A 57,671-nucleotide genomic window follows, 5' to 3' on the forward strand; every position below is an offset into this window, starting at 1 on the left:
GCTCCTCGTCGCGAAGAGCGTGCTGAAGCTAAGCCAGAAGCAGCTGCTGAGTAATTTCTCTTATGACCAATCGAATGGAGCTCTCTGGCACCATTGCCAAACCGCCCATTCGAAGTAAAAGCCCTAGTGGTATTGAACACTGTCGATTTTGGTTAGAGCATCGCTCAACGGTTATCGAAGCTGACTTACCGAGACAAGTTTATTGTCGTATGCCGGTAGTAGTGAGCGGGCAAAGGTCACAAGCATTAACTCAGAATTTAGTACAAGGCAGTAGCATTAAGGTAGGTGGCTTTGTTGCTTACCAGACCGGCCGAAATGGTGTGGGAAAATTAGTGCTTCATGCTGACAACATTACTCAAATTTAAGATCAGGAGATAGCCCATGGCTCGTTTCTTCCGTCGTCGTAAATTCTGCCGTTTCACTGCAGAAGGCGTACAAGAGATTGATTACAAAGACGTAGCAACTCTTAAAAACTACATCACTGAAGCTGGTAAAATCGTACCTAGCCGTATCACTGGTACAAGCGCTAAGTACCAACGTCAACTAGCTCGCGCGATCAAGCGTTCACGCTACCTAGCTCTACTACCGTACACTGACAAGCATCAGTAATCGGTTCGTTTTTAAAAAGAGGAATTAAACAATGCAAGTTATTCTACTTGATAAAATCGGCAAACTAGGTGCTCTAGGCGAAACTGTTAACGTTAAGTCTGGTTACGCTCGTAACTTCCTTATCCCTCAAGGTAAAGCAGTTATGGCTACTAAAGCTAACGTTGAAATGTTCGAAGCACGTCGTGCTGAACTAGAAGCGAAAGCAGCTGAGCAGCTAACTGCTGCAGAAGCACGCGCAGAGAAGATCAACGCTCTAGAAGCAGTTGTTCTAGCGTCTAAAGCTGGTGACGAAGGTAAACTATTCGGTTCTATCGGTACTCGCGACATCGCTGATGCAATCACTGCAGCTGGCGTTGAAGTTGTTAAGAGCGAAGTTCGTCTTCCTGAAGGCGCACTACGTAACACTGGTGAGTTCGAGATCAGCGTTCAACTTCACTCTGAAGTTTTCGCTACAGTTAACCTACAAGTTGTTGCTGCTGACTAATTCAGTATCAAGACGTATTTTAAAAGCACCTCTTAGAGGTGCTTTTTTTATATCTTGAGATTGAGGGCTAGAACGCAAACAAGAGATTGACTGAGAAAATACTGTCAGCTTTCTTTAGGCCATTAGGCACTCGGTCGTGAAACTGACGAGAGTGGGAGAGCTTCAGTGCGATATCTTCAGTGATGTTATTGGTGACACTGATATCGCTATCGGTGCGGGTATTGCTCTTACCTGAAACCAAGGTAAGTGAGGCATCAATACTTAGATTATCCAATGCTTGCCAACGAGTGGACACGTTACCACGAAAAATCGCCTCTTCAACGATCTCAGGAAAGATGATGTCGTCGTCATCTATCTCATCTAGGTTAGGCTCTTGATAGCGAAAACCTGGGCCTACTTCCATCTCTAGCACCCAACGCTCTGTGTTAGAGAATTGATAACCTAAACCACCAGAAAGCGTATAGTCTCGAAAGTAGGCGCTATAGAGAGAATCGACGCCCTTAAAGCTACCGTATAGGTAAGTCTTTGCGCCGAGCTTATAGTCACTTTGCACCGTGTAGGTTGATTGGCGTTTGTCCTCTTCGCCATCTTTGTACAGTAAGTAGTATTTCCATTCACCACTGCTCCGGTGACGCCCGGCGGTGTAATCGGCTCCCAGTCGAGCATTCATAGAGCGCGAGTCTGAATTACCAGTGTGGGCCTGGTAGCCAAATTCAACTTCCGTATTCCATGGTGAAGGTACATCAATATCTACGCGTCCCTGATCCTCTTCTGCTGCGTAGCAGTGTGCCGAACCTAGTAGGCTTAAGGCAAGTAACCAATGCTTAGACACTAATGACCTCATTTTGAGTGGAATGAATAGCGGATATTAAATGCAATTTGGTGGGGATGGGTCAATGCACGGTTAATTATCGATTAGACGCCGATAAACTCCTCTTGGCTACAGACAATAATCTCTATCTCGTTATAATGAGCGATCTAGAGAAAGTTGTAGAGCAATATCATGGCTGACCCGAGAACAGACAATCGAAACAAAAAATTCAGTGATGCACAGGTTGATGCAATCAAGGTTCCACCTCACTCATTGGAAGCCGAGCAATCCGTTATAGGTGGCTTGCTGTTGGATAATGAGCGTTGGGATACCGTCGCAGAACGTGTGGTTGCCAAGGATTTTTACAGTCGACCTCACCGCCTGATATTTGAAGCCGTAAAATCAATCCTCGAAGAGAGCAAACCTCTCGACTTGATTACGTTGTCAGAATTCTTAGAACTTCGAGAGCAACTTGATGATGTTGGCGGTTTTGCTTATCTCGCTGATCTGGTTAAGAACACCCCAAGTGCGGCAAACATTAACGCTTATGCTGATATCGTCGCAGAGCGTGCATTGGTTCGTGACCTAATTGGTGTCGCTAATGATATCGCTGATGCGGGTTATGACCCACAAGGCCGTTCTTCTGAAGACCTGCTTGATTTAGCGGAAAGTAAAGTTTTTGCGATTGCTGAGTCGCGTACTAACGAAAATGAAGGTCCGCAAAACGTCGATAACATTCTTGAAAAGACGTTAGAGCGGATCGAACTCCTGTATAAAACACCGCAAGATGGTGTAACAGGTGTTGATACAGGTTTTACTGATCTTAACAAGAAAACCGCGGGTCTACAGGGATCTGATCTCGTGATTGTCGCGGCACGTCCATCGATGGGTAAAACTACGTTTGCGATGAACTTGTGTGAAAACGCTGCTATGTCGCAAGATAAGCCTGTACTTATCTTCTCGTTAGAAATGCCATCTGAACAAATCATGATGCGTATGCTCGCGTCGCTTTCACGTGTTGATCAAACCAAAATTCGTACCGGCCAGCTTGACGATGAGGATTGGGCTCGTATTTCTTCGACCATGGGGATTCTCATGCAGAAGAAGAATATGTATATCGACGATAGCTCTGGTCTAACACCTACCGAAGTCCGCTCACGTGCTCGTCGTATTGCTAGAGAGCATGGTGGTCTGTCTATGATCATGGTCGACTACCTCCAGCTAATGCGTGTACCTGCACTTTCAGACAACCGTACATTAGAGATCGCTGAGATTTCACGATCTCTGAAAGCTTTAGCTAAGGAACTTAACGTCCCTGTGGTAGCGCTATCTCAGCTTAACCGTTCCCTAGAGCAACGTGCTGACAAACGTCCTGTGAACTCGGATCTACGTGAATCGGGCTCTATTGAGCAAGATGCCGACTTAATCATGTTTATCTACCGTGATGAAGTATACAACCCAGATAGTTCAATGAAAGGCACCGCAGAAATCATTCTTGGTAAACAGCGTAATGGTCCTATCGGCTCGGTTCGTTTGACCTTCCAGGGACAATGGTCTCGCTTTGACAACTATGCAGGACCTGCATTTGACATGGATGATGAATAAAGCCATGAGTTACATGAAAGCGGCGACCGCTTATATCGATCTCAATGCACTACAGCACAACCTAGAACAGATTAAACAGCAAGCACCGCACAGCAAAGTGATGGCGGTGGTGAAGGCAAATAGCTATGGCCATGGATTACGCCATATTGCGAAAAACGCCAAAGGGGCTGATGCGTTTGGTGTGGCTCGTATCGAAGAGGCATTACAGTTACGTGCCTGTGGTGTGGTCAAACCGATACTATTGCTTGAGGGTTTTTACTCTCAAGGTGATCTACCTGTTTTAGTGACCAACAACATTCAGACGGTAGTCCACTGTGAAGAGCAGTTGGAGGCACTGGAACAAGCTGAATTAGAAACACCGGTTGTTGTGTGGTTAAAAATAGATAGCGGTATGCATCGTTTAGGCGTGCGTCCAGAGCAATATGACGATTTTGTGTCAAGCCTTAAGGCATGCAGCAACGTTGCTAAGCCGTTACGTTACATGAGCCACTTCGGGTGCGCAGATGAATTAGAGAAAAACACGACCCATGAGCAGACGCAATTATTCCTAAAGCTAACAGAAGGTTGCGAAGGTGAACGTTCTTTAGCGGCGTCCGCTGGATTACTTGCTTGGCCAGACAGTCAGCTAGAGTGGGTTCGCCCTGGGATCATCATGTATGGCGTGTCTCCATTTAATGATAAGACCGCTCAGGATTTAGGTTATCAGCCAGTGATGACGTTGAAGTCACATTTAATTGCTGTTCGTGATGTGAAAGCAGGTGAAAGTGTTGGTTATGGCGGAACTTGGACCAGCGAGCGTGATACCAAGGTTGGAGTCATTGCGATTGGCTATGGTGATGGATATCCACGTACCGCCCCTAACGGTACGCCTGTTTTGGTCAATGATCGTAAAGCGCCAATTGCTGGGCGAGTGTCGATGGATATGCTCACGGTTGACTTAGGGCCAGATGCGACCGATAAGGTTGGCGATGAAGCGATTTTGTGGGGCAAGCAGCTCCCAGCAGAAGAGGTCGCAAGTCATATCGGAACGATTGCTTATGAACTGGTCACTAAGCTGACATCACGTGTCGATATGGAATATTCCAAATAAAATGAATCGAAACAAAATCAAATCAGTGCTGGCCTTATGTGCCAGCATTTTTGTCTCTACGCCAACCGCCTGTGCTGAAAAAGACTCGGCCTTTTTACCTTTCTATTTTAGTACTGAAACTTTAGGCAACACTTTTGGTATCGCCGGTGTTGCGAAAGGAGTGGGGCAGCCTCAAGCAGCCTTATTTGGTATGGCCATGTATTCTGATAAGCAGAGTTATGTTGGCTTTTTATCGGCGTTTAACTTTGCCATTGATGAACATTGGCTGTTTAGCACCCAAATGTACCAAGCCCAGTTTAACGACAGTCCTTACTATATCGGAGAACAGGGGAACAATGATTCGTTAAATGACGACAAAACCGTGACCAATGGCTTTGAGCAAAACTTCCAACTTGAGTTTAAGTACCTCTTGCCGTGGGGAAGTATAGAGCAGTATGGTTTGCTTGGTGCATTTAAGCCCAATCGGGAAGTAGACTTTGCCTTGCCGCTGTATTCTGGAGTGAGTTCATTGCTCTTCACGCCTTTTTATTCTTCACGAGATCTGGATGTAGGAATCGACGTTGAGAAGTCGAGTGGGCTTCGCATAAGTTTGGATTGGGATAATCGAGATAATAGCCGCAATCCGACAAGAGGCTCTCATACGGCACTAGATATCACTATTGGCTCTGACAGTTGGCAAAGTGGAGACGTATGGACGAAATGGGAACTTCAAAACAGCCATTATTACGCTCTGGGGCCTTGGGGAGATATGTTTGATCAGCAGGTTATTGCTTTTGACTTTTTTACGGCAGATACCCCGAGTTGGAATGAAGCTTTACCTCCAGAACAAGATCAGGTTCGCCTTGGTGGCTTGTATCGATTGAGAAGCTACACGGGCGGTCGCTTCCATGGTCGATCAGCCGTGCATTATGCTGCTGAATATCGAGTGATCCCAGATTGGCAACCTTTGGATGATATTCCGGTGATCAATTACTATGACTTACCCTGGTGGCAATGGGTGGTGTTTGCTGAAGTAGGCAGAGTTGCAGAAGAATATGATGTGCGTACTTTGCACAGTGATATGAAATGGACCCTTGGTGGAGCGGTGCGATTTCAAGTTGAAGGTATCGTAGTTCGCACTGAAATCGCGACAGGAGGAGATGAGAGTCTGTTTCGAGTGATGATCAACCAGCCTTTTTGAGCACTGAGACGAATCCTCAGTGCTTAATTGATCATGCTTCGCCTTGTAGCGTAGCGATAACCCGGCGGCTCCCGCCATAATCACGATGTTCACCTAGATAGATTCCTTGCCAAGTGCCTAAAGCAAGTCGTCCATTGCTGATTGGAATGGTCACACTACAGCCAATCGTTGAGGCTTTGATATGGGCTGGCATGTCATCATCCCCTTCATAAGTGTGTTGGTAATAAGGCGCGCGCTCTGGCACAAACTTATTAAAGTGTTTTTCCATATCATGTCTTACTGTTGGGTCTGCATTTTCATTGATCGTAAGGCTGGCTGAGGTATGTTGGATAAACAGCTGTAATAATCCGACAGAATAATCTGCAATTTGTGGTAATTGTTGTTCAATTTCATCGGTAATCAAATGAAAGCCACGTTGGCGAGCGTTTAAATGGATGACTTTTTGTTGCCACATAAGATGCCTATAATCGAGAATTCGTTAACCAAACGTTAAGCTTAACCTAGCTTGGTGGTAAACTCATAAAGCTGGTATTGGATTTGTTCAAATTTGAATCAGGGAACGTGACCTAACTCAATGTGGGTGAGAATTGCCTGAGTCATAATGCTGGCCTGAAAAAAAATTACAAAGTCTTGTTTTGTGGCAATTTGCCCTAACATACCTAATATTATTGTTTTGCTTAATCGGGGATTCCTCAGTTTTCGCTAGACTGTATGGAATAAAACCTACTGAACATCGGGATAGTAACCATGTTGAAAAATATCAATCCAACGCAAACACAAGCTTGGAAAGCGCTAACGGCGCACTTCGAATCTGCACAAGATATGGATCTAAAAGCGCTATTTGCTCAAGATTCTGCTCGTTTTGACAACTTCTCTGCACTCTTCGGCGCAGACATTCTTGTTGATTACTCTAAGAACCTGATCAACCAAGAGACTCTGAAGCACCTATTCGCTCTAGCAAACGAAACTGAGCTTAAAGCAGCAATCGAAGCGATGTTCAGTGGTGAAGCGATCAACAAAACAGAAGATCGCGCCGTTCTTCACACTGCACTTCGTAACCGCAGCAACAAGCCAGTGATGGTTGATGGCGAAGACGTAATGCCAGCGGTTAACGCAGTACTTGAGAAAATGAAATCGTTCACTGACCGTGTGATTGGCGGTGAGTGGAAGGGCTACACTGGTAAAGCGATCACTGACATTGTAAACATCGGTATCGGTGGTTCTGACCTAGGTCCTTACATGGTGACTGAAGCACTAGCACCATACAAAAACCACTTAAACCTACACTTCGTTTCTAACGTTGATGGCACACACATCGTTGAAACACTGAAGAAAGTAAACCCAGAAACAACACTATTCCTTGTTGCATCTAAGACGTTTACCACTCAAGAAACCATGACGAACGCACACAGCGCACGTGATTGGTTCCTAGCTTCTGCCGGAGATGAAGCACACGTAGCGAAGCACTTTGCAGCGCTTTCTACTAATGCTCCAGCGGTATCTGAATTTGGTATCGATACAGACAACATGTTTGAGTTCTGGGATTGGGTTGGTGGACGTTACTCACTATGGTCAGCAATCGGTCTTTCAATCGCTCTGGCAGTAGGTTACGACAACTTTATTGAGCTACTAGACGGTGCACACGAAATGGATAACCACTTCGCGTCTACTGAGCTAGAAAGCAATATCCCAGTGATCCTTGCGCTTATCGGCCTATGGTACAACAACTTCCATGGCGCTGAGTCTGAAGCAATTCTTCCTTACGATCAGTACATGCACCGTTTTGCTGCTTACTTCCAGCAAGGTAACATGGAATCGAACGGTAAATACGTTGACCGTGACGGTAATGCAGTAACTTACCAAACTGGCCCAATCATTTGGGGTGAGCCAGGTACTAACGGCCAGCACGCGTTCTACCAGCTGATTCACCAAGGTACTAAGCTGATTCCATGTGACTTTATTGCTCCAGCAGTAAGCCACAACCCAGCAGGCGATCATCACCAGAAGCTAATGTCTAACTTCTTTGCTCAAACAGAAGCTTTAGCCTTTGGTAAAGATGAAGCGACAGTGAAAGCGGAATTTGCTAAAGCAGGTAAGAGCGTAGAAGAAGCGGAGACACTAGCACCGTTCAAGGTATTTGAAGGTAACCGCCCAACGAACTCAATCCTAGTTAAGCAAATCACGCCACGCACTCTAGGTAACCTAATCGCAATGTATGAACACAAGATCTTCGTACAAGGTGTGATTTGGAACATCTTCAGCTTTGACCAGTGGGGTGTTGAGCTAGGTAAACAACTGGCTAACCAAATCCTACCTGAACTTGCGGATGAGTCTGAAATCAGCTCTCACGATAGCTCAACTAACGGTTTGATTAACGCGTTTAAGGCATTCAAAGCCTAGTAGATTCTATTTATGAAGTACTAAAAACGCCAACCTTTCGGTTGGCGTTTTTTATTTCTGCAATGAAGTTGTTTTCGCCAGTTAAACCTTGGTGTCGATGGTAGATGTTGCCTCAGTACTGGCTGTGAACTTCTGGCTTAATAGCGCGACCATTTGGTCGTAATATTGCATGTTGGGTTTATTGCCGAGTAGCTTACATAGCTCGTTACCTGTTGGGCTAAAACGGTAATAGAGCAGTCTTACTCCTTTACTATGCGCTTGTAGTGAAAGCTGTTTACCTTGGTAAAGCAAAGGTAGAGGAGAATCCAATTCGATCTCGCCTGATTCCAGTTCGGTACCATGCATCAAACCCAGTTCAAACAGGACCAATAAGCTAGAGTAGGGTAATTGGTAGTTGCCGACGTTAATGTTGTTGGTGGTATTACGTTTACCAAAGCTGAAAATACCACCTTGTGCTCGATAACCTACGAGAAGTTTACGGCTATTGTCGCCACCAAAACTACATGCCAGGGATGAAGCTCTTTGGAGGATTTGAGCCTCCTTAGGTGTCATATCTTGCAGCACTTTGAGCGCTTTCATCGACGTTGAACCAGGGTTAGTGACTTCGCGTTTGAGGACTTGAGCCCACAAGCGCTGCATTGCGCTGTTATGAACTTCTTGGGCCATATCGAAAAATCGGTAAAGCCAATCTTGGTCGGGATCGCCTGCTGTTTCGTCTTTGCACGATACATGAGCCAATTTAAGTATTTGTTCAAGGTTTTTTTGGCGCAGTTCTTTACGTTTTCTTTCGCGAACTAAGGCACGTTCTAAAGTATTTTTTTCTGGCGTTTCACTTTGAAGTAGGGCGTCTAGGCCATAGGACTCTGCGATGTTAAGGATACGACTAGCACTGTCTTTGATGTAGTTCGATTTCTTTTCGTGCCGATGATGTTGAGTAGGCTCGTGGTCTAGGACGACGGGTTTATTGCTCTCAGACATGGGATTTCCTTAGCCATCATAAAGTTATCTATAAATGTACCTCGGAAAAGAATGAGCTGCCACAGAAAGTGTGTGAGGCGGGTGTCAAAAATAGTTCTATGACATATGCTAACAAATTGTTAAAATAACATTGTTAACAATTGAGAGGGCTTATGAAGTATTTCAATGAGAATAAACTGAAAAAGCACCTGTCAATCGCCTTGCTACTATTGATTTACCTAGGTGTTCTAGGTTATCTGTCTAGATATCTTTCTTAATATGGGCGATTAACAGGTTGCGTACTTGTTAATTTTGCTTAGTAGTCGTCGTACTCTTCGATGGCAGTTCCTTCGATCACATAGCCTGTTTCCGCTAACTCGTGACTTACCGTCTCTGTCTTTAGTGTACCCACTAAGTAAATAACGTCCCACAGCTGTTGTACTGGTGCCCCTTTCGGGAATCTTACGTAGATGATCTGATTTGGTGGTGGTGGTGGTACGTGAATACATGCTCCAAAATACGGTACAAGTAAGAATTCGGTAACCATGTTCTCATCCCCTTCAAGTGGGATGACAAATCCAGGAATCTTAACTTTACTGCCATCTAGCTCTTTACGCACGCTTCCTACCTTAGGTTGTGCCATAGTGCCTCCAGAATGGTCGGTAGCAGGCATTCCATAGCTATCAAATTGATTTCTCTCGTTTAGTGGAATGAGATCAATCCAATCTAACGTCAGAATTTCTTCTTGGTTGGCGAAGCTTGGCAAACTAAAGCTGAGCATTGCCAAAACCATTAATACTACTTTCTTCATGATTTACACTCGTATTGTCATACCGTCGCTGAGAGATTGTCGATAAGCTCTTAGCGCAGGGATAAAACCGATGACTGTGCCAGCACCTTGAACCATGGCAAGAAGTCCTAGCTCATATTGTGACAAGGTCATCAATGAAAGGTTGATACCGTATGTTTGTTGAATAATTGGCGACGCGACGGCCAACAACGCGTATAACCCAACAGTTCCTATGATGATGCCGATAAAGGTTAATGCACTGGCTTCTAGTATGAGTAATGCAAAGACATGTCTTGGTCTGGCCCCCATTGCACGCAGAATTGCCATTTCTCGGCGCCGTTCTTGTAAGCTAGTAAGAAGGCTCGAGAGCATTCCTAGTAAACCAGCAATGACGACAAATACAGACACAGCCATAAGTGCTTGTTCGGCGACAGACATCATGCCCCACAGCTCGTGAAGTGCAATACCCGGCAAGATAGCGCTTAGTGGCTCTTGATTATAGGTGTTGATTTGACGTTGTAGCGCGAAGGTCTGAATCTTGGATTTTAAGCCAAGCAGCATAGCGGTGATCTGCTTTGGTTGGAAATCCATAGCCGATAGCTGCTTTGCAGTTGGATTGTTACCGAGATTGGCTCCGCTCTCCCATCCTACGTGGATCGCTTCTATAGCTTCCAAAGAGACATGAACCGTTTTATCCACTGGAGTACCAGTTGGAGCGAGAATCCCGACCACTTTAAAAGGTAAGTTGTCGTGGCGGCTGAAGCCTACATCGCTGATACCATGTGCAATAATTATTTCTGTCCCTATGCTATAGCCTAGCTTTTGCGCGACATCTGCACCGATTACGGTTTCGAACAAGCGATTGAATTCACGTCCTTCTTTAAACGCTAAGTTTTGTTTTTTACCATAGCGATAATGCTCAAAATAACTGTGATTGGTTCCCATAACTCGGAACCCTTTGTGAGAGTCACCGAGTGAGATAGGGATTGCCCAATTTACTGATCGATGCTGGCTAAACTCTTGGTAGCTTTTCCAATCAATATTATTCGTTGCGTTGCCAATTCGAAATACAGAGTAAAGCAGCAGGTTCACTTGGCCGGAACGTCCACCCACAATTAAGTCGGTACCTGAGATGGTATTGGCAAAGCTGCTTTTTGCCTCTGTTCGAATCCGCTCTACACCTAATAGTAGAATGACAGATATTGCCACTGTTAATACGGTGAGGATGGCGGTGACTTTACGGTTGCGAGCACTCTTCCATGCTAATGAGAGGGTTGGACTCATGCCTTACCTCCTGATTGGTTTAATTCACGAAGATCTAAACTGCGATCAAACAGTGGCTCTAGAGTTGGATCGTGGCTAACAAATAGCAAAGTAGAGTTTGCTTGATTTACCTGATCCAGTAACAGCTCGATAAAAGCAGTACGATTATCGTAATCAAGTGATGAGGTGGGCTCATCGGCAATAATAATCTCAGGGTTACCAATCAATGCTCTGGCGGCTGCGACGCGTTGCTGCTGGCCAATGCTCAGCTCAACGACTGGTTTGTTACGTAGTGACTGATCGAGATGGAGCTTATCAAGCAGTTGTTCGGCATTGTGCTGCAAGTCTCCTGTGACCTGCATTTTTCTCTGTTTCGAAAACTGGCAAGGCAGTGTGACATTTTCAATTACGCTGAGGTAAGGCAATAGATTGAATTGCTGGAAAATATAACCGATATGATCGGCTCTAAATTTATCTCTCAGGCTACCAGATAGCTTTGCTAAATCGTTACCGAGCACTTCAATACTGCCTTGGTTGGTGGTGTTGATACCAGTAAGAAGGCTAAGCAGAGTTGATTTTCCACATCCGCTCGGCCCTTTAATAAAGAGATGCTCACCTTGCTTTATTTCTAGATTGGGAATATCAAGAGTTGGAGAGTCATTCCCAGGCCAAGTGTAGCGCACATGTTCCAGCTTAATGATGGCTGGATCTATTATTGTATCCATCATGCTTTCCAAATACGGCGTCAGTGGCTTGGCAAAGGCCAAGCCACTGAAAAGATTATAGTGAGATCACTGTACGGTTCGGTTGCAGGCGAAGTGCGTCTTGTTTGCTGTCGGTCAGCACATTGACTTTTAATGCCTCAGTCGTTGGGAACTGTTTGAACCAAGAAGTATCGATGGTTTCGAGCTTAGCGATGTCATCACAGTGGTAGTGATATTCGATAGTGAATTCACCGTGCCCTGAATGCGCATCATGGTCGTGATCATGATGGTCATCATGCTTATGCTCGTCGTGGTCATGATCATGATGGTCATCATGCTTGTGCTCGTCGTGGTCATGATCATGATGGTCATCGTGCTTATGCTCGTCGTGGTCATGATCATGATGGTCATCATGCTTGTGCTCGTCGTGGCCATGATCATGATGGTCATCATGTTTGTGCTCGTCGTGGTCATGATCATGATGGTCATCATGTTTGTGCTCATCATGACCATGGTCGTGATGTTCGTCATTACCTAGGGTGTGAGATACTGAAACGTGCTCTAAGTGACAGCCTGCGGCTTGGCTAAGAGAGAAGATAACGTTAGCTTGGTTTAATACACTAATCGCGTCTGCCAAGGTCTTTTTCTGGGCGTCATTTTGTGGAGCATGCTCAAACCCTACAACATCAGCACCTGGAGCGGTAATTTCCATCAGAAGTTCTTTACCATCTTGGGCAATATTAAGTTCTACTTCTCCGTGAACGTGCGCATCGTGTTGGCGAAATCCTTCCTCAGCGATTGCTGCATGGCTAACAGTCAAGGCGATGAGTGCTGCGAGTGGTGATAATTTGTACATTTTCAATCCTAAGTATAGTTGCGCCTATTCCAGCATTATTGGGGTCTGGACTTTGGCATTATGATAAATATGGCTCTTTTGGGAGAGCGGGATAACTAAACGTTAAGTTGAAGCGGTGGTGAACGTGCTCGATAGACGAAGGCCGATGGCGCTTGATATTGGTAGCTTTGTTGTGATTCGAAACGATCTGGGAGTGAATGATCATCAGCATTGGGAGTTGCACTGATTATTGCATGGTGGGCTGCTGAAAATAACTCGCAATGATGCTCTTGGTGATGAGAAGGAATTAGGTCATATTGATGCTGGATAAATGCGAAATTCATCCACAGCAGCAACGTAACGCTAAGTAGCGCCAATGTTGAGCGAGAGAATGAAAAACGGCGATTTATATGCACTACTTAAGACCGAGCAAAAAAAGGAACTGTTATACTATAACAGTTCCTTTTCTAACGCTAAATTCAATTTGTGATTAGATGTTATCTTTAATTAATCCAAGCACTTTCTGAACATCTGAATCACTCAGCGATCCTTCTTTTACAAACAGTACCTTACCTTGTTTATCTTGCACTATGATTGCTGAAGACTCTTCGGCTAGCTGCCATGTTTTGGCTACGTTACCGTCTTCATCTAAAACCATAGAAGACCAAGGGAACTCTTTTTTACTGTCTTCCGCTGATGACTTCACGAATGAGCCAGTCCCCCAAATCGCATCGTCTTGGTTGATAATGGACGTGGTTTGATAGCTCTCTGATGGAAATTTTGCTGCAGTAATCGCAGCCATTAGAGGCGCGTTCATTTCTTTCGAACTGCTTCGCCCGGCAATGGCTTGGATCACTCGAACTTTGCCAATCAGATCTTGGCTTGTCCACTGTTGATAGGTTGTGTCGTCACCTTGGATCATAATTTCACCATGGCTTTGAACTTTTACTGCAGGGACGGCTTGGCCTACAGTGATGTTATGTGCCATAGCAAGCATTGGAGAGCATGCGATCGCAAGAGCAAGTAGAGTTTTGTTTTTCATTGTTATCTTCCTTTTGGTAAGCCGAAAAAGTATATACCGAAAAAAGGAAAAGTGTGGATGTGAACGTCGATGAAGTGAAATAGTCCAAATTTTTAACAAAATGATATACATTAAAAACCAGTTGTATATAATGCCGTACAAGTTCTAAGGAATAGAGCTTAAACGCTGAATAAGCCGTTTCACAAAAGGATATTGGAGTCGTTATGCTGCGTGAATTTACCTGTTATCGTCCACAGCAAGTGGCACGATTTGTTAAGACCTTGTTTAAAGGGCAATTTGTTATCTCAGGCATTGGTGAGTTTTCATTCGATCACGGTAAAGTACTGTTGCCGGATGTGAAAGATCAGCAGAAATTAACGATGTTTAAAGAGATCAATCAAGCGATACTTGCACTCCCAGTTTAAAAAAAGCCGCCCTTCGATTTGGCGGCTTTTTTACGTCTGAACGTTACTTCTCTGGAGGGAAACATACCCCTGTACCACCAAGGCCACAATAACCATTGGGATTTTTCGCTAGATATTGTTGGTGATAGTTTTCAGCGTAGTAGTAGTGACCCGCTGGAAGGATTTCGGTGGTGATCGCCGCGTGTTTTTCCCCCAGTAGCTGTTGATATTGCTGCTTAGAGAGCAAAGCCGATTGGTATTGCTCATCGTTGTAAACATATATCGCGGAACGATACTGAGTGCCAAGATCGTTGCCTTGGCGCATTCCTTGGGTTGGATCATGCCTTTCCCAAAACTTCTCTAGTAAGGTTTGCAGTGATATTACTTTCGGATCAAATACGACTCGAACGACTTCGGTATGTCCGGTTTGCCCACTACAAACTTCTTCATAAGTTGGATTTTTGGTGTAGCCTCCGGCGTAACCGACAGAGGTATTGACGACCCCATCAAGCTGCCAAAACAGGCGTTCCGCCCCCCAAAAACAGCCCATGCCGAGAACAATTTTTTCGTAACCTTGTTCTGGTTCCGCGGTCATACTGCTTTGATTGACGAAATGAATGTCATCAAGAGGCAATGGAATATCGCGACCTGGCAGCGCGGCTTGGGCAGATATCATGTTTTGTTTGTCGTGCATCGTTAATTCCTTGTCGATTAAATTTGTTATACAGACCGACCAATTGACTGTTTTCATACAGACTTATCATTTTTCAGGCGGTATTATTCCTTTACCTGATATAGAAAGATAATTAAGCATGTTACGCAAACCTTTACCAGTTCTGATTGCACTTCTTCTCTCTCCCACTCTGGCTTTGGCTAAGGATGTGGATCTTACGATTGAGGGACTAAAGGGATCGGTACAAGATAATGTGGATGCCTATTTATCTTCCATTCCTGAGCAGGATTACGATACCAGTTTGCGCTTTCAGGCTCGCGTACAACGTAATATTACAGAAGCGCTTAGTGCGGTCGGTTATTACCATCCTACCTTTAAATTTGAAGTTTCAGACAGCGGCGATGAGTTGATTGTAACGGTTGACCGAGGTCATTCGATTCGGCTGACCGAAGTGGATATTCAAATCTCAGGTGAGGCAAAGGATGACCCGGACTTTATCGCTTTGATTGAGAACAGCGGTTTAAAGAAAGGAGTGAGAGTTAATCACAGCCTTTACGATGGATTGAAGTCTAAAATCCGCAATTTGGCTTTGCAGAAAGGCTATTTTGAAGGTGACTACACGCTTAGTCGTTTAGAAGTCGCCCCAAGTGTCCGTAAAGCCTTTGTTCGCCTTCACTTTGATAGTGGGATCCGCTACCACTTTGGCTCCAGTACCGTTACTGGTAGCCAAATTAAGCTGGATCGTGTGATGTCGCTTGCTCCTTACGAAGAGGGAGACGCTTACCTAGTTTCTAAAGTGGGTGAGTACAACCAGAATCTGTCCAATACCGATTGGTTTTCATCTGTGTTTGTTGAGCCAGACCTCAGTAAGTTAGGTGAAGGCCGCGAGTTACCAATGAAGATCTCTCTTGCACCTCAAGCGCGTAATAAATTAGAAACGGGTCTTGGCTATTCGACTGATGTGGGCGTTCGAGGTTCATTAAAGTGGAAAAAGCCCTGGGTAAATGATCGTGGCCACAGCTTTGACAGTAGCATCTCGTTATCCGCGCCAGAGCAGACCATTACGGCGGGTTATCGAATCCCTCTAGAAGATGTCTTGAATGACTATTATCGCATTCAATATGGAATGAAAAACCTTGATAGTCGCGATACGAAAAGTCTGGAGTCCAACCTTGCGGTAGAGCGTCACTGGATACTCGATAACGGATGGCACCGGACGGTATTTGTGCGTTACTTGCTAGAAAACTATGAGCAAGGTTTGCAAGATGATAACGCGCAGTTTGTTTTACCGGGTATTTCATTTTCTCGCAGCAGAATCCGTGGCGGAGCCATGCCAATGTGGGGAGACCGGCAAAGTTTCACTCTAGAGTATGGTGATCCGAGTGTCTTTTCTGAAACAAGAGTGGCTCGATTCCAAGGTGGTATGACCTGGGTTCGCAGCGCTGGTGACAATCATCGTGGTCTTTTCCGAGTAGATGGCGGCGCTAACGTCGTTGAAGAGTTTGAGAAGCTTTCACCGTCACTTCGGTTCTTTGCTGGTGGTGACAACAACTTACGTGGTTATGGTTTCGAGTCGATCTCACCAAAAGATGAAAGTAATGCACTGACTGGTGCTAAATATATGGTAACGACGTCGCTAGAATACCAATACCGTCTCTATGGTGACTGGTGGGGTGCCTTGTTCTATGACTATGGTGATGCATTTAATGAGTCACCAGAGTTTAAGCGAGGTACTGGTTTTGGTGTTCGCTGGGCGTCACCTGTCGGACCGATTCGATTAGATTTTGCATGGGGTCTTGATGAAGACGACCCTGATAAACGATTTAAAGTGCATTTTACCTTGGGGCCTGAACTATGACCAAAGTGGTATTAAAGTGGTCGAAATGGCTTTCATTTTCTCTACTAGGACTGTTGCTCACGCTAATCTTAGGCGTGAGTTTTTTGCTATTTACTCATCCAGGCTTAGGAACCATTTTATGGGCGGCCGAAAAATTTGTTCCCCAGCTAAAGGTTGAGTCTTATCAAGGCGCGCTGTTCCCTCGCTTTACACTTAATCAAGTTCAATTTAATGATTCTGATTTGGGTATTGAAAGTGAAGTTCGCTCTGCGACATTGGCCATAAACCCTCTTTGCTTCACTGAACCGGGCGTATGTGTGGACGAGCTAGCCATTGATGGTCTGAGATTTTCGATGCCAGAGAGTGCGCCTTCCTCTGAGCCAGAAGCAGAATCATCAGGTAGTGGTAACATTTCCACTCCAGTGCCTATTCGCGTTTCTCGTATCGCACTCGACGATATCGACTTGAATGTATTAGGAAACAAAGTCGATTGGCAGTCATTTACCACGGGCTTTGTTTTTCAAGGCAATCACTTGAGATTAAGCAAAACGGCATTGCAAAAGATGACTTTGGAACTGGCAAGCGTTGAAGAAGCGCCAGTGACACCACCGCCAGTGACAACAGAACCAACAACCATTGAACTGCCTGATATTGAGCTTCCTCTGCAAATGGAAGTCGTGCGTATTGATGTCACTGACTTTGAGCTTAAACAGGATACGCCGGTTATCGTGAACCATTTAGGGTTAGAAGCGAAAGCTTCTGGTTCACAGGTGACAGTTTCAACGTTAGAACTCGATATGCCAGAGGTGGAGGCAAAACTCGACACTCAAATTACGCTAAATAATGGCTACCCATTAAGCTTGAACCTTCAAGCGACGGTAAAGGAAGAGACAGCGAAAGGGCAAGCGCTCTCTTTGTCGGCGACTGGGAGTGTTGCGCAGCTCGCTTTGGATGCTTCGTTAAGTGGCTTAGCACAAGCGGAACTGCAAGCTAAATTGCATCCGCTTGACCCTGATTTACCGTTTGATATTGCACTCCAAAAGGGCAAAGTTCAATGGCCTCTGCATGGCAAAGGTGATTACTTTGTTGATATCGAAGAACTAGAATCTCAAGGCTCGTTAAAAGGGTATGACGTAAAGTTAGCGACGGTCATTAAGGGGAAAGAGCTGCCCGATCTTGATCTGGAGGTTAACGGCAAAGGCACACTGGAACAAATCAACCTGAGCTCTATGACTCTGAATACTCTTGGTGGATCAGTGTCTGGTGATGTAATGGCTAACTGGCAGAAGCCAATTAACTGGGCTGCAAATCTTTCGTTGACTCATATTCAACCTGGCCTCCAGTGGCCTGATGCGGAAGGGGATATCAGTGGCGTTCTGTCTACCACGGGCTCTTTGACGCAAGCTGGTGGCTGGCAAGTGTCGGTGAGTAAACTCGATATCGATGGTGTACTACGTGAATATCCTCTGAACGTTGAAGGTAGGCTAACTGCGTCAGACCTTCAGGGTAAAAGCGATTTTCATGTGGATACTCCGGGGTTGGTGCTTTCTCATGGTCCCAATAACGTCAATGCCAAAGGATCTTTGAATAAAAACTGGAATATGGATCTGTCACTCGATTTGCCTGAGCTCGCCAAGTCCGTTCCAGATTTAGCGGGGAAAGCTATTGGTGATGTTCGATTACGTGGCCCGCTAAAAGAGCCAAAGGTCTCTCTCGCGTTAGATATTGATTCTGTTGATTGGCAGCAGCAGGCTCAAGTACAACACGTTACCCTGAAAGGGGATGTATCACCGCTTCCAGCACCTAGTGGTGACTTAAAATTGGTGGTGAAAGAGGCAAGCTATCAAGATTATATCGTTGATGATGTAGAGTTGGCGTTCAGCGGTACTCAGAAAGCGCATCAATTAACGTTGGATGTTACGTCTAATGTTGCGTCGACTAGTCTAGCGTTGTCTGGCTCATTGATTGAGAAGCCCGATATCTTATGGAATGGCGCAATAGAGCGTATGACTCTCTCTTCTCAGCAAGGGGAATGGACGTTAGCTGAGTCGACATCATTAGGTTTTGCTGCTGCGACTGAGCGAGTATCGGTTGCTGCGCACTGCTGGCTGCAGGCTGACTCTTCCATTTGTTTGAATGAAAATATTGAAGTCGGAAAAAGTGGTGAAGCGAGCTTGAGTATCAAGCAGTTTGATTTTGAGCAGATCAAAGCGTTTGTCCCTCAAGAAACTGAGCTTAAGGGGGAAGTAAATGCAGACCTCTGGGCCAAATGGAGTGAAGAGGGCTCACCTGAACTGAAGGCGACGATTAGCTTGCCAAAAGGTGACGTTACACAAAAACTGGATACGCCGTTGAACGTTGGTTGGGAGGCGATTGAGCTCAATGCGAATCTAAAACAAGATCGCTTAGATGCTGACTGGTTAATTGATATTCGTGACAACGGTGATATTTCCGGTCGAGCAACCATTCCAAATGTTGCCGTTGAAGATAAACAAATTGAGGGCAAGCTGAATCTTTCTACTTTCAACTTGGACTTCCTGTCCCCTTTGTTAGGTCAGTACAGCCAACTTAAATCTAATATAACCACAGAACTCGCGTTATCTGGTCCTTTGTTACAGCCGAAAGTGGAAGGTCAGTTCTTGATTGAGGATATGTTGCTTCATGGCGATATCTCACCAGTACAGGTTGACTCTGGCGAGTTGAAAATCGACTTTTCAGGCTATCAAGCAACGCTTACTTCGGCGTTGAAGACACCGGATGGAACCTTGAAACTCACAGGTGATGCCGATTGGCAAAACTTGCAAGACTGGAGCACTCGCTTACGCGTTTTTGCTGATGAACTCAAAGTAGAAGTACCACCGATGGTTGAAATGAAAGTGGTACCGGACATGACGATCTCAGCCTCGCCAAAAAATGCAAAAATCGAAGGCGATATTGCGCTTCCGTGGGGACGAGTGGTGGTGGAAGAGCTTCCTCCAAGCGCTATTGGTGTATCCAAGGATCAAGTGATTCTTAATGCTCAACTGCAGCCAGAAGACAGCACTACCTCGATACCATTTGCCGTTGAAACCAATATTAATATCTCGATTGGCGATGACTTTAAATTGTCAGCCTTTGGTCTAGAAGGTGGATTGGTAGGTAAGCTAAATGTCGCTCAGCGTGATAAAGGCCCATTCGTTACTGGTGAAATTAACATTGTCGATGGCTCCTACCAGTCATTTGGTCAAGACTTGGTCATTGAGCAAGGAAAGATCTTGATGAATGGTCCCGTAGATCAGCCATACGTACAAATCAAAGCAATTCGTAACCCAGATAATACCCAAGATGATGTGACAGCGGGTGTGAAAGTGACAGGCCCGGCAACGGAGCCTGTTGTCACGATCTTCTCAGATCCTGCGATGCCTCAAGCGAATGCATTGTCATATCTGCTTAGAGGTCAAGATATTGATGGTGAGTCGGGTGGCAATGCAATGACCACAACGTTAATTGGCTTGAGCTTGGCGAAAAGTGGCCGCGTAGTCGGTGAAATCGGTGAAGCGTTTGGTGTGCAAGATCTACAACTAGATACAGCGGGCTCAGGCGAAGAATCTCAGGTAACGGTCAGTGGATACGTTCTGCCAGGGCTTCAGGTCAAGTATGGCGTTGGTATATTTGATTCTGTTGGAGAGTTCACCGTCCGTTACCGATTGATGAAAGATCTCTATGTTGAAGCAGTCACTGGAGTGAGCAGTGCAGTAGACTTACTCTATCAATTCGAATTCAACTAAATTTAAAAGACAACGAAGTCAGGGAAAGGCGATGCAACATCTATTATTTGTTTACGGTACCTTGCGTAAAGGGGAAAGTAATCAGGGCTTTCTTGAAGCGGCTGAATTTTTGGGATGTCATGAAACGCCTCCTGAGTACGCGCTTTATGATTTAGGTGCGTATCCTGCTGTAACTGAAGGCCATAGCTCGATTACCGGTGAAGTTTACCTCATTGATGATGAAACGTTAGCTCGAGTCGATGAACTGGAAGACGTACCAGTCGAGTACCGACGTGAGCAAATTGAAACACCGTTTGGGCGAGCTTGGATTTATTTGTATCAAGACACCAGTCAGTTAGATAGCTTGTTGGCTTCTGGAGATTGGTGCCAGCGCGTTTAGAGCGTTTATTTGGAGGGATGGAGATGAATAAAGTCATTATCACCGCATTTATTTTTTTACTTGCTGGATGCAGTGCTTTACCTATCCCCCAGTCGGGCTCTGTCACTGATTGGAAAGCTTACGGTGAGCAGAGAGGTCAGAAAGGATTGCTCAAGCAAACGGAATCGCGATTGGCTAAACAAGATAAAACGGGAACATTTAATCGTGCGCTGTATGCAGCCTATCTAGAGGGTTACCAACAAGGTCGTTTGATTTACTGTGAACAAAACCCATATATGCTAGGAGTTGTGGGAAAACCTTATTATGGGGTGTGTGATGATCTCAACCCATTTTATTATCAAGATTATATGTCTGGCCGAAGTGCCACGGCAGGACGTTTATAAAGAAGCCCGCTGAATGCGGGCTTTTTAAATGCGGTTTTAGTTAGGCTCTCGCAGAGAGGTTTATTTTTGCGCGCGTTCGTAAGACTCTAGGATTTCTTGGCGAGCGGCTGCTACATCTTGCCAACCATCGACTTTCACCCATTTACCCGACTCAAGCTCCTTGTAACGTTCGAAGAAGTGCGTGATCTGCGCTTTAAGCAGCTCTGGAATATCCCCAACATCTTGAATGTGATCATATTCTTTTGACAATTTAGAATGCGGTACAGCAACAACTTTTGCATCTTCACCTGATTCATCGGTCATTTTTAATACGCCAACTGGGCGACAACGAATGACCGAACCTGGCATTAGTGGGTGCGGAGTCGGGACCAGCACATCCACAGGATCACCATCAAGCGAGAGTGTGTGATTTACGTAGCCGTAGTTACATGGGTAGAACATAGGAGCCGACATAAAGCGGTCGACAAATACTGCGCCAGAGTCTTTGTCGACTTCGTATTTAATCGGATCAGCGTTTGCGGGAATCTCAATAACTACATAGATATCATCTGGAAGAGATTTGCCTGCTGGTACGTTGTTTAAGCTCATTGCTAAAGTTCCTTTTTGTAGAAGTATGGGCTGAAATTTAACCAAAATACCTTACTGCTAAACTCGGTTTTTTGTAAATGTGTAAGGCGAGACTTTGCTCAAGAAAATCAGATTAATCAATACTGATTATAGAAAAGGCGCTCGATGAGCGCCTTAAGGGAAGTTATTGGTCTTCGTCTCGATTGAGTTCTAGGAATTCCTCAACCTTTTTCACCATGTTGGTTGAGCCGACAAAGAAAGGAACACGCTGGTGTAACTCGGTTGGCTTGATATCCATGATTCGATTGACACCGTCAGACGCCACACCGCCAGCTTGCTCAATAATGTAGGCCATTGGATTGCACTCATACAGTAAGCGCAACTTACCGTTTGGATGGCTCTGGGTACTTGGATATAAGTAGATACCGCCTTTTAGTAAGTTGCGATGGAAGTCTGCTACCAATGAACCGATATAGCGCGAAGTGTATGGACGCTTCTCGCTAGGCGCGTTTTCTTGGCAGTACTTGATGTATTTCTTCACGCCCATAGGGAAGCGAATGTAGTTGCCTTCATTGATAGAGTAGATAGTCCCATCTTCAGGGATCATCATATTTTCATGTGACAAACAGAAAGTGCCTAATGATGGATCGTAAGTAAAGCCATTCACACCGTTACCTGTGGTGTAAACCAACATGGTTGACGAACCATAGATCACATAGCCTGCAGCAACTTGTTTGTGACCTGGTTGAAGGAAGTCCTCTTCCGTTGGCGGTGTACCAATCGGTGATACGCGACGGTAGATAGAGAAGATAGTACCAACCGACACGTTAACGTCGATGTTTGAAGAACCATCTAATGGGTCCATCAATACAACGTATTTAGCGTTTTTGTTGAGTTCTTTGTTAAATGCTACCGCTTCGTCTTCTTCCTCACTCGCGACACCACAAACTTGGTCACGAGCTTCGAGTGCTGCTTTAAACTTATCGTTGGCGTAAACATCAAGTTTTTGCTGATCTTCACCTTGGACGTTTTCAGAACCTACTGCCCCGGTAATATCACCAAGGCCAGCGGCATTGATTTCTCGGTTTACAATTTTAGCAGCAAGGCGAATTGAAGAAAGTAGGGATGATAGATCACCGCTAGCGTGGGGGAAGTCCGCTTGCTTTTCAACAATGAACTCGCCAAGGGTGCGCATTCCAGACATGGTTATTCCTTTAAAAGTCGCTCAAAAATAAGGGGAGTGGACAGTGTCGATCTCTTACGGATCTTTAATCAGCGCCCGAATTAATTTTAAAAGTAAGATCTTTTTATTGGTAATGAACTAACTGTTTGAGATCTCAATTTATTTGTCGACTTGATAATGGTTTTCATACCCAACTATTCACTGTATGTCGTGTGTAAAGATTGTTCAATTAAGTTAGGCTTGCGTCATTCAGTGATCAAAGTAGTTCGCTTTTCAGGGCTTTATCGCCATAATGTCGAGACAATTATTTGCCTGATACAGGGTCAGTTTATGCATATTCATATCTTGGGAATTTGTGGCACGTTTATGGGTGGAGCCGCGGTATTGGCTCGTCAGCTTGGTCACAAAGTGACGGGAAGCGACGCGAATGTTTATCCTCCCATGAGTACCTTGCTTGAGTCTCAAGGTATTGAAATCATTGAGGGCTTTGACCCATCTCAGCTTGATCCAGCTCCTGACCTCGTGGTTATTGGCAATGCGATGAGTCGTGGCAACCCTTGTGTTGAACATGTGCTTAATAGCAATCTACGCTACACCTCGGGTCCTCAATGGTTACAAGAGTTTTTACTGCATGATCGTTGGGTGTTAGCGGTATCTGGTACCCATGGTAAAACCACCACTTCCAGCATGCTCGCTTGGATCTTAGAAGAGTGTGGTTATCAGCCGGGCTTTTTGGTCGGCGGCGTATTGGGTAACTTTGGTGTATCTGCGCGACTAGGTGAAAGCATGTTCTTTGTTGTTGAAGCAGACGAATATGACAGTGCTTTTTTCGATAAACGTTCTAAGTTTGTTCATTACCACCCACGTACTTTAGTGATGAACAATCTAGAGTTCGACCATGCTGATATTTTTGATGATCTTGAAGCCATTAAACGTCAGTTCCACCACTTAGTTCGCACCGTTCCAGGCAATGGTAGAATCTTGGCTCCCAAGCAAGATAGCGCTTTGGCTGATGTACTTGAGCGAGGTTGCTGGAGCGAAACTGAGTTCAGTGGCGAGCAAGGAGATTGGCAAGCGGAAAAAGTCGTCAATGATGGTTCTCGCTTTAAGGTTTTCTTCCAAGGCAGTCAAGTCGGCGAAGTGTGTTGGGATTTAGTTGGAGATCATAATGTCGACAATGCCTTAATGGCGATAGCGGCAGCGAGGCATGTTGGTGTAACACCAGATCTTGCATGCGAAGCGCTTGGAAAGTTTATCAACACTAAGCGACGTTTAGAGTTAAAGGGCGAAGTTGAAGGTGTGACGGTTTACGACGATTTTGCCCATCACCCAACGGCGATTGAACTAACCTTAGGTGGATTACGTAACAAAGTCGGTCAAAATCGAATCTTTGCGGTACTTGAGCCACGCAGCGCAACCATGAAACGCGGTGTGCACAAGGAAACTCTTGCCGCTTCTCTTCATGCGGCTGATTCAGTCTTTCTCTACCAGCCTGAGACCATTGATTGGTCTGTAGAGGAGGTCGCTAAACAGTGTGCTCAATCAGCGTACACATCAGACAGTGTTGATGATTTAGTCACGATGATTGCAGAGCAAGCTCAGCCAGGTGATCAGATTCTGGTAATGAGTAATGGCGGTTTCGAAGGCATTCACAACAAGTTGCTCAATAAATTGGCGGCCAAGAAAAATTAGCAAATAAGAAATACTTTCAATGAATAAAACAGATAAAGCGATCACTTTAGCATTCACTGGTGCCTCTGGCGCACCTTATGGCCTGCGCCTTTTGGAGTGTTTGATCGCGGCAGATTACCAAGTCTTTCTTTTGATCTCTTCCGCGGCTCGCGTCGTGTTGGCTACCGAACATGGGCTAAAGTTGTCTGCCAATCCAGACTCTGCTAAGCAAGCGTTGGTGGACCATCTCAAATGCGATGCGGATAAACTGGTTGTATGCGGTAAGGATGACTGGTTCTCACCTGTGGCATCAGGCTCTGCGGCTCCGAAGCAAATGGTTGTTTGCCCTTGCTCTGCTGGTAGTGTCGCGGCGATCGCCCACGGGATGTCGGATAATCTGATTGAACGTGCAGCCGATGTGGTGATGAAAGAGCGTGGTCAACTTTTATTAGTAGTGCGTGAAACGCCTTTTTCTACGCTACACCTTGAAAATATGCATAAACTGTCCCAAATGGGCGTAACGATTATGCCAGCCGCTCCAGGTTTTTATCACCAGCCTAAATCAATTGAAGATTTGATCGACTTTATGGTCGCTCGTATTTTGGATCATCTAGGTGTGGAACAAGGTTTGGTTCCTCGCTGGGGGTATGACCACCGAGATTAATGGTTAGAGGAACGACTCTAGCTATTGAGTCTCATAACTATTACAATCAAGCCGATACTCATCGGGGAGCTATTCATTGTTTCAATGAAGCTGAGATCGAACTTTACCATTGATTGGTGAAAGTCGGGACCCGTAGACCTGAACCAGATAATGCTGGCGTAGGAATTGAGTTAGGACATACTGGCAATGTTACATGTCCCTCAAACCTGTGCCGCTCAACAAGGAGAGAGCGAGCAGTGAAAACCACTCTGAGCACCATTTCTTTTAGCGCGATTGCGTTAGCAACCCTATCTTCATTTTCAGCTGTAGCGGCAGACAAAACGCTAACAGTTTATACCTACGATTCTTTTGCTGCCGATTGGGGCCCAGGTCCTAAAGTGGAGCAAGCATTCGAAGCCAAGTGCGGCTGTGATGTGAATTTTGTAGCCTTGGACGATGGTGTGTCGATCCTGAACCGCTTGCGCTTAGAAGGGAAAAATAGCAAAGCAGATATCGTATTAGGTCTAGATAACAATTTGATGGCGGAAGCGAAGAAGACGGGCTTGCTAGCTGAGCACAGCGTTGATACGGCTTCCGTTACACTGCCAAATGGTTGGGATGACAAGACATTTGTACCTTATGACTTCGGTTATTTTGCGTTTGTTTACAACAAAGAGAAGTTGGCGAACCCTCCAAAAAGCTTGAAGGAGCTGGTTGAGTCTCGTGACGATTTGAAGGTCATATATCAAGACCCGCGTACATCAACGCCAGGTCAAGGCCTGATGTTGTGGATGAAGTCTATTTATGGTGATGACGCGGCTCAAGCTTGGCAAAATCTAGCGAAAAAGACAGTTACGGTAACCAAAGGTTGGTCAGAAGCTTACTCTATGTTTTTAGAAGGCGAGTCTGACTTAGTGCTGTCTTACACCACGTCGCCAGCCTACCACTTGATTGCTGAAAATGACGCTAAGTTTGCCGCGGCTGACTTTAGCGAAGGTCACTACACACAAGTTGAAGTGGCAGCGAAAGTTAAGGCTTCAAGCAACCAAGCATTGGCTGATGAATTTATGGCGTTTATCTTAAGTGATGATTTCCAATCTGTGATGCCAACGGGCAACTGGATGTACCCAGTGACCAACGTAGAGCTGCCAACAGGATTTGAAACATTAACTGTACCTAGTAAGGCGCTTAGCTTCAGTGCGGATAAAGTAGCGGAGAACCGTAAATCTTGGATCCGTGAATGGCAAAGTGCGCTAACTTTCTAAGGGTATTCTTTGCGTAGTATTCCCAAAATAGGCTTAGGGGTCGCGGTTTTTATCGCGGCCTTTGTTGTTTCTGCCTTGGCTGCTTTATTGATTGAAGCGCCGTCTTTAAATCTCTCTGAGGTGTGGCAAGATCCTTACTATCGTCATGTCACTAAGTTCAGTTTTTACCAATCTTTTCTTTCGACCTTACTAAGTGTTGGGCTGGCGATTCCGGTTGCACATGCGCTTTCTCGTAGAGATTTTCCTGGCAAGAAATTATTGCTAAAGCTGTTTGCGACTACCTTGGTGTTGCCAGTACTAGTCGGTGTATTTGGGTTACTAGCCATATATGGTAATAGTGGTTTGCTGGCAGATGGTTTTGCTTATTTTGATAGTAGGTTGCCTTTTTCCATCTATGGCTTAAATGGAATCTTACTTGCGCATGTGTTTTTTAACTTACCTTATGCAAGTCGGTTGCTGCTCCAGTCTTTAGAATCGATTCCTGAAGAACAACACAAGCTCTGTGCACATCTAGGTATGAAGCCTTGGCAAAAGTTCGTATGGGTCGAGTGGCCACGAATGAAACAGCAACTTGCGCATGTTTGCGGTTTAGTATTTATGCTCTGCTTTACCAGCTTTGCTACTGTAATGGCTTTGGGGGGCGGGCCCAAATCGACCACAATTGAGTTAGCGATTTATCAAGCGATCAAATTTGATTTCGACCTTCAAGCTGGGGCCTTATTGGCGATTTGGCAGATGACTCTGTGTGGTTTGATGGCTTTGATTATTCAGCGTTTGGGTAAGCCCATATCTGTTAGCTCGGTTGGCAGTGCAAGGCGCCAATACTTAACTGGGGAAAGCTGGCGAACGAAGGTATGGGATTATAGTTGGATTGGGTTTTCTTCCATGTTGGTTTTGCCGCCGTTGGTGATGGTGGTGTTGAGTGGAATCAATAGCCAAGTTTACCAAGTGTTTACTGACCAGCGCTTCTGGTTAGCTCTTTGGGCCTCATTGAAAGTGGCGACGTTAGCCAGCTTTATTGCTTTATTGGCAGGTATAGCCATCTTGATGACAAGCCGACGACTACGGCTGAACGCAAGAGAGCGGCGAGCTGATAATATTGAGCTTATCGGTACGATTATTTTGGTCACGCCAGGCTTGGTTGTGTCGACTGGGCTATTTTTGTTATTGCGTTCATTTACCGACGTATTCAGTTTAGCTTTTTTTGTTGTGGTATCAGTTAACGCTCTAATGGGGTTACCGTATGTGATTAAAACCCTATCGCAACCGATGCTTCAGGTCGAACAACAGTACCAATACCTCTGTGCCAGTTTGGGGATGAAAGGATGGCAGCGTTTTCTGATTGTAGAATGGAAAGCGTTAAAAAAACCGATGGCACATGCGTTTGCTATTAGTTTTATGTTTGCGATTGGCGACCTCAGTGCTATTGCTCTGTTTGGCAGTCAAGAATTTCGCACCCTACCACTCTATTTGTTTCAGCTATTAGGCAGTTATCAAATGGAGGCGGCGGCAGTGGTTTCCGTGACATTGCTGTTACTTAGCGTGGGATGTTTCACGCTCATCGAAACGCTGTTTAAAGTCAATAATAAGGTCAATCATGCTGTCTCTGAGTAACGTAGATTACTACTATCACAATGAATTATTTCACTTTGATGTGTCGATTGAGCAAGGTGCTATTGCGGCATTAATGGGACCTAGTGGGGCTGGCAAATCCACTTTATTGGCTTTGGTTGCTGGCTTTATTGAGCCAGTGAAAGGTTCAATTTGCGTTAAGGGAGAGGAAATTGTTGGTTTACCGCCTTATCAACGCCCTTTTGCCATGCTGTTTCAAGAGCACAATCTCTTTGCTCACTTAACGGTTCGTCAGAATATTGGCTTAGGTTTGCACCCGGGGTTAAAACTTAGCGATGCTCAGCAGCAACAAGTGAAGCTTGCGGCTAAACAAGTTGGGGTAGATGGGTACCTTGACCGGTTACCAGAACAGTTATCAGGAGGCCAGCGTCAACGAGTGGCACTCGCTCGCTGTTTTGTCCAGCCACATCCTGTTTGGTTATTGGATGAGCCTTTTTCTGCCCTTGATCCTATCTTACGTGAAGAAATGTTAGCGCTGGTGGCAAAACTCGCCAAAGAAAGAAACATTACCGTGCTGATGGTGACTCATCATATTAGTGATGCGAAAGCGATAGCCTCTGACTTTATCTTTGTTACGAATGGGAAAGTTGAAGTGGCGGGAGATATTTCGCAGTTAGTTTCAAACCATGACAACCCTGCCTTGAGCGAGTTTGTGAGGGCTGGGGAGTAATCGAACGTTGGCAAGCTAGCTGAGGTGTAAAAAAGGATTGATGTATTAGCATCAATCCTTTTTAGTTTTTGAGCTTTAGAACTCTTCGTCACTCAGTGCTTTTAGTACTTGGAAGATCTCGCGGTATGCTTTCGCTGGCTTACCCGATTTTTTCTCTTTAGCCGCCTGGCGAGCGAGCTGGCGTAGGCGTTGACGATCGGCGCTTGGGTAAAGCTCCATTGCGTCACCAATCGCTGCATCCCCCTCTTCAACGATGCGGTCACGCAGCTGTTCTAGCTTGTGGAGGTGCGCCGTTGCTTGTGAGTGCTTGTTGCGTACTTTATCTAATGCAGCTTGTAGTGGCTCAGGGTCTTCAAAGCGCATGAGTTTGCCAATGTATTGCAATTGGCGACGACGCGCTTCGTTTTTGAAGCGTTGAGCATCTTTGATTGCTTCGGCTAAGTCTTCACTCAGCGGAAACTTCTCAAGGACAGAAGGTTTCAGGCTTGCAAGCTCTTCACCCAGTTGCTGCAGCTCTTCCATGTCGCGTTTCATCTCGGTCTTACTTACCCAGATGATTTCTTCTTCCTCTTCCCATGGCGCTTTTTGGTTTTTACGTGCCATCTCTTTGCCTTAATTTGACCATCTATTTCTCTATTTTAACAAGAATCATGGGGAGAAAGCGAAATTCTTGTTATCCTAGAGAGAACAAATCTTTAGAACTAAGTTGATATGGACGTAAGAGAGCAAGTTGCTCAACAGCGTGTTGAGCTTGAAGCCGCAGTCGCTAAAGCATTAGAAATGGCTGCAGAAAAGTCTGATGGTGCGGAAGTTGCGATCACTAAAACCACTGGCCTGAGTGTCTCTACTCGCATGTGTGAAGTGGAAAATGTGGAATTTAATAGTGACGGTGCGTTGGGTATTACGGTTTACCGCGGTCAACGTAAGGGCAGTGCTTCAACCTCTGACTTAAGTGAAAAAGCGATTCAACAAACCGTATTGGCTGCGCTCGATATTGCTCAGTATACCTCTGAAGATCCTTACGCTGGTCCCGCGCCTAAAGAGTTGATGGTCAAAGAGATCCCTGACTTGGATCTATTCCACCCAGACACGCCTGATCCAGACTATGCTGCCCAGGTTGCAATTGCCTCTGAGAAAGCTGCGCTTGAGTACAGCGATAAAATTAAACAAAGCGATGGTGCGAGTTACGATAGCCATTATGGACTGAAGGTATATGGCAATAGCCATGGCTTGTTGGCTAGTTATGCATCTAGCCGTCATAGCACTAGCTGCTGTGTGATTGGACAGGGTGCCAATGGTGAGATGGAACGTGACTACGATTATACCGTTTCTCGCCACAAAGATGATCTTTGGTCTCCAGAGGCTGTTGGCTTGAAAGCTGCTGAAAAGACTATCAGCCGTTTAGATGCGCAGAAGCTAAAAACGGGTCAGTATCCAGTGATGTTTGCAGCGGACGTTGCGACGGGATTGATTGGCCATTTAGTCATGGCGATTAGTGGTGGCAACTTATACCGAAAATCGTCATTCTTACTGGATCAATTGGGCGAGAAGGTTCTACCTGATTGGTTCAATATTGCAGAAAAACCGCATGTGCTGCGTGGTCTCGCATCTAGCCCTTTTGATAGTGAAGGTGTCTTTACCCAAGATCGAGAGATCATTACCGATGGCGTGCTGGCGACGTATCTGCTGACAAGCTACGCGGCACGTAAGATGGATATGACGCCAACAGGTCATGCTGGTGGTATTCACAACTGGTTTGTTCAATCAACGGGCCAGAGCTTTGAACAGATGCTGAAAGAATTGGGCACAGGTTTGCTAGTGACTGAAACAATGGGCCAAGGGGTCAATGTTGTGACTGGTGACTACTCACGTGGTGCTGCTGGTTTCTGGGTTGAGAATGGTCAAATTCAATATCCAGTATCTGAAATTACCATTGCTGGTAACTTAAAGCAGATGTTCCAGCAAATTGTTGCAGTTGGTAATGATGTGGAAACACGTTCTCAAATCCAAACTGGCTCAATTTTGCTTGAGTCTATGAAGGTTGCTGGCGAGTAGCAACTCCCTATACTTTGGCTTGAATAATAAAAGGTTGGCGTAGTGCCAACCTTTTGTTTTTCTTAGCCCTCAAACAACTCAGTGTGCAGCTTTTGGATCGCTTGCTTTGAGACGGACTCATGCACTAAGAAGCAGAGGTTGTGCGGACTTGCACCGTAACAGATCATTCGCAAGTTGAAATCCTCAAGTGTTCCAAAGACTTGTTTCGCATAGCCTTTGCTTTCGCTCATGTTGTTGCCGATAAGGGCAACCAGACATAAGTTGTGCTCGACGTCGACGCTACATAGCTCTTCCAACTCAATACGGGCAGCTTCAGGTAGTTGAGGGGCTCCGCCTGAGGTATCGGTTTGATCCAATGTTAACGAAACGCTGATCTCTGAGGTGGTGATTAAATCCACCGAAACTTTGTGTTTGGCTAATATTTCAAACACTCGCGCTAAAAAGCCGTAAGCGTGGAACATTTTTGCGCTACGCAGAGTGACCATCGTCTGGTTACAGCGCAGGGCCAATGCACGAAATAGCGGAGAGCTTTCTACCTGATGGCGAATCCACGTCCCACCTTTTTCAGGCTCTTTGGATGAGCCGACAAAGACAGGAATATCGTGACGCAAGGCGGGTACTAAGGTCGAAGGGTGTAAGATCTTCGCACCAAAGTTTGCCATTTCTGATGCTTCGCTAAAGCTGATTTCTGGGATTGGAGATGCCTTTGGTGCGATGCGAGGGTCTGTGGTGTAGATTCCAGGGACATCAGTCCATATCTCTAGGCCAGATGCTTGTACCGCTTCTGCAATGAGGGCTGCACTATAGTCGCTACCACCGCGTCCTAGTGTAGTGGTATTGCCTTCGCCATCTGAACCAATAAAACCTTGGGTTACGACAACAAAATCTTGGCATAGGGGAAGCAGTTTCTCTTCAGCCAGTTGACGTATGTTCTCTAGTTCGGGTTCTGCTTTACCAAAGTTACTGTCAGTACGAAGCACATCGCGAATGTCAAAACGAGTTGCAGCAACTCCTCGTTCTTTCATTAGTTGAGTAAGAAGGTGGGTAGACATTAGTTCCCCACATGCGACTAGATGATCGGTGAGTTTACTGCTGGCTTGAATAGAAGCGGCTTCTGCAAGGCTAGTGACAGTATCGAGGATAGTGTATACCTCGGCTGCCGCTTGTGCGGAATCTTCAAGTTGGTCCAATACCGCATTATGGATTTCAGCGAGTTTGGTTAATATTTCACTACGCTGCACTTGATCTTGAACGCCATTGGCGAGTTCGACTAACAGGTTTGTGACACCTGAACATGCACTGCTAACAACTAATTTGGTATTTGGATTTGATTCGATAATGGCTGCACAGCGGCTCATAGCCTCAAAATTTGCAACACTGGTTCCACCAAACTTAGCAACATTGAAATTGCCCACGGCATTTCTCCCACGACTTCCTGAAAATAAAACTGGGTGTTAACCCAACATCCGATGTTTGCTTGAAGAGAGAATGAGCGAAAGAGAGGTATTCTAAATATATGACTAACCTCAGAAGCTCATCATCAGGCTGTGCTGATGACAGTTGATGGGACTCAACCCAAGTCAACCGACAAACCAAAACCACACTTCTGGTTTACCTCGGCACTACTCCCCCTCAGTGAGCTGTATTGGAATTGTGGTTCCACAACACACCTACCTGGGTAGTGCTCCTCTTCTGCAACAAGTTACGTTGCGTGGCATAAATATTCGCCACTTATCCAGCATTGAACGTTTTTATGTGACCAATGTCAATGGGAATTTGTAACTTTATGCTCTTTATAAATTAACAAACTTGTGACACTGGTTTGACCTCAATACTTTGGGCTAATTGCTGATACGTTTGAATTGGATTATGGTGAGTCAATAACCATCGATAGAACAATAAAATAGTTTGCAAAGGAGCTGCCAATGACGATTCAAAGTTTTATTCCCCCGCACCGTATCTTAATGGGCCCAGGCCCTTCAGATATCTCACCTCAAGTATTGCAGGCGTTGAGTCGTCCTACTGTTGGCCACTTAGACCCTCTGTTCATCAACATGATGGATGAGTTAAAACAATTACTTAAGTATGCTTTCCAAACAGAAAATGAATTTACCATCGCCGTTTCAGCTCCTGGTAGTGCAGGTATGGAAACCTGTTTTGTAAACTTGATAGAGCCGAGAGAAAAAGTGATTGTTTGCCGTAATGGTGTGTTTGGAGAACGCATGCGTGAGAACGTTGTGCGAGCGGGCGGTATCGCGGAAGTGGTGGACGATGAGTGGGGCGCACCAGTATCGATTGAAAAGGTTGAACAAGCGTTAAAAGCTAACCCTGACGCCAAAATTCTTGCCTTTGTTCACGCAGAAACATCGACAGGAGCATGCACTGATGCCGAAGCTTTAGGTAAATTAGCCAAGCAATATGGTGTACTTACAATTGTGGATGCAGTGACATCTTTGGGTGGTGTTCCGCTAAAGGTCGATGAGTGGCAGTTAGACGCGGTTTACTCGGGCAGTCAGAAGTGTTTGTCGTGTGTTCCAGGGCTTTCTCCTGTGACGTTCTCACAAGCTGCGATTGACAAGATTCAAGCGAGGACGACGCCAGTTCAGAGTTGGTTCCTGGATCAGAGTTTGGTTTTGGGTTACTGGAGTGGTGAAGGTAAACGCAGTTACCACCATACAGCCCCCGTTAATAGCTTGTATGCGTTGCATGAGTCTTTGCTTATTTTGAAAAATGAAGGACTCGAAAATGCCTGGAATCGTCATCGTGATATGCACGATAAGTTAAAAGCTGGATTGGAAAAGCTTGGTTTTGAGTTTGTTGTTCAAGAGAGCTCACGTTTACCTCAATTGAATGCGATTTATATCCCGGAGGGAGTGGATGATGGCAAGGTGCGTAGTCATTTGCTCGAAACGTACAATTTAGAAATTGGTGCTGGCTTAGGCGCGCTTGCTGGAAAAGCATGGCGCATCGGTTTGATGGGCTATGGTGCGAGAGCAGAAAATGTCGCACTTTGTCTAAGAGCGCTTGAAGAATCGATGAGTCAATAAAGAAAAGGCGACCTCGAGGTCGCCTTATTTTATTTTTCTTGGTTATCGGTTTTCCTAGTCAGAGCGTCAATATCGGGCGGAATGTATTGCACTTCACTAAAGTTCTTGTTAGGGAACAAGAACTGAGCTTCACTGCGAATTTGCTCTGCTTTTTCCTCATCACCAATCCCCTGATAAGCCAAGATTAGGTTGTTGTAGAAAGCGGGTCTAGGTTTATCTTTGATGATTTTTAGTGACCAATCTATGTATGGTTGAATAAACTCAGGGTCTTGTTTGTAAAGGCCTATATTGAGGTAAGTACTATAGATATCCCAGTCGTAGCGGTCTTGCCAGACTATAGGGTTGGTGACTTGGCTTAATATATCTGGGTCTTTTGGTGACGACTTCTCAAATTGAGTGAGAATATAGTTGGTGTGTAACGCGCTGGTCATATATACGCCAGTCAAAATAGGTACAACGAGACTGGAGACTCGTAGTCCTGTTTGAGAAAGAAAACTGAATGAAGCGCTACGGTAGGTATTGGCTCTTTGATCGATCCAATAAAGTAGAGTGATAAAGGTTATCCAGTGAATGGCTGAATGATAAAAAGGATATTCCAATTGTGAATGCAGCACGATTGGGACAAATAGGGCGAATAAAGCTAGCCGAGTTCCTTTCTTGCCATGATAAATCCGAGTTAATACCAAAAATGCGGCGAGAATGATTGCAATAACAGGAACCAAACCACCTTCAACGCCCCAATATAGCAGCTCATTGTGAGGGTGATCCATGGCTGGTAACCCTGCTGGGTAGCTTACATTTAGCTGGTGTTGGCGAGCCGTATAGACGATATATTCTGATTCAAATTGACCATAGCCATAACCAGTAAAAGGTTTCTCAATAAACATATCTAACACTTGGGGATAGATGAACTCGCGTGCTTGATCGCTACTTAGTTTATTCGTTATTTGTTGTTGGGCGTTTTCTGATGGGCTGAACACAAAAGTATGTGTTAGGCCTAGAATGACGCCAGTGATTAATGAGATTGACCAACCCCAAAAGCGTTTTGGGGTCGCAAACCTAAATAGGTATGGGAGTACGCCAACCATCACCAGAATGGCGCTGAGCCAACCAGTACGTGATGCAAGTACAATCATTAGGGGTAAGGTTAATGCGGGCATGATGTAAAGGAGCGCTACATCACTGATTTTGGTTTGGTATTTGATTGGTTGGCGTGGTAATAGGTAGCCCGAGATCGCTAATCCTGTCGCTAAAAAGGTCGCCATTACGTTGGGTTGCTGAAAAATCCCATAAGGGCGGTTGTTGACGGTGTTATAACCAAAAGGGTTTCCAGGGGCGAGATATAAATATTGTACCCAGCCAATAATCGCTTCAATTGCGACCGCAATGACAATAAACCACAATAGTCGCTGCTTTTGCTTATTACTAAAACGGAACTGTTGTAATACGACAAAAAGAATGTATCCCGCCCAAAGCCCAGTGAGTTTTCCGATTGAGAGGATCAAATCTGAGGTTGGATAGAGCACTGGTACCGTAAGTAAAAGGCAACTAATGAAAAAGCCAATAGTTAGTTTGTTGTATCTAAGCTTTCCTTCGGTGCCTACTTGATACAGACCAATCGCGATTGCAGCACTGAGTGCCAACCAAGTGGTTGGGTTAAAAGACAACGCTAAACCAGAGCCTCCAGGGTTAGGCATAAAAAAGTGCATAGCCACAATATAGATAAAACCAAACGCAACTAAAAACGGTTTGATCAGTGGCACTTTGGGCTTTTGCTGCGCTAACTTTGTCCCAGAAACATGTATGGTGGCCATAGGTTCAATATCCTAATAAAAACAGACCAGCGAAAAATGCGCTGGTCTGTTTACTTTACTATTAATTGCTATTTTAACATAGGCTTAAGGAACTTGGCGGTATGAGAACCTTCGACCAATGACACATCTTCTGGTGTACCTTGAGCTACTATTTCACCACCACCTTGACCGCCTTCTGGTCCCAAATCAACGATCCAGTCGGCAGTTTTAATAACATCTAAGTTATGTTCAATCACCACTACCGTATTGCCGTGATCGCGTAAACGGTGAAGAACCGCAAGAAGTTGCTGAATGTCGTGGAAATGTAAGCCTGTGGTTGGCTCATCCAAAATGTATAGCGTTTTACCTGTATCTCGTTTAGAAAGTTCTCTAGCTAACTTAACGCGTTGCGCTTCACCGCCAGACAGTGTCGTCGCAGCTTGACCTAAACGAATGTAGGACAAGCCCACATCCATGAGCGTTTGCAGTTTACGCGCGATGACAGGAACGGGATCAAAGAATTCGCGAGCATCTTCGACGGTCATTTCCAGCACTTCATCAATGGTTTTGCCCTTATAACGAACTTCGAGTGTTTCTCGGTTATAGCGTTTGCCTTTGCAGACATCACATGGAACGTAGACATCTGGTAGGAAGTGCATCTCTACCTTGATAACACCATCACCTTGACAGGCTTCACAGCGACCACCGCGAACGTTGAAGCTAAATCGTCCTGGTTTATAGCCGCGAGAACGTGATTCCTGTGTCCCTGCAAACAACTCACGAATAGGAGTAAAAATTCCTGTGTAGGTGGCCGGGTTTGAACGAGGTGTCCTGCCTATTGGGCTTTGATCGATGTCGATGACTTTATCAAAATGCTCTAGCCCTTTGATTTCTTTGTATGGTGCAGGCATTGCTGTGGTTGCACCATTTAATTGGGTGTGAGCGATTTTAAAGAAGGTATCGTTTATTAGGGTTGATTTGCCAGAGCCAGATACCCCAGTAATACAACTGAACAGACCAACAGGTAAATCTAGGGTGACGTCTTTTAGGTTGTTACCGGATGCGCCAATTAACTGAACAGTTTTCTTTGGATCGCGTTTGGTTCGTTCTTCAGGTACGGCAATCTTTTTCACACCGCTTAAATATTGCCCTGTTAAGGAGTTCGGGTTGGCTGTGATTTCGTCCATCGTCCCTTCGGCAACGACTGTACCACCATGCACACCAGCTCCGGGACCAATATCAATAACATGATCTGCCATACGGATAGCGTCTTCATCATGTTCAACGACAAGGACGGTATTACCTAAGTCACGTAGGTGTGTGAGAGTTTTGAGCAAGCGTTCGTTATCACGTTGATGTAACCCAATAGAAGGTTCATCAAGGACATACATAACCCCAACTAAGCCAGCTCCGATCTGGCTAGCAAGACGAATACGCTGCGCCTCACCACCTGATAAAGTTTCAGCACTGCGTGAAAGATTAAGGTAGTTGAGCCCTACATTGACTAAGAATTGCAGCCGGTCATTAATTTCCTTCATCACTTTTTCGGCGATTTGAGCTCGTTGTCCTTCTAATTGCAGTGAAGAGAAGAAATTGAGCGCATCAGCAATACTTAGCTCAACGATCTCTGGCAAGGTTGTGTCACCAATAAAGACATTGCGAGCTTCTAAGCGCAGTCGGCTGCCATCACAGCTTGAGCACGTTTTTGTTGAGATGTACTTGGCTAGATCTTCACGCACTGCGTTTGATTCTGTATCTCGATAACGGCGCTCTAAAGTATTTAAGATTCCTTCAAACGGATGACGTTTTACTCGTATATCACCGCGATCGTTAATGTATTTAAACTCTACTTCTGTTCTGCCAGAGCCAGTTAAAATAATCTCACGAGTTCTCTTCGGTAGCGACTTAAAGGGAGCATACAGGTCAAAGCCGTAATGCTCAGCCAAAGAGGAGAGCATTTGGAAGTAGTAATAATTCTTTTGATCCCAGCCACGAATAGTGCCTTCAGCCAAGCTCAATGAGTCATCTACAATGACACGGTCAGGATCGAAGTATTGTTGTACACCTAGACCATCACAGGTGTGACAAGCCCCTGCTGGATTGTTGAACGAGAATAAGCGAGGTTCCAGTTCCTGCATGCTATAGCCACAGTGAGAGCACGCAAAGTTGGCTGAGAAGACAATCTCACCTCCATCTCCATCCATGGGAGCAACGACAGCGATACCACCAGATAGCTCCAAACTTGTTTCAAAGGATTCTGCGAGGCGTTGTTGGAGATCACTGCGTACCTTGAAGCGATCAACCACTACTTCAATCGTATGTTTTTTATGTAACTCTAGAGTGGGTGGATCGGATAAGTCGCAGGTTTCCCCGTCGATGCGAGCGCGAATAAATCCTTGTGCAGCTAAGTTTTCTAGCGTTTTGACATGCTCACCTTTGCGCTCTTTAACGATCGGAGCGAGCAACATCATCTTTGAGCCTTCGGGCAATTCAAGTACTTTGTCCACCATTTGTGAGACAGTTTGCGCGGCAAGTGGAACCTGATGTTCAGGACATCGAGGTTCGCCAACTCGAGCGTAGAGTAACCTCAGGTAGTCATACACTTCGGTAATCGTGCCGACCGTTGAACGAGGGTTATGAGAGGTTGATTTCTGCTCGATAGATATTGCTGGAGAGAGGCCTTCAATGTGGTCAACATCTGGCTTTTCCATTAAAGAGAGAAACTGGCGGGCGTATGCAGAGAGTGATTCGACATAACGACGTTGACCTTCTGCGTACAAAGTATCAAAAGCTAATGAGGATTTTCCTGAGCCGGATAAGCCCGTAATGACAGTCAGCTTATCTCTAGGTATCGTTAGATTGATATTTTTCAGGTTGTGGGTGCGGGCACCGCGAACTTCTATCTGATCCATTCTCATCACTCAATGCAAAAATTAGTCAGCTAAGTATTACATAGTGTGAGAAATGTTCAAAGAAAATACTGGATAAAAAAACAGTAACAAAAAGGCGACTCACGGAGCCGCCTCTGACACAAATAAGACGATTATGCGTCTTCTTTCGTTGTTTTTTGTTTGCCTAGCTCAGACTTTTTTGAGTCCTTTAAGTATAGGTTTTCAAAACAGAAGTTAGTTGCTTCAATGTAGCCTTCAACGCTACCACAGTCGAAGCGTTTGCCTTTAAATTTATACGCTAAGACGCAGCCAGCTTGTGCTTGTTTGAGTAGTGCATCAGTAATTTGGATCTCTCCACCTTTGCCTGGTTCGGTATTCTCGATCAGCTCAAAGATATCTGGCGTTAGAATGTAGCGGCCAATGATTGCTAGATTACTTGGTGCGCTGCCTGGCTCTGGCTTTTCAACCATGTCGTCGACACGGTAAATGTCATCTTTGATCATCTCACCAGAAATAACACCGTATTTATGAGTTTCGTCTTCAGGCACTTCTTGCACTGCAACAATGGAACAGCGGAACTGTTTAAATAGTGTTACCATCTGCGCAAGAACGCCTTCTTGATCATTGACACAAAGGTCATCGGCCAGCACTACAGCGAATGGTTCGTCACCAACGAGTTCACGTCCGGTTAAGATCGCATGACCAAGACCTTTCATTTCGCGCTGACGTATGTAAGTGAAGTTAGCGCTCTCGATGATGTCACGAATATCGACTAACAGCTCTTCTTTATTTGTGCCACTGATTTGGTGCTCTAGCTCATAGTTTTTATCAAAGTGATCCATGATGGAGTGTTTACCACGGCCCGTCACTATGCACATACCGTCCATACCCGCTTGGATCGCTTCTTCGACGCCGTACTCAATCAGAGGCTTGTTAACCACTGGCATCATTTCTTTAGGCATGGATTTGGTTGCAGGTAGAAAGCGTGTTCCGTAGCCTGCTGCCGGGAAAAGGCACTTTTTGATCATCGTAAACCCTATATATTTTTCTTCATAATTTAACTGACGCGACAATAACATGCTTTCGATGAATAGATAATGAAGCTATCCACCGAAAGTTCAGAAATTGTACTGGAGTAGTAAAATTAAGACAACAAATGTTGTCTAGCCCAAGCTGCTGCTTGAACACGGTTTTTTACGCACAGCTTTTTGAAGATTTGGTATAGGTGGGATTTGACGGTGAACTCGCTAATAAATTGGTCGTCAGCAATTTGGCTATTAGAAGCGCCGGTCATCAGGCTACGTAAAATGTGAATTTCGCGAGTAGTGAGATCAACGGTAGCTGGTGCTGATTGCGTCTCAACCATATTGCGATAGTGGAACAGTAATTGAGCGGCTACTTTACGCGGCAACCAGTTTTCTCCATTGATGATTTCGCTACACCCTCGACTGATCACGTCAATGGAGTCGTTCTCGTAAAATAATCCTTTTAGGTGGCCAAAATTGAGAATTTCGTCTGTGGTTAATCGGCACTCTACATTAATGATGATGTTCTCAAATGTTTTGTTCGCCAGTGGTAATTGCCGAATTTGATTGTTTAGGCATGAGTAATCATGATGATCGATCATCAGAATTCGGTGTTTATTCCTTTGCAGTGCCAGCATTAAATCTTTAGGCTCGATATAGGGGATTTCGATACCTAGGCTTTGCTCAATTTTGTTTACTACAGGATGAGGGGCATTCTTGTTTTCACATAAAAAATGAATGGTTCTCATGTAACTATTTTTCATGGCAAATCCCTAACAGAGAAAAAGATAGCAGTAGCTTGGAGGAAATAGACAAGTAGCGCGAATCTAGGTTGAATGATTGCGTTTAGTTTCATACTGATGAGTAATTAACTTATCGCTCACCTAAAGTAATCTTTGATTTTTCTCGAAAATTTTAAGGGGGAGGATTTAGTGAACATCAATGACTAGACATTGTGTAGAGAGGCATTTGTCCCTTACGTAAAGCGTGTTATGCTATTGCGCTATTTCAACAACTCTCAACTTTTAGACGGAGCGAAACATGGCAAGCCGTGGAGTAAACAAAGTTATTTTAGTCGGTAATCTGGGTTCAGATCCGGAAGTTCGTTATATGCCGAGTGGCGGTGCTGTCGCAAACATTACCATCGCGACGTCTGAAACATGGCGAGATAAAGCGACTGGCGAGCAGCGTGAGAAAACAGAATGGCATCGTGTTGCTCTGTTTGGCAAGCTAGCGGAAGTTGCTGGTGAATATCTACGTAAAGGCTCTCAAGTATACGTTGAAGGGCAGCTACAAACGCGTAAATGGCAAGATCAAAGCGGTCAAGATCGTTACACGACAGAAGTTGTTGTACAAGGTTACAATGGCGTAATGCAGATGCTAGGTGGTCGCGCTCAAGGTGGTGCTCCAGGTCAAGGTATGGGTCAGCCTCAGCAGCAAGGTTGGGGTCAGCCTCAGCAACCTGCAGCTCAGCAGAGTCAACCTCAGCAGCAGTATTCTCAGCCTCAACAGCAACAACAAGCTCAGCCTCAGTATAATGAGCCGCCAATGGATTTTGACGACGACATCCCATTCTAAGAGCTCTGAAATGAAAAAAAGCCGCGATTTTCGCGGCTTTTTTATATAGTTAGAGTAATCAATTACCCCATAAGTACTAAGTAAACTTGTCTTTAGTTTATGCCTAGATTGCTGATGGGGACATCATATCTATTCAGTCAAGATGTACTAGAAAAGGAATTCTATTTCTATGAGGTATACCCCTACCTTAAAGCTCAGCACACGATTAGTCGCTTTTGTCACTATGATCGTGATTATAGCGATGTTTATCCTATTTCTAGGCGGTACACTTTCATTTAAACGCTTGGGACAGGAGTATTTAGACCATTCCCTTAAAGGGATTGTGAATGTCGTGGATAAGGAAATGGAAGATCCTGACGCTGCATATTCCTTACAACGCTGGATGCCTAAGATGCTTCAGGCTTCCAACATAGTTGAAATGGAACTCGCTTCCTCTTACGGGACTATCTATCGTTTCAAAGATACCTCGTCAAAGGTGGATCCTGCTCTGTTGTACCATGTTGAATACACCTTAGAGCGTAATGATGGTTATAAGCTGCGCTTCAAAGCAGTACCTCCCTACATAGGTTACGGCTATTCAATGCAAGCATTGTGGTCGATTACGCTGGCTGTCATCTTGATAATCTTTTGCTTAATGCAAGGCGTTAAATGGTTGAAAGAACAGCTGAGTGGTTCTGAGATGCTTGAAGAGCGAGGAAGAATGATTCTCGCTGGGCGAGTTGAAGAATACGCCAAAGGTGATGAAAAAGAGTGGCCATTTACTGCTAGTGAAGCTTTAGACCGCTTAATTGAAGAGTTACAAGATGCCAGACAAGAGAGGAGTCGCTTCGATACCTTTATCCGAACTCAAACCTTTCTTGACCAACTAACGGGAACAGCCAACCGGGTCTTGTTTGATAGTAAGTTAGAAGCAGCACTCTCAGAAAGTGGCTCACATGGTGGTGTGCTGCTCATCCGGATAGATGATTGGACTCAACTCAAAGAAGAGTATGGCAAGACCGTGGCAAATGACTTTTTGGTTGAAGTCGGTGATAGCCTAACCAACGTGATTCAACGCTATCCAGACGTAATACTCTCGCGTTACTACAGCTCTGACTTTGCGATCTTTGCACCAAGCCTATCGAGTAAAGAAGTCTCTAGTATAGCGACAAACTGCTTAAAGCAATTGGCTCGATTAACTCCTCCTGATGTCCTAGACCCTGAAAGTTGGGTTCACATTGGCGTGAGCATGTATCGAGAGGGTGAGAGCCAAGGAAGAATCATTGATGAATCTGAAACTGCGCTTAAAAGTGCTCAACTGCAGAGAGTCAATACTTGGAGTCGTTTCCAAAAGCATGTTAGCCAAGATGATGAAAGAGGTAGCGTTCGCTGGCGAACTTTGTTTGATCAAGTCGTTAAGCCAGATAAATTGCACGTTTTTTCTCAACCCTGCTTTCGATTGGACGAGCAACAAGAGCGCCATTTAGAGCATCAAGAGTTGTTTGCTCGTATTAATGATCCAGAAAAAGGGGTGATAAAAGCGTCTAGATTTAATTCGGCTATTGAATCAGTTGGTTACGAAATAATCTTAGATAAAGCAGTATTGCGAACAATCCTTCGTTATTTGAAAGTTTCCAAGGATTCAATGTGTTACTCTGTTAATCTGCATGTCGTTCCTTTTGCTGATAGAACCTATTTTAAGTGGTTTAGAGATGAGTTACTTCAGCTATCAAACGAGCAGCGAAAACGACTGATATTTGAGTTTGCAGAAGCGCGTTTAGTTAAGCACCTCGATTATATGCGTCCTGTTACTAAGATGATTTCTGGTCTAGGTTGTAAAGTAGCGGTGGGACAAGCGGGTCGCTCCATTGTTAGTACTCACTATTTAAAAGAGTTACCGATTAGCTACTTAAAATTGCACCGAAGCTTAGTGAAACAGATTGACCAAAGGCATGAAAATCAACTGTTTGTTCGTAGCTTGTTGGGGGCGTGCGCAGGGTTAGATACTCAAGTCATTGCCGTCGGCGTCGACAATAAGCAAGAACACAAAACAGTTTTGCAATTAGGATTGCAGGGTGTACAAGGGCGCTTTTTTGAGTCGGAGAAACAGATTATTCCTCAGAACAACTGTCATCATAAGATTGCAGGACATAAAAAAGTGCAAATTGGTCGCCGAAAACGCTGGTGAAAAACAACGATAAATGAACATACAATCAATACTGAGTAAATTCAGGCAAGACAAGCAGGTGAAACCTCAACTGACAATCGTGGTTCAACCTAGTGCTTTGTTTTTTTCTTCGGTGCAGAACGTTAGTTTACCTCCACAGGTCTCGTTTGACGGTGTATCGTGGCAAGACGCGTTAGTTAAAACCTTGAAGGAAACGGGCGTTTCTGGCATTTCCGCAGAGATTGTACTCCACTCAAATTTATATCAAACCTATCAAATAGATAAGCCAGCCATCCCAGATGAAGAGCTGGCTAGTGCGCTTCCGTTTCTGCTTAAAGACCTGATATCTGAGCGAGTGTCTGACATTATCGCCGATGCAATGCCTTTGCCTAACGGTAATAAGCTCCAGGTTTTCGTTGTTACACGCAGTTTAGTTGAAGAGCTTAATGAGGCTCTTAAACGGGTCAAAGTAAGCCTAGAGCGTGTTCTTGTTGAAGATGAAATTTGGGCCCATTCTGCAGGAGAGCTGACACAATTCTTACTGCTTCAACGCAGTAAGCAAGGGCAATTCAAAGTCAGTGCTTTTGTTGATGGTCAGTGCGCATTTCAGAGAACGATCCGCGGTGTTGTTGCCCCATTGACTGGTGTGGCAAGCAGTGCGTTGCAACTCGATGGTTTGGCGTTAGAACTGCAGCGATCTATTGACTATTTGTCTTCCCAATTACGCGGCACGTCATTGCATCAGATGCGTGTATGTTGCGATGAAGAAGATCAAAATGAAGTGGGTCAGGCTCTTTCTGAGCGACTAAGCGTCAGTGTTAGCCCTTTAAGTGATGCCAACGAAGAATCGGGAGCTCTGCTTGTTCACAGTGCTTCTAAGATCTCGTCGAGTTCAGTGAATTTGTTTCCTGAACAGCTCAAACCACGAAAAGAGTATTTTACGTTAACCAATGTTATGTTGGCTTGGGGCAGCGTTTTGGTCCTCTTAAGCCTTAGTTATACATTGCTTACTTATCAGCAGGCTGGTTTGAATAAAGAATTAGCGTTATTACGTTCGCAGCAGTCTGAATTCCGTCAGCAGGTAACAACGTTGAGTCAACGACTTACCAAGCACAAACCAACCCCAGCTAAGGTCGCTGCTGTTGCTCGATTGGAAGAAGAAATACGCTCAAAACGCCAATCTTTAGATGCGGTGAGTGAATATGATAACTCACAGCAAATTGGCTACTCAGGTGTAATGCGCTCACTTGCTAAGTTAGGGCGCAACGATATATCGCTGAGTTCGATTTCTATTAGTTCAGCTGGCCTTGACCTCAAAGGGCTGGCAAGAGAGCCACAGGTGATCCCAAATTGGATCAACCAATTTAAGAGTGAACTCGATTTGGTTGGGCGTACATTTGAAAAATTAACCATAGGTCGAAATGAGGAAGACATCATTACTTTCGAATTAAAAACGAAAGGAGAGCCAAAATGATGCAGCGATGGCAGGCTTGGAGTGATAAGTTTCAGCAGCTATCTTCTCGAGAGAAGTGGCTAATCAGCTTGTGTGGGATGGTTGCCATCGGACTGGGTTTATTAACCCTCCTAGTTGAACCTGCATATCTTGCAAAGAAACAGACAGAGCAACAGTTATCGACAACCAAGTTAGATAATCAGAGATTAGAAGCCGATATTTTATTAATGACGGCGAAGTTGAATAAAGACCCAGACCAGGAAATTAATTTACAATACAAAAGGTTAATTACTGAAAGTCAGCAGCTTTCAGAGCAGTTATCTAAGATAATAGAGAATCTTATTTCTCCTAGTGAGATGGCTAACCTACTAGAGGGTGTGCTCACCGAGTCTAGAAAACTAACCTTGGTTTCTCTTGAATCGAAGCGCGCAGAGCCAATCGTGAGTAATAACAGTGATGCCGAGTATTCTGGATACTATATCCACCCTGTTCGGATTGAGTTAACAGGGAGTTATTTTGATATCGTTCAATACCTTGAAGCTCTTGAGGCTATGCCGGTCAAATATTATTGGCGGAGCTTTTCTTATCGAGTAGAAAAGTACCCAAGTGCGCGTTTGATTCTAGAAGTGTATACACTTGGTACTAGAGAGGTCTTTATCGGTGGTTAGAGTATTGTCGTTGTTTCTGTTGATCGGTGCATCGAGTGGTTGGGCGTCTCAAGATCCTACGGCTCCGCTCAACTGGAAAAAAACAGAGCCTGAAAAAGTGGAAAAAGCGCGAGTGGTGTATCCACTGCCGACACTGCAAAGCATAGTTTGTCGTGAAAATGCTGAATGCAAAGCAATATTGAGTGGGAAAGTCGTAGATGTCGGGCAGCGGATCAATGGCTATCTCGTAAAGAAAATTGAATCGGAAAGGGTGGTGTTGTCTCGCGGAGGACGCCAATGGAAGCTAGAACTCTTTTCATTAGATATTAAACAGTAAGGTGTTAGGAAGTATATGCGTAAACTCGCTGTAGCCATCATGATTGCGTCATTAATGGGATGTTCGATGGGACATAGAGATCCTGTTGAGGCAAAAGCTGCATTGAATGAAGCTATTAACGAAGCCAATAGCCGCAGCCTGGAGCAGCTACCACCTTCTGTTGAAGCGGATCTGATGCCTGAATTGTCGGGGGATAACTCGACATCGATAGACACTGTTAAGCGTTTTCGCATTAAAGCTAACGGTGTTTCGGCCAAGGCGTTTTTTACCAGCTTGGTAAAAGGGACTGGGTTCAGCGCGGCAATACATCCGGATGTGACGGGTACCATTACTGTGAACTTAACCGATGTTGCTTTGGATGAAGTTCTGAATGTCGTGCGCGATATGTACGGCTACGACATCATTAAAACTGGCAAGGTTATCCAAGTCTACCCAGCAGGGCTCAGAACGGTGACAATTCCTGTCGATTACCTCCAGTTTAAGCGGGCAGGACGTTCGTTAACATCTATCTCGACCGGAACAATTTCCAATACTGATTCGGGCTCATCAAACAGTTCAGATAATTCAAGCTCTTCGAGCTCGAGTTCTTCCAGCTCAGCAAAAGGTGGTACTGAGATTGAAACCACTAGTGAGAGTGATTTTTGGCCGCAGCTCGAGTTGGCTGTCGCACAACTTATTGGTAACGGCAATGGGCAAAGCGTTGTCGTGACACCGCAGGCCAGTGTTATTACTGTGCGAGCATTCCCTGATGAAATCCGAGAGGTCCGCGAGTTCCTTGGTATTTCTCAGCAACGTATGCAGCGTCAAGTAATCCTAGAAGCGAAAATTCTTGAAGTCACCTTGAGTGATGGTTACCAACAAGGCATCAACTGGTCAAAAGCATTTAGCTCAAACGGTACAAACTACACTATTGGTCAAGGTTCGATTGTTAAAGACAGCAACGGCAGTATTATTCCTGCGGTGCTTCCGGGTTTAGATGCCATTGGGACATTGCTTGGTGGGCAGTCGAATTTGGTGATTTCTAGCGGCAGTTTTGATGCAGTGCTGAGCTTTATGGCAACTCAAGGAGACTTAAACGTCCTTTCTAGCCCACGAGTAACGGCTTCTAATAATCAGAAAGCAGTCATTAAAGTGGGTACCGATGAATACTACGTTACCGATCTTTCCAGCGTCGTGGGCAGTGGTGATAATTCTGAGCCTTCCCCTGAAGTTGAACTTACGCCATTCTTCTCTGGTATTTCGTTAGATGTAACCCCACAAATTGATGACCAAGGCAATGTGCTTTTGCATGTTCACCCTGCAGTCATTGATGTGGCTGAGCAAGTTAAAGAAATTGGTTTTGGCAACACACGTATCACTCTGCCATTAGCGCGAAGCTCTATTCGTGAGTCAGATTCAGTCATCCGTGCTCAGGATGGGGATGTTGTGGTGATCGGTGGTTTGATGAAGTCTAATACGATCGATCAAGTGTCTAAAGTTCCATTCCTTGGCGATGTGCCAGCTCTGGGTCATTTGTTCCGCAATACCTCTAAGATAACGCAAAAAACTGAATTGGTGATTTTGCTTAAGCCAACTGTAGTCGGTGTGAACACATGGCAAAAAGAACTTGAGCGATCGAGAGATCTGCTCCAAGAGTGGTTTCCTGACGAGCAATAAGCGATGTACTTGGAGCACTTTGGCTTTGAGCAGCCTCCATTTGGTCTGACACCATCGACAGAGCTTTTTCTGGGGTTGGGTCCTCATTATGAAGCTATTCATACGGTTCATTCTGCTTTAGAGCTGGGTGAAGGTCTTGTGAAAGTGATCGGAGAGGTCGGGACTGGCAAAACAATGGTATGCCGCATGATGGTGAAATACTTTCCTGATCATGTCCAGTTGGTTTATTTACCCAACCCTGCGCTAAACGGTGAAGAGTTGAGAGTGGCCGTTGCGGCAGAGTTGGGAATTGAAGGCCACTGCGCAAATACGCTTGTAGAAAAGATTCAGCGTCGCCTCATTGAATTGGCTCAGCAAGGAAAGCAAGTTGTAGTGTTTGTCGATGAAGCTCAAGCCTTGCCAGACGATGCGCTTGAAGTTCTACGTTTGTTCGGAAACCTCGAAACTGAAGATAAGAAGCTGCTCCATATTGTTCTTATCGGTCAACCTGAGCTAGAACAAAGGCTGCAGCAACATCATATGCGTCAACTGCGTCAGCGAATCACCTTCAGTGCTTATATTCGTCCCCTCAACTTGGATGAAGTTGTGGCCTATATTGACAGTAGACTAGAAAAGTCTGGAGGGAACAGCGCACTTTTTACCTTCAGTCAGAAAAAAGCCATATGGCAAGCGAGTCGTGGTATTCCACGTTTAATTAATCAAATTGGTCATAAAGCGTTGGTAGCAGCATGTAGCCGTGAAGATGAAAGCATTAGCAATGGGCACTTATATGATGCTATCCACGATACTTACGATAGCAAAAAGCCTAGGTTTAAGAGCCCCACATTTTGGGGGTGGAGATAGAAATGAGTGCAATCAATCAAGCATTGTCGGAACTTGCCCGTAAAAAAGGAGGCAAGATCTCTGAAATTGAGCCAGTGACGGTAAAGCCTGTGAAACAAAGGCTTGTACTGCCTTGGTTGATTGGTGGATTTGGTTTGAGCTTAGCTGTTGGTGGCTGGGCGATTTCGTATCAGACGCTGCCAGATATGCCTCCAATGTCATCAGTCGATGTAGATTCACCGATTCAACACTCAAACTCAGAGGTTGCGATTGCTTCACCGACTGCGAAAGCGACGACCCAAGGCGGGCTTATTTATCGAGCTGAGAAAATGCCGCCACCAGAGCAATCTTTGGTACCACAAGAATCACATAGTCAGACGCCTGAAATCCGCCAGCAAAACGTGTTGCTAGCTAAGGCACAAAATAACACTGTGACTAAGAAAGAGCCTTCGGTGGAGTCCGTTACTCATGGTGAAGTCGTTATCGAGCAAGTGGAATTATCGGCTGAACAGTTATCTGCTCAGGCGCAACAAAGAGCAAAAAAAGCTCTGGATAGTAATAATCTTGATGAAGCATTAGCGCAGTACCAAGAAGCATTAAAATACACTCCTTATGATGTGAAAATTCGCCAGACTTTGTCCGCTCTTTACTATGGTAAAGGTGAGGTCCGAAAATCAGCAGATTTACTGCAAAAAGGGATTGGCCTTGATCGAGATAATGTTGCTTTGCGTTTATCTCTCGCGAAATTGCTAATGAAGGAGCAGCAGAATGCTGCGGCGTTAACGGCATTAAGTGCTTTACCTGATGACGCCTCGGTCGAGTATTTATCTCTGCGAGGTGTTCTAGCACAGAAGAATAATCAAGATGAAATGGCACTGACTAGTTACAAAAAGCTCGTCGGTCTTGAGCCAGAAAGTGGTCGATGGTGGTTGGGGCTTGCTATTCAGCAAGAGCGAGCGTTGGAATTCGAACTCGCAGAGCAATCTTATAACAAGGCTTTAAAGGGATTAGGCTTATCTGGTCAGTCCCAGCAATTTGTGCGAGATCGTTTAGCCATGATTAAACAGTTGGAGAGTCAAAACAGTGCAAATTAAGCTTCGCAAACGTCTCGGAGACTTGCTAGTCGAAGAAGGGATCATTACCGAGCAACAGGTCGAGCAAGCGCTGGCCGCGCAAAAGTCGACTGGACGTAAGCTTGGCGCGGCATTAATTGAGTTAGGCTTTCTTTCTGAGCATCAAATGCTGACATTCTTGTCACAACAACTCGATATCCCACTCATCGATTTAAGTCGCGCGAATGTCGATATTGATGCTGTGCAATTACTGCCTGAAGTGCATGCTCGTCGTTTGCGTGCATTAGTGATTAGCCGACAGCAAGATACCCTGCGCGTCGCAATGAGTGATCCGGCTGATTTATTTGCCCAAGAAGCATTGTTAGGACAGCTGCCTCAATATGGTATTGAGTTCGTTATAGCTCCAGAAAAGCAGTTAGTCGACGGGTTTGATCGCTACTATCGACGAACAAAAGAGATCGCATCTTTCGCAGAGCAGTTACAAGCCGAACACCAAGTGACAGAAGCGTTTGATTTTAGCATCGAAGGTGAAGACAGTGATGAGGTTACGGTTGTTAAACTCATTAACTCTTTGTTTGAAGATGCGATTCAAATTGGCGCATCCGATATTCACATTGAGCCCGATGCCAATGTCCTTCGCCTTAGACAACGAATTGATGGCGTGTTACATGAAACCTTGTTGAACGAAGTCAATATTGCTCCAGCGCTTGTATTGCGTTTGAAGCTGATGGCTAACCTTGATATTTCGGAGAAACGTCTTCCACAAGATGGCCGATTTAATATTAAGGCGAAAGGTCAATCTGTTGATATTCGTATGTCGACAATGCCCGTTCAGTATGGCGAATCGGTGGTGATGCGTTTACTTAATCAGTCTTCAGGTGTACGTAAACTGGATGATTCGGGAATCCCAGCGCATTTACTCGAGCGTTTGCGTCGTCAATTAAAGCGTCCGCATGGCATGATTTTGGTTACAGGACCAACAGGTTCAGGTAAAACGACGACCCTTTACGGTGCATTGAGCGAATTGAACGTGCCCGGTAAGAAGATCATTACTGCCGAAGATCCAGTTGAGTATCGTTTGCCACGAGTGAATCAAGTGCAGGTTAACCCTAAAATTGATCTCGATTTCTCAACGGTTCTGAGAACATTTCTTCGTCAAGATCCAGATATTATTCTGATCGGTGAGATGCGTGATCAAGAAACTGTGGAAATTGGTCTACGCGCAGCTTTAACAGGTCACTTAGTGCTAAGTACGTTGCACACCAATGATGCTGTTGATAGCGCTTTACGCATGATGGACATGGGGGCTCCTGGCTATCTGGTAGCAAGTGCTGTACGAGCTGTTGTTGCACAGCGATTAGTTCGTAAGGTTTGCCCGGATTGTAAGACAGACGATACGGTAGACGAGGCTCGTAAGCAGTGGCTCACGCAGCGATTCCCAAATCAAGTTGAAACGACTTTTGTTCGTGGGCGAGGTTGTCAAAACTGTAACTTAACTGGTTATAGAGGGCGAATCGGGGTATTTGAGATGCTAGAGCTAGAAAATGACATGATGGACATGCTCCGCGCCAGTGATGCTGTTGGCTTTTCTCGAGTGGCTCGCCAGTCCCCATCCTACAAGCCTCTGTTAGCATCAGCGATGGAACTAGCGATTAACGGGGCGGTAAGTCTTGATGAGGTGATGAGCTTAGGAGAAGGCGATTCCTCTGGGGTAGAGCAGGCGATCTATATTTAGGTTCTGATATGGCAGTGTTTCGTTATCAAGGTCGAAATCTAGATGGTTCAGCGGTTTCAGGTGAAATAGAAGCAGCGAATCAAGAAGCGGCCGCTGAACAGTTGATGAGTAAAGGTGTTATCCCGATCCAGGTTAAGCAAGGAAAGGGAAAATCGCCTTTGGATATCGATCTAAAGCAGATCTTTACCCCAGCTGTGCCGCTTGAGTCTTTAGTTATATTCTGCCGTCAGTTATTTAGTTTAACCAAAGCAGGCGTCCCGCTGCTGCGTTCAATGAAAGGTCTGAGTACTAACTGTTCGAACAAGCAATTACACGCGGCATTAGAAGAGGTCACTCAAGAGTTAACTAACGGCCGAAGTCTTGCTAGCTCGATGCAAATGCACCCTAAAGTATTTAGCCCATTATTCGTCTCTATGATCAATGTTGGTGAGAATACGGGTCGTTTAGATCAAGCCTTAATGCAGTTGGCAAATTACTATGAGCAAGAAGTAGAAACGCGTAAACGAATTAAAACGGCCATGCGCTACCCTACCTTTGTGATCAGCTTTATTGTTGTCGCTTTGTTTATATTGAATGTCAAAGTGATTCCACAGTTTGCGAGTATGTTTAGCCGTTTTGGTGTCGATCTTCCTCTACCGACGCGGATACTGATTACTACATCCGATTTTTTTGTGAATTATTGGATGTTCATGATTGCAGCGATTGTCGGAGGGCTATTTGGCTTCAATGCTTGGTTAAAAACCGCCAACGGCCGAGAGAAGTGGGATAAATTTCGATTAAAGATGCCTATTGTTGGCCCCTTGGTAAATCGGGCTCAGTTATCACGCTTTTCTCGCACGTTTGCTCTAATGCTTAAAGCAGGTGTCCCTCTTAACCAATCACTTGCATTAGCAGCAGAAGCCTTGGGCAATAAGTTCCTTGAAAATAGATTGTTAGAAATGAAAGCGTCTATTGAAGCTGGGGGAACCATTTCTTCTACCGCGATCAATAGCGGGATTTTTACCCCCTTGGTTATTCAAATGATTTCCGTTGGTGAAGAGACGGGACGAATAGATGAGCTATTGTTAGAAGTAGCAGACTTTTATGATCGGGAAGTGGACTACGACTTAAAAACGCTAACCGCTCGAATTGAACCGATACTTTTGGTAGTCGTTGCTGGGATGGTGTTGATTTTAGCGTTGGGTATTTTCTTGCCGATGTGGGGAATGCTGGATGCTATCAAAGGGTAGTACTTTTGCTCTTATTCGAAGGTCGCGATTTTCGGTTTGGTTTTTTGTTGTGGTGGTGTTAATCGCCAGCTTTATCTCGGCTTTTCAGAATGTTGAGAACGAAGCCAGTGATAGTGCCTATTTGGTAGCAAGTAAACGCATCATTGAAACAGCGAGTTTTTACAAGCAAAAATGGTTGCTCAAGGATCAACCGAGCGAGATTAAAGTGGGCTCTGAGATGTTAACCATTTCGCAAAATGGTTGGGTGCTACCGCTAGATTCGTCGGGCGATATTGATTGTGACTATTGGCTAAGAGTACTCTATCCGGATAAGAGAATTCTGGATAGTCTACCTATCAATATTTTGAATCTTACCGAAGGCTCACATTATCGTTGTGACTATGACTACGGTATGAATCGGCATGTTGTTATCGATCTGAACTATAAGCACTTTTCTGCTAAAGTTGTTTTAGTTGCAGAGTAAGAAATTTGTCTAAGAACAATAGCGATATTGTTTGTTGGCAGTATAATACGCAGTACTGATAAGTGGATTAATTGTATATGTTTAAGAAACAGTCTGGCTTTTCGCTGGTTGAACTCGTCGTAGTGATTGTTGTTGTAGGTTTGCTTGCTGTTGCGGCATTACCAAGGTTTTTAGACGTTACTGACGAAGCGAAGAAAGCAAGCGTTGAAGGCGTTGCTGGCGGCTTTGCCACAGGGGTTCTTTCTGCCCGTGCGCAATGGGAAGCGGAAGCGAGACCTTCAACGACAATTAATACCGAAAAATACAACACTGTTGATTATGACGGCGTGGACTTTTGGTTAACGCGCTCAAAAGATAGTAATGGGGCAGATACGGGCTTTCGTGATGGTTATCCGTACGCAATCAATGAAGATAATACTTCTTACCCAACTAGCTTAACGGATCAGTCGTGTATAGATTTAATGGATAATCTTTTGCAAAACCCGCCGAGCGTTGGCACCGTGGCGGATGCAAATAGTAACAGCAATATAAAGTATTCAGCGCAAGCGGATAATGGCGCCTCAACTTGTACTTATGTTCAGCAAGAAGGTGGCTCTGAACATCAGTTTGTGTATGAAATTGAAACTGGTCGTGTGACCGTGACGCTGCAGTAGTCCTGCGCTAATAACATAGAGAGATAGAAACTATGAAAAGACAAGGCGGTTTCACCCTAATTGAACTAGTGGTGGTAATTGTTATTTTGGGTATTCTTGCAGTTACTGCAGCGCCAAGATTCTTGAACTTACAAGATGACGCGCGTAATGCTTCACTTCAAGGTTTAAAAGGTGCGATTGATGGTGCAGCAGGCATTGTCTATGGTAAGGCGGCCATTGAGGGTGTTGAGGCAAGTGGTGCATCTAACGTAGATGGTATTACTACTGCATTTGGCTACCCAACAGCGGATGTTGCTGGTATCGGTGCTGCTGTTGTTGGACTAACAGATGATTGGAGTACGGCTGCAAGCGGGTCTTCATTAGTTATTACGTTTGATGACGCCGCAAATGCTACGACTTGTTATGTTCAGTACAACCCAGCAACGGGGACGGCTGTTTCAGAAGCGGCTTCCTCTGTTGTAGTGACAGGTACAGGCTGTCAATAATTCCTTAGGGCCAGCAATGCTGGCCTTTTTCTTATCTAAAGAATTCCCTTTAGGCCGATAAATCCTTCTCAAAATGGCGACAAAGCTCATACTGTTAGCCCATTCTCTCTTATAATCAAATCAGTAAATTTAATTACTTAGGTTGTTTATGAACCTCAGACGGATACAGGGTTTCACTCTGGTAGAGCTAATTGTTGTGATCTTACTGTTAGCTATTATTTCGGCTTATGCTGCAAGTCGTTTTTCAGGGCGTGGGGATGTGGCGGCTGCTGTATTGCAGCATCAGGTGGTATCCGTTGTACGTCAGGTTCAAGTGAATCGTATGCAGTCGAATATTACGGCAAGTGCCGCCTTAGCGAGTAATCAGAACTTTACCTTAGATGTTGAAACCCGCTGTGTCGGTTCAGAAGCCGCTTGCTCCCAGCGCTCAGACTCTCGCAGTGATTGGGTTTCTTCTGAGTTGGTCCGTTTTTCTTCAGCGCCTAGTGCACCTATTCGATTTGATCTGCTTGGAAACCCAGTAGGTAACGCCGCATCAGGTGCATCTATTTCAATCATTTCTAGTGAAGAAACCTGCCAGGTGACAATAAATGCTCAAGGGTACGTATCGCTTGGAGGTTGCTCATGACGAGAGCACGTGGCTTCACTTTAATAGAGAGCATCATTGTAATTGTGGTTATTGGGTTTGCGATGATTACCATTACCCAGTTTTTAGTGCCTCAAATTACTCGCTCAGCTAACCCACATTATCAGGTAAGAGCAGCGGCATTGAGTCAGAGTGTCATGTCGATGGTGCTAGCCAGAGGCTTTGATGAGTACAGTGATTTTTCCAGTGGAGAATTACGTTGTGGTGAAGGCGCTGCAGTAGGAACGTCTCACCAGTACTGTTCAGGTACCCATGCTTCGGTGAATGATTTAGGTTCTGATGGCGAAACTATCGCAACATATAATGATGTCGATGACTATATTGGCTGTTGGGAGCCCAATGGTGCTAATGGATGTAAGGACTTAAACGTATTGGTGGGCGATGGTGTAGGGAATACGACGTATCAAAACTTTCGTTTGGATATTCAAGTCGCCTATCAAGAAGTCAGTCTTATCAAGCAAGTTACTCTAACGGTCTCAGCCCTGAACCAAACTCCTATTGAGTTACAGGCTTATAAAGGGAACTACTGATGAAGCGGTCTGGATTCACTCTAATTGAAATGGTCATAACCCTAGTTGTTGGGAGTATTCTTGTCCTTGGTATTGCGGGCTTTGTAGATTTAGGGGCGAGAGGATACAGCGACACCATTGACCGTCAGCGTATGCAAACACAAGCTAAGTTTGTATTGGAGAAAATGAGTCGAGAAGTTCGCCATGCGGTTCCTAATATGTTTAGTAATGATCTGATGGCGGGAGCGACTGACTGTATCTCTTTTTATCCCATCGTGACATCCGGATTCTATGCTGTCTCGGGAGCTGATTTACAGTTTGTCATTGGTGATGAGAATATGGCAGTGGGAGATCTAAGTCCGCTCAACTTAGTTGTCAATCCAACGGAATCAACACCAAGTAGCAATGTCTTTGCATTGAATAGCGTTTCAAGTGCTAACGACGTGTTCGTGCTTGTCGACGAGGCAAACAACTTAGTCGGGAATTCCGTATCTCGTCGCCACTATATCTACAATCCAAACGGTGAAGTGAGTTATTGCCTCATCAATCAACAAGTTCAGCGCTTGGTCAATCGAACCAATCTCACGCCTGTGTCAGACAATGGGGTGAGTGGAAGCTTGGATTACTCACCAGCCACTGTGCAAAACAATGGTGGGGTGCACATTAATCTAAACTTTACTAATGAAGATGGTGATGAGTCGACGAACTTTCGTCAAAACGTGCAGGTGTTAAATGTCCCATAGTAAATATCAAACCGGTAGCCTGTATATTGTTGTGATTTTCGTTTTGGTCGTGATGGGCTTTCTTGCGTCCAGTCTAAGCCGTATTGAATGGTCCAACAGCGATGCACACAGTAAAGACATAATAGGACTTCAGGCGTCATTTTCTGCTCATTCAGCCAACGAAATAGTGCTTAGAGAGATATATCCGCCTAGAAGTAATGTCACTGATGAATTTGATGTTGCCACTGCTTGTTCGATTGTCGATGGAACCACAAGAGCGATTCCCTCAGTTGTGAGTTGCTCTGATGTCTCAGTCACGTGTGGTGCAAGAGGTGGCGTGCTAGCCGATGGTAGCCAAATGTTTGTTTTAAGCTCCGCAGTCACTTGTGGTACGGGCATTAACGAAATGCGACGTAGCCAAGAAGTATGGTTAAGAGGTCAATAGGAATGGTTAGGTTGTTACAGCTGCTATTAGTCTTTGCGCTTAGTTTGTTTTCTCCGAGTTTGCTTGCTCTTGACCTTGCGGAGATGTGCCGTACTTTTCCTAATCCAGCTCAAGGCTGGCAATCAACCACAAGCAGGCTCACGATTAACCAGCAGAAAACCATCAATTCACCTCACCTGGATTATTACATTGCCGGTTGGAGTGAGAGCTTTGTTACTGACAATATTAGGGCTTGTGGTGATTCGGAGTGGGAGTGTGGCAGCTCAAAAACGAAGCTACTCGTACCTTTTGATAATGTTATCGACTACAGTCAATTCACCAGTTGTGAGGCGGGTTTTTGTTCGGCTGGGGCAACGAGCGACAAAGGCAGTAAGCCAACGGTCACGACCTATGATTTTTCAAGAGTGAACAAAAGTTTAACGGTAAGTGATTTTGATAATGTTAATTGTGGTAGTTGGTGTACGGTCAATATCGATGATGCTCAAAAGCAAGTAACCTTGACCGTAACCGGTAACTTTAGCAACCTCATCATCAACAATACATATTACGATTATGAAGTGAGAGTAAAACTCACCCCTGGATATATTGTTAAAGACTTTACTGCAAACGCTGCTGCTACATTAGATTTTACTGCTCCCGGTCGGTACTTACATCATAAACTCTCTGTATTGGCGCCAGGGTCCAAATTAGAGTTTGGTAGTGATGTTCAATTGAAAATTGTAGTAGACGCAGCTCGACCGTCAGATAGAGGTTTTGTCTACATTGGTGCTTCAGTCGATGTAGAAACTCAAGAAACGGAGACAGATACACTATGGATAAATGCGCCTGAAGGCGATGTGTGGTTTCGAGATCGAGTGAGCGCTGTTGATATTCACGCTCTGATTTCGGCTAACCATGTCCGAATAGGAAGTGGGACTTATGTATTTGGCGCAGTTTCAACTCCTGAGCTGACGATGCCTAGTCAACACAGTGCTATCGTCGGTCAAAGTGCCTGTTTTAGTGATCCCACGCCTTCGCCTGTTGCGAAGTTCCATCTAGAAGAGTCTTGGTCTGGCAATAGTGGCGAGGTGAAGGACACGTCTGGCAACAACCATCATGGTACCGCTGTCAATGGAGTCACGAGTGCGGTTGATTTACCTGCTTGGCCTAATGATGCCAATAGCTTTGGCACGTGTGGTTATGGAGATTTTTCTCGTGTTAGTGACCAATATGTGGAAGTTCCTCATTCTTCACAGTTAAGTATGAGTGAAGAAGTCTCTGTTTCAGCATGGATATATCCCAAGAGTTACCCTTCCTCCGATCTTGCGTCAATTGTAACGAAAGATACTAACTATGAGTTTCATCTGACTTCGAGTGGTTATATCTATTGGTACTGGCAGGTGAATACCTCTGGTTATCCTGCTTATAACCTATACAGTGCTCGGACCGTGCCATTGAA

Annotated in this window: 55 protein-coding genes and 2 riboswitches (1 of these 57 running past the window's edge); of the genes, 37 read left to right on the top strand and 18 right to left on the bottom strand. The window is 45.0% G+C overall.

Annotation, left to right across the window (positions count from 1 at the left end):
• Nucleotides 1-62: 62 nt before the first annotated feature.
• The 3 genes from priB to rplI are packed head-to-tail and all read left to right on the top strand — an operon-like array spanning nt 63 to nt 1,093.
• Nucleotides 63-365 (top strand): primosomal replication protein N, encoded by a 303-nt coding sequence (gene priB / locus AC4MRV_RS08290; protein ID WP_008073614.1) that lies wholly within the window; start codon nt 63-65, stop codon nt 363-365.
• Between the two features lie 16 nt (nt 366-381).
• Nucleotides 382-609 carry a 30S ribosomal protein S18 gene (gene rpsR, locus AC4MRV_RS08295; protein WP_000090472.1) on the top strand — a complete coding sequence of 76 codons (228 nt, stop codon included), beginning with the start codon at nt 382-384 and terminating at the stop codon, nt 607-609.
• Nucleotides 610-640: 31 nt separating this feature from the next.
• Nucleotides 641-1,093, top strand: a complete 453-nt coding sequence (rplI, locus tag AC4MRV_RS08300) for a 50S ribosomal protein L9 (RefSeq protein ID WP_491186962.1) — start codon at nt 641-643, stop codon at nt 1,091-1,093.
• 67 nt (nt 1,094-1,160) lie between these two features.
• On the opposite strand, the gene AC4MRV_RS08305 is transcribed toward rplI, so the two are convergent.
• Entirely contained in the window at nt 1,161-1,925 is a 765-nt protein-coding gene (locus AC4MRV_RS08305; RefSeq protein WP_491186963.1) for a DUF481 domain-containing protein, read from the bottom strand.
• A 171-nt stretch (nt 1,926-2,096) separates the two neighbouring features.
• Between AC4MRV_RS08305 and AC4MRV_RS08310 the strand changes: the two genes are divergently transcribed.
• Genes AC4MRV_RS08310 through AC4MRV_RS08320 form a run of 3 tightly spaced genes read left to right on the top strand, consistent with a single transcriptional unit; the run spans nt 2,097 to nt 5,779 of the window.
• Nucleotides 2,097-3,509 (top strand): replicative DNA helicase, encoded by a 1,413-nt coding sequence (locus tag AC4MRV_RS08310; RefSeq protein WP_269978562.1) that lies wholly within the window; start codon nt 2,097-2,099, stop codon nt 3,507-3,509.
• Nucleotides 3,510-3,522: 13 nt separating this feature from the next.
• Nucleotides 3,523-4,599: an alanine racemase gene (alr, locus tag AC4MRV_RS08315; protein WP_491187045.1), complete on the top strand. Its 1,077-nt coding sequence runs from the start codon at nt 3,523-3,525 to the stop codon at nt 4,597-4,599.
• A 1-nt stretch (nt 4,600) separates the two neighbouring features.
• Entirely contained in the window at nt 4,601-5,779 is a 1,179-nt protein-coding gene (locus AC4MRV_RS08320; protein WP_491186964.1) for a BamA/TamA family outer membrane protein, read from the top strand.
• Between the two features lie 31 nt (nt 5,780-5,810).
• Here AC4MRV_RS08320 and AC4MRV_RS08325 read toward each other — a convergent pair whose 3' ends face one another.
• On the bottom strand, nt 5,811-6,233 hold the full coding sequence (locus tag AC4MRV_RS08325) for a secondary thiamine-phosphate synthase enzyme YjbQ (protein WP_491186965.1): 423 nt from the start codon (nt 6,231-6,233) through the stop codon (nt 5,811-5,813).
• A gap of 293 nt (nt 6,234-6,526) precedes the next feature.
• On the opposite strand from AC4MRV_RS08325, the gene pgi reads away from it, so the two are divergent.
• The gene (gene pgi, locus AC4MRV_RS08330; RefSeq protein WP_491186966.1) at nt 6,527-8,179 is read left to right on the top strand and encodes a glucose-6-phosphate isomerase; all 1,653 of its coding nucleotides are present in this window, start codon (nt 6,527-6,529) and stop codon (nt 8,177-8,179) included.
• An 81-nt stretch (nt 8,180-8,260) separates the two neighbouring features.
• Here pgi and AC4MRV_RS08335 read toward each other — a convergent pair whose 3' ends face one another.
• From AC4MRV_RS08335 to AC4MRV_RS08365, 7 genes are all read right to left on the bottom strand, one after another.
• On the bottom strand, nt 8,261-9,157 hold the full coding sequence (locus tag AC4MRV_RS08335; RefSeq protein WP_491186967.1) for a TIGR03899 family protein: 897 nt from the start codon (nt 9,155-9,157) through the stop codon (nt 8,261-8,263).
• 295 nt (nt 9,158-9,452) lie between these two features.
• The gene (locus AC4MRV_RS08340; protein WP_491186968.1) at nt 9,453-9,947 is read right to left on the bottom strand and encodes a DUF3299 domain-containing protein; all 495 of its coding nucleotides are present in this window, start codon (nt 9,945-9,947) and stop codon (nt 9,453-9,455) included.
• Nucleotides 9,948-9,950: 3 nt separating this feature from the next.
• The gene (locus AC4MRV_RS08345; protein WP_491186969.1) at nt 9,951-11,210 is read right to left on the bottom strand and encodes an ABC transporter permease; all 1,260 of its coding nucleotides are present in this window, start codon (nt 11,208-11,210) and stop codon (nt 9,951-9,953) included.
• Complete coding sequence (locus AC4MRV_RS08350) at nt 11,207-11,914, bottom strand: ABC transporter ATP-binding protein (protein ID WP_491186970.1); 708 nt, start codon at nt 11,912-11,914, stop codon at nt 11,207-11,209. The genes AC4MRV_RS08345 and AC4MRV_RS08350 overlap by 4 nt, the downstream gene beginning before the upstream one ends.
• 55 nt (nt 11,915-11,969) lie before the next feature.
• On the bottom strand, nt 11,970-12,749 hold the full coding sequence (gene zrgA, locus AC4MRV_RS08355) for a zinc uptake protein ZrgA (RefSeq protein ID WP_491186971.1): 780 nt from the start codon (nt 12,747-12,749) through the stop codon (nt 11,970-11,972).
• 95 nt (nt 12,750-12,844) lie between these two features.
• Nucleotides 12,845-13,144: a DUF2607 family protein gene (locus AC4MRV_RS08360; RefSeq protein WP_491186972.1), complete on the bottom strand. Its 300-nt coding sequence runs from the start codon at nt 13,142-13,144 to the stop codon at nt 12,845-12,847.
• Nucleotides 13,145-13,218: 74 nt separating this feature from the next.
• Nucleotides 13,219-13,770 (bottom strand): YtfJ family protein, encoded by a 552-nt coding sequence (locus AC4MRV_RS08365; protein ID WP_491186973.1) that lies wholly within the window; start codon nt 13,768-13,770, stop codon nt 13,219-13,221.
• Nucleotides 13,771-13,973: 203 nt separating this feature from the next.
• Between AC4MRV_RS08365 and AC4MRV_RS08370 the strand changes: the two genes are divergently transcribed.
• Complete coding sequence (locus tag AC4MRV_RS08370) at nt 13,974-14,174, top strand: DUF1107 family protein (RefSeq protein ID WP_491186974.1); 201 nt, start codon at nt 13,974-13,976, stop codon at nt 14,172-14,174.
• A 43-nt stretch (nt 14,175-14,217) separates the two neighbouring features.
• Here the strand turns inward: AC4MRV_RS08370 and msrA are convergent, their stop codons facing one another.
• Nucleotides 14,218-14,847, bottom strand: coding sequence for a peptide-methionine (S)-S-oxide reductase MsrA (msrA, locus tag AC4MRV_RS08375; protein ID WP_491186975.1), 630 nt, complete (start codon nt 14,845-14,847; stop codon nt 14,218-14,220).
• 118 nt (nt 14,848-14,965) lie between these two features.
• Here msrA and tamA point away from each other — a divergent pair, with 118 nt between their 5' ends.
• From tamA to AC4MRV_RS08395, 4 genes are read left to right on the top strand one after another with little or no spacing between them, the layout of a single operon-like run.
• Nucleotides 14,966-16,684, top strand: a complete 1,719-nt coding sequence (gene tamA / locus AC4MRV_RS08380) for an autotransporter assembly complex protein TamA (protein ID WP_491186976.1) — start codon at nt 14,966-14,968, stop codon at nt 16,682-16,684.
• Nucleotides 16,681-20,430 (top strand): autotransporter assembly complex protein TamB, encoded by a 3,750-nt coding sequence (gene tamB / locus AC4MRV_RS08385; RefSeq protein ID WP_491186977.1) that lies wholly within the window; start codon nt 16,681-16,683, stop codon nt 20,428-20,430. The genes tamA and tamB overlap by 4 nt, the downstream gene beginning before the upstream one ends.
• Before the next feature lie 31 nt (nt 20,431-20,461).
• A complete protein-coding gene (locus AC4MRV_RS08390; protein ID WP_491186978.1) occupies nt 20,462-20,809 on the top strand; it encodes a gamma-glutamylcyclotransferase family protein in 348 nt (115 codons plus the stop codon).
• Nucleotides 20,810-20,832: 23 nt separating this feature from the next.
• Nucleotides 20,833-21,192 (top strand): DUF2799 domain-containing protein, encoded by a 360-nt coding sequence (locus tag AC4MRV_RS08395; protein ID WP_491186979.1) that lies wholly within the window; start codon nt 20,833-20,835, stop codon nt 21,190-21,192.
• Nucleotides 21,193-21,252: 60 nt separating this feature from the next.
• Here the strand turns inward: AC4MRV_RS08395 and ppa are convergent, their stop codons facing one another.
• Nucleotides 21,253-21,780, bottom strand: a complete 528-nt coding sequence (gene ppa / locus AC4MRV_RS08400; protein ID WP_491186980.1) for an inorganic diphosphatase — start codon at nt 21,778-21,780, stop codon at nt 21,253-21,255.
• Nucleotides 21,781-21,943: 163 nt separating this feature from the next.
• The gene (gene fbp / locus AC4MRV_RS08405; protein WP_491186981.1) at nt 21,944-22,963 is read right to left on the bottom strand and encodes a class 1 fructose-bisphosphatase; all 1,020 of its coding nucleotides are present in this window, start codon (nt 22,961-22,963) and stop codon (nt 21,944-21,946) included.
• A gap of 309 nt (nt 22,964-23,272) precedes the next feature.
• Here fbp and mpl point away from each other — a divergent pair, with 309 nt between their 5' ends.
• The 5 genes from mpl to thiQ all read left to right on the top strand — a co-directional run bounded on the left by mpl (nt 23,273) and on the right by thiQ (nt 28,823).
• Nucleotides 23,273-24,634 carry a UDP-N-acetylmuramate:L-alanyl-gamma-D-glutamyl-meso-diaminopimelate ligase gene (gene mpl, locus AC4MRV_RS08410; protein ID WP_491186982.1) on the top strand — a complete coding sequence of 454 codons (1,362 nt, stop codon included), beginning with the start codon at nt 23,273-23,275 and terminating at the stop codon, nt 24,632-24,634.
• Between the two features lie 19 nt (nt 24,635-24,653).
• Complete coding sequence (locus tag AC4MRV_RS08415; RefSeq protein ID WP_491186983.1) at nt 24,654-25,277, top strand: flavin prenyltransferase UbiX; 624 nt, start codon at nt 24,654-24,656, stop codon at nt 25,275-25,277.
• A 52-nt stretch (nt 25,278-25,329) separates the two neighbouring features.
• A riboswitch (TPP riboswitch) is annotated at nt 25,330-25,459 on the top strand.
• A 54-nt stretch (nt 25,460-25,513) separates the two neighbouring features.
• Nucleotides 25,514-26,521: a thiamine ABC transporter substrate binding subunit gene (thiB, locus tag AC4MRV_RS08420; RefSeq protein WP_491186984.1), complete on the top strand. Its 1,008-nt coding sequence runs from the start codon at nt 25,514-25,516 to the stop codon at nt 26,519-26,521.
• A gap of 9 nt (nt 26,522-26,530) precedes the next feature.
• Entirely contained in the window at nt 26,531-28,135 is a 1,605-nt protein-coding gene (gene thiP, locus AC4MRV_RS08425; RefSeq protein ID WP_491186985.1) for a thiamine/thiamine pyrophosphate ABC transporter permease ThiP, read from the top strand.
• A complete protein-coding gene (gene thiQ / locus AC4MRV_RS08430) occupies nt 28,119-28,823 on the top strand; it encodes a thiamine ABC transporter ATP-binding protein (RefSeq protein WP_491186986.1) in 705 nt (234 codons plus the stop codon). Before thiP ends, thiQ begins: the two co-directional genes overlap by 17 nt.
• 75 nt (nt 28,824-28,898) lie before the next feature.
• Here the strand turns inward: thiQ and yjgA are convergent, their stop codons facing one another.
• Entirely contained in the window at nt 28,899-29,426 is a 528-nt protein-coding gene (gene yjgA / locus AC4MRV_RS08435) for a ribosome biogenesis factor YjgA (RefSeq protein ID WP_491186987.1), read from the bottom strand.
• Between the two features lie 108 nt (nt 29,427-29,534).
• On the opposite strand from yjgA, the gene pmbA reads away from it, so the two are divergent.
• Nucleotides 29,535-30,878, top strand: coding sequence for a metalloprotease PmbA (gene pmbA / locus AC4MRV_RS08440; RefSeq protein WP_491186988.1), 1,344 nt, complete (start codon nt 29,535-29,537; stop codon nt 30,876-30,878).
• A gap of 62 nt (nt 30,879-30,940) precedes the next feature.
• Here the strand turns inward: pmbA and lysC are convergent, their stop codons facing one another.
• Complete coding sequence (gene lysC, locus AC4MRV_RS08445; RefSeq protein ID WP_491186989.1) at nt 30,941-32,293, bottom strand: lysine-sensitive aspartokinase 3; 1,353 nt, start codon at nt 32,291-32,293, stop codon at nt 30,941-30,943.
• A gap of 107 nt (nt 32,294-32,400) precedes the next feature.
• Nucleotides 32,401-32,578, bottom strand: a riboswitch (Lysine riboswitch).
• Between the two features lie 225 nt (nt 32,579-32,803).
• On the opposite strand from lysC, the gene AC4MRV_RS08450 reads away from it, so the two are divergent.
• Nucleotides 32,804-33,925 carry a pyridoxal-phosphate-dependent aminotransferase family protein gene (locus AC4MRV_RS08450; protein WP_491186990.1) on the top strand — a complete coding sequence of 374 codons (1,122 nt, stop codon included), beginning with the start codon at nt 32,804-32,806 and terminating at the stop codon, nt 33,923-33,925.
• 29 nt (nt 33,926-33,954) lie between these two features.
• Here AC4MRV_RS08450 and AC4MRV_RS08455 read toward each other — a convergent pair whose 3' ends face one another.
• The 4 genes from AC4MRV_RS08455 to AC4MRV_RS08470 form a co-directional block, all read right to left on the bottom strand.
• Complete coding sequence (locus AC4MRV_RS08455) at nt 33,955-35,739, bottom strand: PglL family O-oligosaccharyltransferase (protein ID WP_491186991.1); 1,785 nt, start codon at nt 35,737-35,739, stop codon at nt 33,955-33,957.
• A 68-nt stretch (nt 35,740-35,807) separates the two neighbouring features.
• Nucleotides 35,808-38,630, bottom strand: coding sequence for an excinuclease ABC subunit UvrA (uvrA, locus tag AC4MRV_RS08460; RefSeq protein ID WP_491186992.1), 2,823 nt, complete (start codon nt 38,628-38,630; stop codon nt 35,808-35,810).
• A 131-nt stretch (nt 38,631-38,761) separates the two neighbouring features.
• Nucleotides 38,762-39,637: a UTP--glucose-1-phosphate uridylyltransferase GalU gene (gene galU, locus AC4MRV_RS08465; protein WP_491186993.1), complete on the bottom strand. Its 876-nt coding sequence runs from the start codon at nt 39,635-39,637 to the stop codon at nt 38,762-38,764.
• Nucleotides 39,638-39,753: 116 nt separating this feature from the next.
• Nucleotides 39,754-40,398 (bottom strand): LuxR C-terminal-related transcriptional regulator, encoded by a 645-nt coding sequence (locus tag AC4MRV_RS08470; protein WP_491186994.1) that lies wholly within the window; start codon nt 40,396-40,398, stop codon nt 39,754-39,756.
• A 277-nt stretch (nt 40,399-40,675) separates the two neighbouring features.
• Between AC4MRV_RS08470 and AC4MRV_RS08475 the strand changes: the two genes are divergently transcribed.
• The 18 genes from AC4MRV_RS08475 to AC4MRV_RS08560 form a co-directional block, all read left to right on the top strand.
• The gene (locus tag AC4MRV_RS08475) at nt 40,676-41,212 is read left to right on the top strand and encodes a single-stranded DNA-binding protein (RefSeq protein ID WP_491186995.1); all 537 of its coding nucleotides are present in this window, start codon (nt 40,676-40,678) and stop codon (nt 41,210-41,212) included.
• 169 nt (nt 41,213-41,381) lie between these two features.
• The gene (gene csrD / locus AC4MRV_RS08480) at nt 41,382-43,379 is read left to right on the top strand and encodes an RNase E specificity factor CsrD (protein WP_491186996.1); all 1,998 of its coding nucleotides are present in this window, start codon (nt 41,382-41,384) and stop codon (nt 43,377-43,379) included.
• A 13-nt stretch (nt 43,380-43,392) separates the two neighbouring features.
• A complete protein-coding gene (locus tag AC4MRV_RS08485) occupies nt 43,393-44,832 on the top strand; it encodes an MSHA biogenesis protein MshI (RefSeq protein WP_491186997.1) in 1,440 nt (479 codons plus the stop codon).
• Nucleotides 44,829-45,479: an MSHA biogenesis protein MshJ gene (locus AC4MRV_RS08490; protein WP_491186998.1), complete on the top strand. Its 651-nt coding sequence runs from the start codon at nt 44,829-44,831 to the stop codon at nt 45,477-45,479. Before AC4MRV_RS08485 ends, AC4MRV_RS08490 begins: the two co-directional genes overlap by 4 nt.
• Complete coding sequence (locus tag AC4MRV_RS08495; protein WP_491186999.1) at nt 45,472-45,795, top strand: MSHA biogenesis protein MshK; 324 nt, start codon at nt 45,472-45,474, stop codon at nt 45,793-45,795. The genes AC4MRV_RS08490 and AC4MRV_RS08495 overlap by 8 nt, the downstream gene beginning before the upstream one ends.
• Before the next feature lie 15 nt (nt 45,796-45,810).
• Nucleotides 45,811-47,451 carry a pilus (MSHA type) biogenesis protein MshL gene (gene mshL, locus AC4MRV_RS08500; protein WP_491187000.1) on the top strand — a complete coding sequence of 547 codons (1,641 nt, stop codon included), beginning with the start codon at nt 45,811-45,813 and terminating at the stop codon, nt 47,449-47,451.
• Between the two features lie 3 nt (nt 47,452-47,454).
• Nucleotides 47,455-48,294 (top strand): ExeA family protein, encoded by an 840-nt coding sequence (locus AC4MRV_RS08505; protein WP_491187001.1) that lies wholly within the window; start codon nt 47,455-47,457, stop codon nt 48,292-48,294.
• Between the two features lie 2 nt (nt 48,295-48,296).
• Nucleotides 48,297-49,367, top strand: a complete 1,071-nt coding sequence (locus tag AC4MRV_RS08510) for a tetratricopeptide repeat protein (protein ID WP_491187002.1) — start codon at nt 48,297-48,299, stop codon at nt 49,365-49,367.
• Nucleotides 49,357-51,081, top strand: a complete 1,725-nt coding sequence (gene mshE, locus AC4MRV_RS08515; protein ID WP_491187003.1) for an MSHA fimbrial ATPase MshE — start codon at nt 49,357-49,359, stop codon at nt 51,079-51,081. Before AC4MRV_RS08510 ends, mshE begins: the two co-directional genes overlap by 11 nt.
• Nucleotides 51,082-51,089: 8 nt before the next feature.
• The gene (locus tag AC4MRV_RS08520) at nt 51,090-52,310 is read left to right on the top strand and encodes a type II secretion system F family protein (RefSeq protein WP_491187004.1); all 1,221 of its coding nucleotides are present in this window, start codon (nt 51,090-51,092) and stop codon (nt 52,308-52,310) included.
• A gap of 49 nt (nt 52,311-52,359) precedes the next feature.
• Complete coding sequence (locus tag AC4MRV_RS08525; RefSeq protein ID WP_491187005.1) at nt 52,360-52,773, top strand: MSHA biogenesis protein MshF; 414 nt, start codon at nt 52,360-52,362, stop codon at nt 52,771-52,773.
• A gap of 77 nt (nt 52,774-52,850) precedes the next feature.
• Complete coding sequence (locus tag AC4MRV_RS08530; RefSeq protein WP_491187006.1) at nt 52,851-53,426, top strand: prepilin-type N-terminal cleavage/methylation domain-containing protein; 576 nt, start codon at nt 52,851-52,853, stop codon at nt 53,424-53,426.
• Nucleotides 53,427-53,458: 32 nt separating this feature from the next.
• Nucleotides 53,459-53,911, top strand: a complete 453-nt coding sequence (locus AC4MRV_RS08535; protein WP_491187007.1) for a prepilin-type N-terminal cleavage/methylation domain-containing protein — start codon at nt 53,459-53,461, stop codon at nt 53,909-53,911.
• A 148-nt stretch (nt 53,912-54,059) separates the two neighbouring features.
• Nucleotides 54,060-54,539: a type II secretion system protein gene (locus tag AC4MRV_RS08540; protein ID WP_491187008.1), complete on the top strand. Its 480-nt coding sequence runs from the start codon at nt 54,060-54,062 to the stop codon at nt 54,537-54,539.
• Nucleotides 54,536-55,087 carry a type IV pilus modification PilV family protein gene (locus AC4MRV_RS08545; protein WP_491187009.1) on the top strand — a complete coding sequence of 184 codons (552 nt, stop codon included), beginning with the start codon at nt 54,536-54,538 and terminating at the stop codon, nt 55,085-55,087. Before AC4MRV_RS08540 ends, AC4MRV_RS08545 begins: the two co-directional genes overlap by 4 nt.
• Nucleotides 55,087-55,809: a PulJ/GspJ family protein gene (locus tag AC4MRV_RS08550; RefSeq protein WP_491187010.1), complete on the top strand. Its 723-nt coding sequence runs from the start codon at nt 55,087-55,089 to the stop codon at nt 55,807-55,809. The genes AC4MRV_RS08545 and AC4MRV_RS08550 overlap by 1 nt, the downstream gene beginning before the upstream one ends.
• A complete protein-coding gene (locus AC4MRV_RS08555) occupies nt 55,799-56,233 on the top strand; it encodes an MSHA biogenesis protein MshP (protein WP_491187011.1) in 435 nt (144 codons plus the stop codon). The genes AC4MRV_RS08550 and AC4MRV_RS08555 overlap by 11 nt, the downstream gene beginning before the upstream one ends.
• A 2-nt stretch (nt 56,234-56,235) precedes the next feature.
• A protein-coding gene (locus AC4MRV_RS08560; RefSeq protein WP_491187012.1) for a LamG-like jellyroll fold domain-containing protein crosses the window boundary here: on the top strand, nt 56,236-57,671 show its 5' portion. Its footprint extends 2,485 nt past the window's final position; only the first 1,436 of its 3,921 coding nucleotides appear in the window; it begins with the start codon at nt 56,236-56,238; the stop codon falls past the right edge of the window.

This window comes from Vibrio sp., from assembly GCF_984391705.1.

Coding starts and splice junctions, on each gene's coding strand:
- priB (WP_008073614.1), top strand. CDS start 63: ATGACCAATCGAATGGAGCTCTCTGGCACCATTGCCAAACCGCCCATT.
- rpsR (WP_000090472.1), top strand. CDS start 382: ATGGCTCGTTTCTTCCGTCGTCGTAAATTCTGCCGTTTCACTGCAGAA.
- rplI (WP_491186962.1), top strand. CDS start 641: ATGCAAGTTATTCTACTTGATAAAATCGGCAAACTAGGTGCTCTAGGC.
- AC4MRV_RS08310 (WP_269978562.1), top strand. CDS start 2,097: ATGGCTGACCCGAGAACAGACAATCGAAACAAAAAATTCAGTGATGCA.
- alr (WP_491187045.1), top strand. CDS start 3,523: ATGAAAGCGGCGACCGCTTATATCGATCTCAATGCACTACAGCACAAC.
- AC4MRV_RS08320 (WP_491186964.1), top strand. CDS start 4,601: ATGAATCGAAACAAAATCAAATCAGTGCTGGCCTTATGTGCCAGCATT.
- AC4MRV_RS08325 (WP_491186965.1), bottom strand. CDS start 6,233: ATGTGGCAACAAAAAGTCATCCATTTAAACGCTCGCCAACGTGGCTTT.
- pgi (WP_491186966.1), top strand. CDS start 6,527: ATGTTGAAAAATATCAATCCAACGCAAACACAAGCTTGGAAAGCGCTA.
- AC4MRV_RS08335 (WP_491186967.1), bottom strand. CDS start 9,157: ATGTCTGAGAGCAATAAACCCGTCGTCCTAGACCACGAGCCTACTCAA.
- AC4MRV_RS08340 (WP_491186968.1), bottom strand. CDS start 9,947: ATGAAGAAAGTAGTATTAATGGTTTTGGCAATGCTCAGCTTTAGTTTG.
- AC4MRV_RS08345 (WP_491186969.1), bottom strand. CDS start 11,210: ATGAGTCCAACCCTCTCATTAGCATGGAAGAGTGCTCGCAACCGTAAA.
- AC4MRV_RS08350 (WP_491186970.1), bottom strand. CDS start 11,914: ATGGATACAATAATAGATCCAGCCATCATTAAGCTGGAACATGTGCGC.
- zrgA (WP_491186971.1), bottom strand. CDS start 12,749: ATGTACAAATTATCACCACTCGCAGCACTCATCGCCTTGACTGTTAGC.
- AC4MRV_RS08365 (WP_491186973.1), bottom strand. CDS start 13,770: ATGAAAAACAAAACTCTACTTGCTCTTGCGATCGCATGCTCTCCAATG.
- AC4MRV_RS08370 (WP_491186974.1), top strand. CDS start 13,974: ATGCTGCGTGAATTTACCTGTTATCGTCCACAGCAAGTGGCACGATTT.
- msrA (WP_491186975.1), bottom strand. CDS start 14,847: ATGCACGACAAACAAAACATGATATCTGCCCAAGCCGCGCTGCCAGGT.
- tamA (WP_491186976.1), top strand. CDS start 14,966: ATGTTACGCAAACCTTTACCAGTTCTGATTGCACTTCTTCTCTCTCCC.
- tamB (WP_491186977.1), top strand. CDS start 16,681: ATGACCAAAGTGGTATTAAAGTGGTCGAAATGGCTTTCATTTTCTCTA.
- AC4MRV_RS08390 (WP_491186978.1), top strand. CDS start 20,462: ATGCAACATCTATTATTTGTTTACGGTACCTTGCGTAAAGGGGAAAGT.
- AC4MRV_RS08395 (WP_491186979.1), top strand. CDS start 20,833: ATGAATAAAGTCATTATCACCGCATTTATTTTTTTACTTGCTGGATGC.
- ppa (WP_491186980.1), bottom strand. CDS start 21,780: ATGAGCTTAAACAACGTACCAGCAGGCAAATCTCTTCCAGATGATATC.
- fbp (WP_491186981.1), bottom strand. CDS start 22,963: ATGTCTGGAATGCGCACCCTTGGCGAGTTCATTGTTGAAAAGCAAGCG.
- mpl (WP_491186982.1), top strand. CDS start 23,273: ATGCATATTCATATCTTGGGAATTTGTGGCACGTTTATGGGTGGAGCC.
- AC4MRV_RS08415 (WP_491186983.1), top strand. CDS start 24,654: ATGAATAAAACAGATAAAGCGATCACTTTAGCATTCACTGGTGCCTCT.
- thiQ (WP_491186986.1), top strand. CDS start 28,119: ATGCTGTCTCTGAGTAACGTAGATTACTACTATCACAATGAATTATTT.
- yjgA (WP_491186987.1), bottom strand. CDS start 29,426: ATGGCACGTAAAAACCAAAAAGCGCCATGGGAAGAGGAAGAAGAAATC.
- pmbA (WP_491186988.1), top strand. CDS start 29,535: ATGGACGTAAGAGAGCAAGTTGCTCAACAGCGTGTTGAGCTTGAAGCC.
- AC4MRV_RS08450 (WP_491186990.1), top strand. CDS start 32,804: ATGACGATTCAAAGTTTTATTCCCCCGCACCGTATCTTAATGGGCCCA.
- AC4MRV_RS08455 (WP_491186991.1), bottom strand. CDS start 35,739: ATGGCCACCATACATGTTTCTGGGACAAAGTTAGCGCAGCAAAAGCCC.
- uvrA (WP_491186992.1), bottom strand. CDS start 38,630: ATGGATCAGATAGAAGTTCGCGGTGCCCGCACCCACAACCTGAAAAAT.
- galU (WP_491186993.1), bottom strand. CDS start 39,637: ATGATCAAAAAGTGCCTTTTCCCGGCAGCAGGCTACGGAACACGCTTT.
- AC4MRV_RS08470 (WP_491186994.1), bottom strand. CDS start 40,398: ATGAAAAATAGTTACATGAGAACCATTCATTTTTTATGTGAAAACAAG.
- AC4MRV_RS08475 (WP_491186995.1), top strand. CDS start 40,676: ATGGCAAGCCGTGGAGTAAACAAAGTTATTTTAGTCGGTAATCTGGGT.
- csrD (WP_491186996.1), top strand. CDS start 41,382: ATGAGGTATACCCCTACCTTAAAGCTCAGCACACGATTAGTCGCTTTT.
- AC4MRV_RS08485 (WP_491186997.1), top strand. CDS start 43,393: ATGAACATACAATCAATACTGAGTAAATTCAGGCAAGACAAGCAGGTG.
- AC4MRV_RS08490 (WP_491186998.1), top strand. CDS start 44,829: ATGATGCAGCGATGGCAGGCTTGGAGTGATAAGTTTCAGCAGCTATCT.
- mshL (WP_491187000.1), top strand. CDS start 45,811: ATGCGTAAACTCGCTGTAGCCATCATGATTGCGTCATTAATGGGATGT.
- AC4MRV_RS08505 (WP_491187001.1), top strand. CDS start 47,455: ATGTACTTGGAGCACTTTGGCTTTGAGCAGCCTCCATTTGGTCTGACA.
- AC4MRV_RS08510 (WP_491187002.1), top strand. CDS start 48,297: ATGAGTGCAATCAATCAAGCATTGTCGGAACTTGCCCGTAAAAAAGGA.
- AC4MRV_RS08520 (WP_491187004.1), top strand. CDS start 51,090: ATGGCAGTGTTTCGTTATCAAGGTCGAAATCTAGATGGTTCAGCGGTT.
- AC4MRV_RS08530 (WP_491187006.1), top strand. CDS start 52,851: ATGTTTAAGAAACAGTCTGGCTTTTCGCTGGTTGAACTCGTCGTAGTG.
- AC4MRV_RS08535 (WP_491187007.1), top strand. CDS start 53,459: ATGAAAAGACAAGGCGGTTTCACCCTAATTGAACTAGTGGTGGTAATT.
- AC4MRV_RS08540 (WP_491187008.1), top strand. CDS start 54,060: ATGAACCTCAGACGGATACAGGGTTTCACTCTGGTAGAGCTAATTGTT.
- AC4MRV_RS08545 (WP_491187009.1), top strand. CDS start 54,536: ATGACGAGAGCACGTGGCTTCACTTTAATAGAGAGCATCATTGTAATT.
- AC4MRV_RS08550 (WP_491187010.1), top strand. CDS start 55,087: ATGAAGCGGTCTGGATTCACTCTAATTGAAATGGTCATAACCCTAGTT.
- AC4MRV_RS08555 (WP_491187011.1), top strand. CDS start 55,799: ATGTCCCATAGTAAATATCAAACCGGTAGCCTGTATATTGTTGTGATT.